The following is a 54878-nucleotide window of genomic DNA, read 5'->3' as shown; positions in this document are numbered from 1 at the left end:
CGCCGGTCGCGACGCGCAACGCCTGGTCGCGCAACTGAATCAGCGGACGCACGATCTGCGCGTCGAGCCACAGGCCGGCCGCCACCGCCACACCGACCGCCGCACCGGCAAACGCCGCGAGCCCGCCGCCGGTCAGCCCGCACGCCCACCCCGCGCCGACGACGGCCGGCGCCAGCACGCACAGGGTCGAATGAACGCGCGCGCGCACCGACATCGTCTGGAACAGCGACGCGACACGCATCAGCCCGGTACGGACGATCAGCCCCTTGTGGAAACGGCGATTGCCGGCCTTGCCTTCGCGGAACGCGCGATACAGCGCGTCGGCCGCCGCGATCTCGTCGCGCGACGCCTTGGTGCGCACCGACATGTAACCCGTCGGCTGCCCGTTGCGCATCACCGGCACCGTATTCGAACGGACCCAGTAATGATCGCCGTTCTTGCGACGGTTCTTCACGAGCGCGGTCCACGGTTCGCCGTTCTTCAGCGTCGCCCACATGTCGGCGAATGCCTCCTTCGGCATGTCCGGGTGCCGCACGACGTTGTGTGGCTGACCTTCGATCTCCTCGGGGGAAAATCCGCTGACCTGAATGAACGCGGCATTCGCGTACTTGATGTAACTGTCCGCGTCGGTGGTCGACATCAGCGTCGCGCCGTCGGGAAAATCGAATTCGCGTTGCGTGACAGGCTGGTTATTGCGCATGGTGTGGAGTTCCCAGGTTGCGGATCTTGGCGTCCGCTTGTGGATTGAACCGAGACCGTACGCATCGCGGTCGTCCCGCATGCGTTCGATCAGACTCCTGCGCTTTCGGCAAATCCGGCGAAAACATTATGCCGGCTTCGGGTAAATATGCATGAATTTCGCATCATCTTGATCCAGCCGAACGTTTTGTTTATACGTAAATAAAAATCCAGCTTTATCAAACACTTGCAGCATCAATCGTCTGACCATTCCGGCGCTTGTTCCGACGGGATTCACGAGTCGATCCGGAATCGAGAATGCGAATCTCTCTCGTTTAATTCATGTAAATCGAAACGAAAATCGGGGATTTCGCCGCCTTGCCCCGATTTGCTTCGCGTTGCCTCGCAGTGGCGGGAGCGCGCCCCCGACGATCACCGAAACACGTTCACCGCGTCCACGAGCCGCGTCGCCTGCTGCTTCAGGCTTTCCGACGCCGCCGCGCTCTGCTCGACCAGCGCCGCGTTCTGCTGCGTGATGTTGTCCAGATGCACGACCGCCTGATCAACCTGCGCAACCCCGGTGCTCTGCTCGGCCGTCGACGAGCTGATTTCCGCGATCAGATCCGACACGCGCTTCACCTGCGTGACGATGTCCTCCATCGTCCTGCCTGCATCGTCGACCCGCCGCGCCCCCGATTCGACCCGCTCGACGCTCGCGCCGATCAGTGTCTTGATTTCCTTCGCCGCGTTCGCGCTGCGCTGCGCGAGCGCCCGCACCTCACCGGCGACCACCGCGAAACCGCGCCCCTGTTCGCCCGCGCGCGCCGCCTCGACCGCCGCATTCAGCGCAAGGATGTTGGTCTGGAACGCGATGCCGTCGATCACGCCGATGATGTCGGCGATCCTGCGCGAGCTGTCGGTAATGTCGTTCATCGTCGTGACGACTTCGCTCACCGCCTGCCCGCCGCGCTCGGCCGCCTCGCTCGCGGACACGGCGAGCCGGTTCGCTTGCAGTGCGGTCTCCGCATTGCTGTCGACGGTGGCCGTCATCTCGGCCATCGACGCGGCGGTCTCCTGCACGCTCGACGCGGCCTGTTCGGTGCGCGCGCTCAGGTCGTTGTTGCCCTGGGCGATCTCGTTGCTCGCGCGTTGCACGTTGTGCACCTGCTCGCTGACGTCGTCGACGAGCCAGCGGAACATCAGCCCGAGCTGGTTGATCGTACGCAACGTCATGCCGATCTCGTCGACGCGGTTCATCCGCACGCCGCGGCGGCTTGCGCCGGTCGCGACGCGCAACGCCTGGTCGCGCAACTGAATCAGCGGACGCACGATCTGCGCGTCGAGCCACAGGCCGGCCGCCACCGCCACACCGACCGCCGCACAGGCAAACGCCGCGAGCCCGCCGCCGGTCAGCCCGCACGCCCACCCCGCGCCGACGACGGCCGGTGCCAGCACGCACAGGGTCGAATGAACGCGCGCGCGCACCGACATCGTCTGGAACAGCGACGCGACACGCATCAGCCCGGTACGGACGATCAGCCCCTTGTGGAAACGGCGATTGCCGGCCTTGCCTTCGCGGAACGCGCGGTACAGCGCGTCGGCCGCCGCGATCTCGTCGCGCGGCGCGCTGGTACGCACCGACATGTAGCCCGTCGGCTGCCCGTCGCGCATCACCGGCACCGCGTTCGCGCGCACCCAGTAGTGATCGCCGTTCCTGCGGCGGTTCTTCACGAGCGCCGTCCACGGTTCGCCGTTCTTCAGCGTCGCCCACATGTCGGCGAACGCCTCTTTCGGCATGTCCGGGTGCCGCACGACGTTGTGCGGCTCGCCGACGAGTTCGTCGGTCGAGAAGCCGCTCACATACGCGAACGTCGTATTCGCGTATGTGATGATGCTGTCCGCATCGGTGGTCGACATCAGCGTGACGTCGTCGGGAAATTCGAATTCTTGTTGGGTGACAGGCTGGTTGTTGCGCATGCAGGGCTCCGAAAGGCGGATCCGGCTGCAGGATCCGCGCAGCGCGAAAATCACGCTCAGTAGCCGAAAAACGGTTTATCGCTTTACGACGGTCTCGTCCTTGCTGTCGGCACCCTCCGGAAAAACCTTAATCCGGAAGCGCATGAAAGATCGAATTCGGTCATCTGCATGATTTCGATCAAGTCATCCGGCGATAATCACATCCGACGCTTTGCGAAAGTGAACCGATGCTTTATGGAATAACCCCGCGCAACGAGCCAATCTGCGCAGCCGTTGCGCGCAGCGAAACGACTCTGCCTGATCTGCTCCATTCGACCGGCATTTGAACTCGATGAAAAAATCCCGGCTGCAATTGAATCGGCCGCCCCGGAATACGGCACGGCCTGCGCATGACGGCGACAGACACGATCAGGCCGCGCTTTTCCGCGATCGCGACACGATGCGCGTTCCGCAAACGCACGACATGCACAACATGCGCGGCGCCGCAGCAGGCACGCGGCCGCCCCCACCCAACCACACGCAACGCGCTGCACACCGGACCACCGCATGACACGCCGCACCTCCACCGAACGCGACGCACTCTCGGCACGCCTGCTCACCCGCGACGAACTGCCGCTCGTCTGGACCATCGACCGGCGCGAGATCATCCATCATCTGTACGCGCTGCGCGACGGCGAACTGCAGCTCGTCCCCGACTTCTACGACGTGCGCGGCTGGCCCGACGGCGAAGCCGAGCATTACACGCCGATCCTGCTCGACTGTCACGATCGCGGCGGCTGGTGTCTCGGCATGTTCGACGGCGCGCGGCTGGTCGCGGCGGTCATCGTGGACGCCGATCCGCTCGGCCCGCGACGCGACATGCTGCAGCTGAAGTTCCTGCACGTGAGTCAGGACTGGCGCGGTTGCGGGCTCGGCGCGCATCTCTATCGCGCGGCCCGCGCGCAGGCACGGACGATGGGCGCCGCACGGCTCTACGTGTCCGCGACGCCGTCGCAGCGCACGATCGACTTCTACCTGCGCCTCGGTTTCACCGTCAGCGCATCGCCCGACCCGGCGTTGTACGCGCTCGAGCCGGAGGACATCCATCTGGAAGCGCCGACGGCCTGACGCGCGCGAACGCCACCCGCGCGCAACATTTCCGCGCGCCCGACACCGCCCGCACGGAGAACGACATTGCAGAACACGCCGCAGCCGCCGGTCACGCCGAAGATCCTCGTCAGCATGTGCGTGCTCGGCCACCCCGTCCGCTACAACGGCTCGGCGAGGACCGCCGCGCATGAAACGCTCGCACGATGGCGGCGTGAAGGGCGTCTGGTGCCCGTGTGTCCGGAACTGGCAGGGGGATTGAGCGTGCCGCGTCCGCCCGCCGAGATCGCGGCAGGCGAATCGGGGCAACGCGTGCTGTCGGGTGCCGCGCGCATCGTCGACGTGCACGGCACCGACGTGACGGCCCCGTTCGTCGACGGCGCGCACACCGCGCTCGCGCTGGCACGCGCGCACGACTGCCGCTTCGCGATCCTGGCGGACGGAAGTCCGTCGTGCGGAAGCAGCTTCATTTACGACGGGAGTTTTGCGGGCCGGCGGCATGCCGGCGCCGGTGTGACGGCGGCGTTGCTGCGCCAGCATGGCATCGAGGTGTTCGCGGATACCGAGATCGACGCGCTCGCGGCGCGCATCGCGCGGCTATCACGAGGCTGAATGACGATGTGGCCGACACGACGATCTTCTCGTGCCGGCCACATCGTCCGGAAAGGTACGGCCAAGCGGCGCGCATTCCGCGCGCTTCGCCGCATCGCGCGATCAGACGCGCTCGATCGCGATCGCGATACCCTGGCCGACGCCGATGCACATCGTGCACAGTGCGAAGCGGCCGTTGGTGCGATGCAGCTGGTACATCGCGGTCGTCACGAGACGCGCACCCGACGCGCCGAGCGGATGGCCGAGCGCGATCGCGCCGCCGTTCGGGTTCACGCGCGGATCGTCGTCGGCGACGCCGAGCATGCGCAGCACCGCGAGACCCTGCGACGCGAATGCCTCGTTCAGCTCGATCACGTCGAACTGGTCGATCGTCATCCCGAGCCGCGCGAGCAGCTTCTGCGTGGCCGGCGCCGGGCCGATGCCCATCACGCGCGGCGCGACGCCGGCCGTCGCGATACCGAGCACGCGCGCACGCGGCGTCAGGCCGAAGCGCTTCGCGGCTTCCGCGTTCGCGAGCAGCAGCGCGGCGGCGCCGTCGTTGACGCCCGACGCGTTGCCGGCCGTCACCGAGCCGTCCGGGCGCACGACGCCCTTCAGCTTCGCGAGTGTCTCGAGCGACGTTTCGCGCGGATGCTCGTCACGCGCAAAGACGACCGGGTCGCCCTTCTTCTGCGGAATCGTGACCGGTACGATTTCCTCGGCGAGCGTGCCGTCCTGCTGCGCACGCGCGGCCTTCTGCTGGCTGCGCAGTGCGAACAGGTCCTGATCGGCGCGGCTGACGTTGTAGTCGACAGCGACGTTTTCGGCCGTCTCCGGCATCGAATCGACGCCATGCAGCTGTTTCATCAGCGGATTGACGAAGCGCCAGCCGATCGTCGTGTCGTAGATGTCGGCCTGGCGCGCGAACGCGCTGGCGGCCTTGCCCATCACGAACGGCGCGCGCGTCATGCTTTCGACGCCGCCAGCCACCATCAGCGCGGCTTCGCCCGACTTGATCGCACGCGCGGCCACGCCGACCGCGTCCATCCCGGAACCGCACAGGCGGTTGATCGTCGAACCCGGCACGCCCTCCGGCAAACCCGCGAGCAGCGCGGACATGCGCGCGACGTTGCGGTTGTCCTCACCGGCCTGGTTCGCGCAGCCGTAGATCACGTCGTCGATCGCCGTCCAGTCGACGTCGCGGTTGCGCTCGACGAGCGCCTTGAGCGGCACCGCGCCGAGGTCGTCGGCGCGCACGCCGGAGAGCGCGCCGCCGTAGCGGCCGATCGGGGTACGAATCGCATCACACAGAAAAGCTTCGGTCATCAGTGTCTCCGGTCTCATGCAAGCTGGGAAGTGAGTGAAACGCGCCCCTTGCTTTGCCCGCCGGGATGCGCTTAAATGTTCTATATACGAACATAAGATCGTGTATCGAACGTTCAACGCATCATAGGGAGTGCGGGGACGACCTGTCAAGCGCCCGGTCCGCCGTGCGGTTGGCGTGTCAGGCCCCATGCGCTATCTTCTCGGCTGCACGACAATCCGACCGTTCATGACAACCGAAGACATCCAGACGAAACCGGGCGACTCCTATGTGCAGTCGTTCGCGCGCGGCCTCGCGGTGATCCGCGCATTCGACGCCCAGCGCCCGGAGCAGACGCTCACCGAGGTCGCCTCGTCCACCGGGCTCACGCGTGCCGGCGCACGCCGGATCCTGCTGACGCTGCAGACGCTCGGCTACGTCGAGGCGGACGGCCGGCTGTTCCGGCTCACGCCGAAGATCCTCGAGCTCGGCTTCGCGTATCTCACGTCGATGCCGTTCTGGAATCTCGCCGATCCGGTGATGGAGCAGTTGTCCGCGCAGATCCACGAAAGCTGCTCGGCCGCCGTGCTCGACCGCACCGAGATCGTCTACGTGCTGCGCGTGCCGACCCGCAAGATCATGACGATCAACCTGTCGATCGGCAGCCGCCTGCCCGCGTACTGCACGTCGATGGGCCGCGTGCTGCTGTCCGCGCTCGACGACGCGGCGCTCGACGAAACGCTCGCGCAGAGCGGCATCCGCGCGCATACGCCGCGCACGATCACCGACATCGGCGAACTGAAGGCGACGATCGCACAGGTGCGCCAGCAAGGCTGGGCCGTGGTCGACCAGGAACTCGAAGTGGGCTTGATGTCGATCTCCGCGCCGATCCGCAACCGGCGCGGACAGGTGATCGCCGCGATGAACATCAGCGGCAACGCGCAGCGGCACACCGCGAAGCAGATGGTGAGGGAGTTTCTCGGGCCGCTGCAGCAGGCCGCGCAGACGGTGTCGGAACTGGTCGCGCGGCGCGGGTGAGCGGTGACTTCGCCCGCCGGATCGGCAACACGGTCATTCGCGGATAGCGCGGATATAAAGACGGGCGGCATAAGCCGCCCGCTCAACCCTCAGACTCTGCTTGCAACGTCCTTCTCTCGGAACGCGGAGCTCCCTCCGCATCGCCCAATTTAAGGATGCGGCACAGCCCCGTCAATTTGACGAGAACGAAATTGCACCGCGTCGCTTCGGACAGCGGCATCCCGCATCAGTCCATCGACTCGCGCGCCGTCTCGCGCAGCATCGCGACCGCGATCAGCGACAGCACCACGCACGCGGCCACATAGCCGGCCGGCGCGAGCTTGCTGCCCGTCGTCTTCACCAGCCAGGTCGCGATCAGCTGCGCGGTGCCGCCGAAGATCGTCACCGCGAGCGCATATGCGATCGAAATGCCCGTCGCGCGTACGTGGCGCGGCAGCGATTCGCACATCAGCGCCATTTCGGAAGCCGACCCGAGCGAATAGAACAGCAGCATCAGCGCGGTCAGCGGCAGGATCACCGACAGCGTCGGATGATGGTTCATCAGCCAGAACGCCGGGAACAGCAGCAGCACCAGCACGCCGCGCCCGACGAAGATCGGCAGGCGCCGGCTGCCGAGGCGATCCGACAGCCAGCCGAACAGCGGACACGTCACCAGCATCACGCAGCCCGACGCGACGCCGACGAACATCGACAGCTTCATCGGCAGCCCGAGCGTGTGGATCGCATAGGTCGGCATGTAGAAGGTCAGGATGTAGGTCGACACCGTGCCGCCCATCACCGTCAGCATCAGCAGCAGCACCGTGCGCGTGTGCTGCGAGAACAACTCGCGCAGCACGCCGCGTTCGATCCCGTGGTGGTTGTCGCCGGGCGCATCGTCCGCGAGCCGGCGCCGCAAGTACATGCCCACCGGCGCGATCAGCACGCCCACGAGGAACGGCAGGCGCCAGCCCCAGCCCTCGAGCGCGTCCTTCGTCAGCGTGTTCGACAGCAGCGCCGCGAAGCCCGAACCCATCAGCGCCGCACCGCCCTGCGTCGCGAGCTGCCAGCTCGCGCGGAACGCGCGGTGCGACGTGCCGCCCTGCTCGATCAGCGTGGACGTCGCCGCGCCGAACTCGCCGCCCTGCGAGAAGCCCTGCATCAGCCGCGCGAAGACCACCAGCAGCGGCGCGGCTACGCCGACCTGCGCGTAGGTCGGCGCGATCGCGATCAGGCCGGTGCCGAGCGCCATCAGCATGATCGTCAGGTTCAACGCGGCCTTGCGGCCCTTGCGGTCCGCATAGACGCCGAGCACGACGCTGCCGAGCGGCCGCGTGAAGAAACCGGCGGCGAACGTCGCGACCGACAGCAAGAGCGACGTGGTCGGATCGCTCGACGGGAAGAACAGCTTGCCGATCAGCACCGCGAAAAAGCCGTACACGGTGAAATCGAAGAACTCCAGCCAGTTGCCGATCACGGCCGCCGCGATCGCGCCGCGCTTCGTGACGGCCGGCGCGCCATGCGCATCGGTTGCGGCGGCGCCCGTCGACGCGGGGTGCAGCGCGAGATGGTCTTTCTGCATCGTTCGTCTCTCCTCTCAATGCGGCCGGAAGCGCCGGCCGCTCGTCGCGTGCCGCCGCCGGGGTTACTGCCCGAGGTAACGCTCCACGAGGCGCGTCCAGAACGCCGCGCCGATCGGCAGGTTGCGATCGTTGAAGTCGTACTTCGGGTTGTGCACCATGCAGCCGTCCTCGCCTTCGCCGTTGCCGAGCCGCACGAACGAGCCGGGCCGCTGCTGCAGCATGAACGCGAAATCCTCGCTGCCCATCAGCAGGTCGGCCTGCTCGACCACATGCGCGTCGCCGACCAGTTCGCGCGCGACCTGCGCGGCGAAATCCGTTTCGGCATCCGTATTGACGACGACCGGATAGCCTTCGATGTACTCGACGTGCGCGGTCGCGCCATAGCTCGCGGCCTGCGACTCGGCGAGCTCGACGATGCGGCGCTTGAGCAGCGCGCGCACGTCGGGGCTGAACGAACGCACGCTGAGTTCGAGACGCGCGCCGTTCGGGATCACGTTGTTCGCGGTGCCCGCGTGCATCGAGCCGACCGTGACGACCGCCGGCTGCGACGGGTCGACGTTGCGCGCGACGATCGTCTGCAGCGCCATCACGATGCTGGCCGCGACGACCACCGGATCGACCGTCAGGTGCGGCCGCGCCGCGTGGCCGCCGACGCCCTCGATCGAGATGATCGCCTTGTCGCCGGCCGACATGAACGGGCCGCGCCGCGTGAGGAACACGCCGGGTGCCGCGCCCGGATGGTTGTGCATGCCGAACACCGCATCGCACGGAAAGCGCTCGAACAGGCCGTCGTCGATCATCTTCTTCGCGCCGCTGTCGACGCCGTGCTCTTCCGCCGGCTGGAAATACAGGTGCACGGTGCCGGAGAAATTGCGCGTCTTCGCGAGGTGCTGCGCGGCACCGAGCAGCATCGTCGTGTGGCCGTCGTGGCCGCACGCGTGCATCTTGCCGTGCGTGCCGCTCGCATACGCCAGGCCGGTCGCCTCGAGGATCGGCAGCGCGTCCATGTCGGCGCGGATGCCGATGCTGCGCGTGCCGTCGCCCGCGCGCAGCGTGCCGACCACGCCCGTCTTGCCGACCCCGCGCGTCACCTGCCAACCCCACTGCTCGAGCTTGTCCGCGACGAGCGCCGCCGTTTCGTGCTCCTCGTACGCGAGTTCCGGGTGGCGGTGAATGTGATGGCGGATCTCGCGCAGCCCGCCGGCGGCGGGCATCAGATCCTCGATTTCAGTGAATCGGGCGTCGGTGGTCATCAAGCGGCTCCTGCTGATCGTCAGCGTGTCAGCCGCACGCAAACGGTGCGTGCGGGAAAGCGAGCCACTATAGCGAGCCGATATCGGTTCAATAAGATGCGGAATTTTTCACCGCGATAAGCTTTATTAATCAGGGTTAACGCGGGCAAAGGTCGTCGGCACGCGTTCGCCCGGCGCGATCGACACGCCCGCTATTGATTTTTGAGACGAACGGTCTATTATTCGGCCATGGATGTTCGAACCGATCCGCCCCGCCGCCGCGGCAGGCCACCGAAGCAGCACGAAGACCTCGTCGCGACACGTGACATGCTGTTGCGCACCGGGCTGGAGGTGCTCACCGAAAAGGGCTTTTCCGCCACCGGGCTCGACGAGATCCTCGGGCGCGCCGGCGTGCCGAAGGGCTCGTTCTATCACTACTTCGACAGCAAGGAGGCGTTCGGCCTCGAGCTGATCGATCGCTACGCCGAGTTCTTCGCGCGCAAGCTGGACCGTCATTTCAGCGAGACTGAAGCAACGCCGCTGGCGCGCGTGCGCGCGTTCGTCGACGATGCGCGCGACGGCATGGCCCGCTACGAATACAGCCGAGGCTGCCTGATCGGCAACCTCGGCCAGGAAATGGGCGCGCTGCCCGAGCGTTTCCGCGCGCGCCTGCGTGAGACGTTCGAGGATTGGCAGCGCCGTCTGGCCGACTGCCTGGTCGCGGCACAGCAAGCCGGCGAACTGGCGGCCTCGGCCGATCCCGCCGAGCTGGCCGCGTTCTTCTGGATCGGCTGGGAAGGCGCCGTGCTGCGCGCGAAACTCGAACGCAGCGACGTGCCGCTCGCACTGTTCGCACAGTTTTTCTTCGATGGATTGCCTCGCCGCTGAGTTTTTTTGCCATTAACTAGACGATCGGTCTAGAAAGGAGGACGGATGTTCCAGGGCATCGTGATCGACAAGGACGAGACCGGCCAGCACGCGCGGCTGCAGACGCTGGACGACGCGCAGCTGCCTGCGGGCAACGTGACGATCCGGGTCGGCTATTCGACGTTGAACTACAAGGACGGGCTCGCGATCACCGGCAAGAGCCCGGTGGTCCGCAAATTTCCGATGGTGCCGGGCATCGACCTCGTCGGCGAGGTCGAACACAGCACGCACCCGGACTACCGGGCAGGCGACCGCGTCGTGCTGAACGGCTGGGGCGTCGGCGAAACGCATTGGGGCGGCCTCGCGCAGAAGGCACGCGTCGACGGCGACTGGCTGGTGCCGCTGCCGTCCGCGTTTTCGCCGCAACAGGCGATGGCCATCGGCACGGCCGGCTACACCGCGATGCTGTGCGTGATGGCGCTGGAACGGCATGGCGTGCGCCCGGACGATGGCGAGATCGTGGTGACCGGCGCGGCCGGCGGCGTCGGCAGCGTCGCCACCGCCCTCCTCGCGCGGCTCGGGTATCGCGTCGTCGCCGTGACCGGCCGCCCGGCCGATGCCGACTATCTGCGCCAGCTCGGCGCGGTTGAGATCCTCGACCGTTCGCAGTTCAGCGCACCCGGCAAGCCGCTCGGCAAGGAACGCTGGGCCGGCGCGGTCGACGTCGCCGGCAGCCATGTGCTCGCCAACGTGTGCGCGACCACGCGCTATCGCGGCGTGGTGACGGCCTGCGGCCTGGCCGCCGGCATGGACTTCCCCGCGACCGTCGCGCCGTTCATCCTGCGCGGCGTGACGCTCGTCGGCATCGACAGCGTGATGTGCCCGCGCGCCGAGCGTCTGGAGGCATGGCGCAGGCTCGCGTCCGATCTCGACGTCGAGAAACTGGGCACCATCAGCCATCAGGTCGGCCTCGCAAATGTCATCCCGCTCGCCGAGGACCTGATCGGCGGCAAGGTGCGCGGCCGCATCGTCGTGGACGTCAACGCATGACACCGGCGACGGCGACGGCGACGGCGACGGCGACGGCGACGCATCGTTTCATACCCGGCCGGTGGCGCGCGCATCGCGTTCGCCCGTGCCGCTTTATCCAGGAGACCTCATGACTGCTGCAGACCACGCGCCCGTCAGCCGCTTTCCGGTGCCCGCGCTCGAAGACCTGCCCGACGACATTCGCGAACGCATCGCGGCCGTCCAGGAAAAGTCGGGCTTCATCCCGAACGTGTTCCTCACGCTCGCGCATCGCCCGGACGAGTTTCGCGCGTTCATCGCGTATCACGACGCGCTGATGGACAAGCCGGGCAACCTCACCAAGGCCGAACGCGAAATGATCGTCGTGGCCACCAGCAGCGTGAACCAGTGCCAGTACTGCGTGATCGCGCACGGCGCGATCCTGCGCATCCGCGCGAAGGATCCGCTGATCGCCGACCAGGTCGCGACCAACTACCGCAAGGCCGACATCACCGCTCGACAGAAGGCGATGCTCGACTTCGCGATGAAGGTTTCGCAGACCGCGCACCAGGTGGGCGAAGCGGACTTCGACACGTTGAAGTCGCATGGCTTCACCGAAGAGGACGCGTGGGACATCGCGGCGATTTCGGCGTTCTTCGGGATGTCGAACCGCATCGCGAACGTGACGAACATGCGGCCGAACGCGGAGTTCTACGCGCTGGGGCGCTGAGGACCGCCGGCAACGGCGATCGCCGTCGAAGACCGGGGCGTGCATGCGCCCGGTCTTCCTCGGGTCGCCGCGCGCAATTGGCGTCGGCAATCGGTAATCGACGACACGGCGCGACGCTCGCGCGAACCCGCGCTGCCCCGGCTCCCGCGCTTACCCGACCTGCTTCAACGCCTGCAGCCCATCCGGCAGCTTCGCGTCCGGGAACATCGTCGACAGCGTCGTATCGCGCCACCGCGCCGCCTCCTCTGCGCGCTGCGCTTCCGCCTGCTCGCACACGAACAGCGCATCGCCGCCGAGCAGCAAGCGCATCGGCACGTCGTCGCGACGCGACAGCTCGACGATCAGCGCCGCGATCCGCGCGGGATCGCCGACCTCGTGACCGCCGTACGCGCCGAGCAATTCGAGCATCTTCCCGACCGACGGCTGATAGTCGGGCAGCAGGCCGTCGACCGCACGCTTCGCCTCCGAGGCCCATTCGGTGCGCATCCCGCCCGGCTCCAGCGTGCAGACGCGCACGCCGAACGGCGCGACTTCCTTCGACAGCACGTCGCTGAACCCGCCGACCGCCCACTTCGCGGCCTGATACGCGGACAGGCCAACCGTCGCCGTGCGCCCGCCGACCGACGACACCTGGAAGATGTGGCCCGCGCGCTGCGCGCGCATCGTCGGCAGCACCGCGCGCGTCAGGTTGACCACGCCGAACAGGTTCGTTTCGATCTGGTCGCGGAAGTCGTCGGCACCCATCTGCTCGAACGGTGCCGTATGACCGTAGCCCGCGTTGTTCACCAGCACGTCGATGCGGCCGAACGCGTCGCGGGCCGCCGCCACCGCTTGCTCCGCCGCCGCCGCGTCGGTCACGTCGAGTTCCATCGGCAGCAGCCGGTCGCCGTACCGTGCTTCCAGATCCGCGAGCCGCGCGGGATCGCGCGCGCCGGCCACCAGACGATCGCCCGCCGCCAGCACCGCTTCCGCGATCGAGCGCCCCAGGCCGCGTGCGGCCCCCGTTACCAGCCAGACTTTCGACATTTTCCACTCCTCGACAAAGTTGAAACCAAAAATGAATGATTACTCACTCATTAATATGGGCGACGAGACGATCGTTTTCGCCGCGCCTCGCCCTGCCTGAAACCGCCTTCCCTCGGTGCGGCAGCGCCCGAACCCAAGGCGCCGCCGATCACCCGTCTTCAGCTTTCCGTCACGCCGATCGCCACTCACACCGCGTGCAACACGGCCCACAGTGCGCGAAACCCGGCCTCGCGGTACGCATCGGCCAACGCCGGGTCGCGCGCGATCGACTCAATCGCCGTTTCCGCGATCGACGTGAACAGCGCCGCGCAGAACGCGTGCGCGTCGTCGGTCTTCAGCCCGCCCGCCGCGGCGACTTGCGCACGCAGCAACGCGCTGATCGCGCCGAAGCCTTCGGTACCGGCCGCGCGATGCGTGTCGTCGATACGGCCGCTCACGCCGAGCTGCTGCAGCGCGCGCCGCCCGTCCGGGTTCGCGACGCCCCACGACACATAGCCGTTCCACGCATGCCGCATCGCCTGTTCGGCTGGCGCGTGCTCCGGAAACCCGGTCATCATCGCGTCGCGCAGGCCGGCCTTCAGGCTCAGGTACAGCGCGTTCAGCAGCGCATCCTTGGTCTCGAAATAGGTGAACACCGTGCCTTCCGCCACGCCCGCGAGCCGCGCGATGCGCGCGGTGGTCGCGCCCGCGCCGTCCTCCGCGAGCGCGCGGGCGGCAGCGGCGAGGATGGCGTCGTGCTTGTCGGGACTGCGCGGTCGGGCCACGTTCGATTCCTTTAATGAGTGAGCACTCAATCATAATCACGCCAACGCAGGTCATGCAAGCCCTGTTACATACGCGGGAACCGATCCGCAATCGATCAAAAGCGTGCACTATTAGTGTTTTCACGTACTGGCGCGCCAACCCACCGGCGCCCGGCGCTCGCCGTTCGTTCCACGCTCACACCGCTTCAGACCGCGAACCACTCATGACGAATAAGCCCAACCAGACCGAAGCCGACCAACCCGTCGACATGATCATCTTCGGCGGCGGCGGCGACCTGGCCGCCCGCAAGCTGTTGCCCGCGCTGTACATGGCGCACCTGCACTGCAACCTGCCGCCGGAGACGCGCATCATCGCGGTCGGCCGCCGCGACTGGGGCATCGACGGCTACCGCAAGTTCATGGACGAGCAATCGCGCCCGTTCATCGACGACAAGGCCTTCGACGCCGACGCGTGGAGCCGTTTCCTCGACCTGTTCCAGTACGTGCTGATCGACGTGAGCGCGCCGGAAGACTACGCGCGCCTCGCCGAAGCGGCGCGCAGCGACGCGATCCGCGTGTTCTACCTGTCGACGTCGCCCGAGCTGTTCACGACGATCTGCGACAACCTGTCGGCCGCGCACCTCGTCGATGCGCGCTCGCGCGTCGTCCTCGAAAAGCCGCTCGGCCACGATCTCGCGTCGGCGAAGGCGATCAACGATGCGGTCGGCAAGCATTTCGCGGAATCGCAGATCTACCGGATCGACCATTACCTCGGCAAGGAAACCGTGCAGAACCTGATGGTGCTGCGCTTCGGCAACCCGATCTTCGGGCCGCTGTGGCAGGCGCCGAGCATCCGCAGCGTGCAGATCACGGTGGCGGAGACGGTCGGCGTCGGCAGCCGCGCGGGCTTCTACGATCACACCGGCGCGCTGCGCGACATGGTGCAGAACCACCTGCTGCAGCTGCTGTGCATCGTCGCGATGGAGCCGCCGGTGTCGCTCGACCCGGACGCGGTGCGCGACGAGAAGCTGAAGGTGCTGCGCTCGCTGCGGCCGATGGCGCTGTCGGACGTCGCGCGCGATACCGTGCGCGGCCAGTACACGGCCGGCGCGGTCGACGGCCAGCCGGTCAAGGGCTATCTCGACGAGGAGAACGTGCCGGCGGACAGCCACGCGGAGACCTTCGTCGCGCTGCGTGCGCACATCAACAACTGGCGCTGGGCGAACGTGCCGTTCTTCCTGCGCACCGGCAAGCGGCTGCAGCGCCGCCAGTCGGAAATCGTGATCGAGTTCGCCGACATGCCGTTCTCGATCATCCCGACCGGCCCGCGCCACTACAGCAACCGCCTCGTGATCCAGCTGCAGCCGGAAGAGTCGATCCAGCTGCAGATGCTCGCGAAGGAGCCGGGCAGCGGGATGAAGATGGTGCCCGTGAGCCTGAACCTCGACCTGCAGCAGGCGATTCCGGAACGGCGCGCGGAAGCGTACGAACGGCTGCTGATCGACGTGATCCGCGGGCGCCTCACGCACTTCATGCGCCGCGACGAACTCGAGGCCGCCTGGTCGTGGGTCGAGCCGATCCTCAACGGCTGGAAGCAGCTCGGCGACCGTCCGCGCCTGTACACCGCAGGCACGTTCGGGCCGGCGGCATCGTCGGCGCTGCTGGCGCGCGACAACATGTCGTGGTCCGAAGAGGCGTAAGAAGCTTAAGAAGCGCAGCACACGATGGCATGCCGGCGACGCGAGCGCCGTTGGCATGCCGGGTCACATCAGGGGCGCCCGCCGCACACCGCCCGCCTCCCGGCCGTAACCTTCGGCCAGAGAAAATCCCCTGAGCCGTCCTGCGCGGGAACGGCACCCGGCGGCGACGACGCAGCCGTCCCCGGCTACACCGTCCCCATCCACGCCGCCTTGCGCCGCGCCGGCGCATCGCTGCCGCCGCTCCCGCCGCCCAGCACCTCGATCATGTAATCGACGAACGACGCGATACGCGACGAAATCGCGGTATTCCGGTAATACACCGCGTTGATCGGCTGCTCGACGTCGAGCGTCTGCCGCGCGAGCACCTGCACGAGCCGCCCGGCCTCGCGATCCTGCGCGGTCATGAAATCCGACAGGCACACGACGCCCGCGCCCTCCAGCGCGAGCTGCCGCAGCGTCTCGCCGCTCGACGACCAGATACCGGGCTCGATGCGGCTCGGCTCGCCGTCCGCGCCGAGGATCGGCCATACGTTCAGCGATTCGGGCTGCGTGAAGCCGAGCAGCGTGTGCTTGCCGAGATCCTCGACCTTGCGCGGCAGGCCGTGCGCTTCGATATAGGCTGGGCTCGCGAGAATGCGCAGCCGGCTGTTGCCGATCCGCCGGCTGTGCAGGGTCGAATCCTTGAGCCGGCCGATCCGGATCGCGACGTCGGTGCGCCGCTCGAGCAGGTCGATGATCCCTTCGTTGCTGTTCAGCTCCAGGTCGACCTTCGGGAAGCGTTCGCGGTAGCCGCGCACGAGCGGCACGATCACGTGCAGCATGAACGGCGTCGCGGCATCGACGCGCAGCCGCCCCGACGGCATCTCGCGCCGCGCGAGCATCTGCTCCTCGGCGTTCTCGACCGATTCGATGATCGCGCGCGCTTCCTGCAGGAACGCGCGCCCCTCTTCGGTCAGTTCGAGCCGGCGCGTGGTCCGGCGCAGCAGCGTGGTCTTCAGCTTCTCCTCGAGCCGCGCGAGCGTGCGGCTCGTGGCCGACACGGTGAGGTCGAGCTGCTGGGCGGCGGCGGTGATCGAACCGGTGTCGACCACGGCGGCAAAGGCCTGGAGTTCGTCGAGGGTGATCTTCATTGTTGATCTGAAATCAAAACAATTTGGTTTATAGACCAGTTTTTCCGCAAAAGTAAAGGCGGCACACTGCGCTCCATCCTCACTGGAACCAGGATCCCGCCATGCCACTCGCCCTGCTTGCGCTGACCATCAGCGCCTTTGCCATCGGTACGACCGAATTCGTGATCGTCGGGCTGATCCCGACGATCGGCGCCGATCTCGGCGTCAGCCTGCCGTCGGCCGGCCTGCTCGTCAGCCTCTACGCGCTGAGCGTCGCGATCGGCGCGCCGCTCCTCACCGCGCTCACCGGCCGCGTGCCGCGCAAGATGCTGCTCGCCGCGCTGATGGCGCTCTTCACCGTCGGCAACCTCGTCGCCTGGCAGGCGCCGGGCTACGAATCGCTGATCGTCGCGCGCGTGCTCACCGGCCTCGCGCACGGCGTGTTCTTCTCGGTCGGCTCGATCATCGCGACCACGCTCGTGCCGAAGGACAAGGCAGCCAGCGCGATCGCGACGATGTTCAGCGGGATGACCGTCGCGTTCGTCGCCGGCATTCCGCTCGGCACCTTCATCGGCCAGCACTTCGGCTGGCGCGCGACGTTCCTGATCGTCGCGCTGTTCGGCCTCGTCGCGTTCCTCGGCGCGGTGGCGTTCGTGCCGCGCGGTCTTCCGCAAACGCCGCCGGCGCCGCTCGCCCGCCAGTTCCGCGTGCTCGCCCAGCCGCGCCTGCTGCTCGTCTACGCGATGACGGCGGTCGGCTACGGCGGCTCGCTGATCGCGTTCACCTACATGGCACCGCTGCTCGAACAGATCGCCGGCTTCACGCCGTCGCAGGTCAGCCTCGTGCTCGTCGGCTACGGCGTGTCGGTCGCGGTCGGCAACGTGTGGGGCGGCAAGCTCGCCGACAGCGTCGGCCCGGTCAAGGCGCTCAAGCGGATCTTCCTGCTGCTCGCGATCGTGCTGCTCGCGCTGACCTTCACGGTGCACGTGAAGTGGCTCGCGGTGCTGACGATGCTCGCGTGGGGCGCGGTCGCGTTCGGCAACGTGCCGGGCCTGCAGGTGTACGTCGTCAAGCAGGCGCGCCACTTCGCGCCGGACGCCACCGACGTCGCATCGGGCTTCAACATCGCCGCGTTCAACCTCGGCGTCGCGGGCGGCTCGTCGCTCGGCGGCCTGATCGTCGCGAACGTCGGCCTCGGCCATACGCCGTGGATCGCCGCCGCCGTCACGCTCGGCGCATTCGCGCTGACCGCGCTGAGCGGCCACCTCGACCGCGGCCAGGGCCTGCCCGAACGCACGGCCGAACCCGTCGAACTCGCCCATTGAACGTCAACCTTTTGCAGGAGCTACTCAGCATGAACGCATCGACCCAACGCCCGCCGTTCGCCGGCAAGACGTTCGAAGTCCGTTACGAGGGCCTCACCGCGCTCAACGCCTATGACGAAGACGGCCTCCGCATGCGCTACGAAATCACCGAAGGCGCATACGCCGGCGCGAAGGGCGAAGTCGCCTGCACGTGGCAGCACGTCGCCGGAGAGACCTACGCGATCTCGTGGCAGGAAGCCGACCGCGCCACCGTGGTGCACATCGACGACTTCGCGGCCGGCACGTCGCGCTCGTTCTTCACCGCGGCGTCGCTCGATTTCTACCGGCTCGAAGGCAGTCTGCGCGCGACCTGAACGGAGACGCCCGATCATGTCCACCTCACTCGACAAGCTCACCGCCGGCGGCTTCAGCATCGGCATCGAACTGCCGCTCGACAACGACTGGTCGCCGGCCGGCGACGCGAAGCGCCAGCACGACGGCCGCCGCCCCGGCGTGCCCGACCTGGAAATTCACGCGGAACTCGCGCAACTGGCCGACACGCTCGGCTTCCGCGCGCTCTGGGTGCGCGACGTGCCGGTGTACGACCCGTCGTTCGGCGACGCCGCGCAGGTGTTCGAGACCTTCTCGTATCTCGGCTACCTCGCCGGCATCACGCGCGACATCCTGCTCGGCACGGCGGCCGTCGTGCTGCCGCTGCGCGAACCGCTGCTGACGCTGAAATCCGCCGCGACGATCCAGGAACTGAGCCGCTCACGCCTGCTGCTCGGCGTCGCGAGCGGCGACCGGCCGGTCGAATATCCGCTGTTCGGCCGCGACTTCGCATCGCGCGGCGCGAATTTCCGCGACCAGATCGCGCTGCTGCGCGACGGCGCGCGCGCTCACCTGCCGCCGGGCCTCGACGTGCTGCCGGCCGCGCGCTCGCCGGTGCCGCTGTTCGTCGCGGGTCTCGCGCAGCAGACGCCCGCCTGGATCGGCGAACACATGGACGGCTGCCTCGCGTATCCGGGCACGCCGGACGATCACCTGAAACGGGTCGCGAACTGGCGCGCGGTGGCCGGCGACAAGCCGTACGTGAGCTTCATCCACCTCGACCTCGCGGACGATCCGCACGAGCCGCTGCAGCGGCACCGCTTCGGCGCGCGCGCCGGGCGCATCGCGCTGACGGAGGAACTCGCGGCGATGCGCGACGCGGGCGTGCAGCACATCGGCCTGCATTTCCGCCGCAACCGCCGTCCGCTCGACGAGACGATGGCCGAGATCGCGTCGGACGTGCTGCCGGCATTCCACGCGAATGCGAACGACGCTGCCGACACGAACGCGCACACGGCCACGGCCTGACGAAGGCACGCCGGCAGCCGGCTCGACCCACGATCGATATTTGACTTGAAATCAAATATTTTTGACCTCTAAAGGCGTTTATCTCATCAGTATCAAACGCCAGAATGACTTCCATACCGCAATCGGTCCACCTATCCCAGGAGCACAAGATGAGCAACATTCCCGCATTCGGCCTCGGTACGTTCCGCCTGCAAGGCCAGGTTGTGATCGACTCGGTCCGTAACGGCCTCGAAGTCGGCTATCGCGCAATCGACACCGCGCAGATCTACGGCAACGAAGCCGAAGTCGGCGAAGCGATCGCCGCGTCGGGCGTGCGCCGCGAAGACCTGTTCCTCACGACGAAGATCTGGGTCGACAACTATGCACCGGAAAAGCTGGTGGCGAGCCTCGAGGAGAGCCTGCGCAAGCTGCGCACCGACTATGTCGACCTGACGCTGATCCACTGGCCGGCCCCGGACAACGGCGTGTCGCTCGAGGCATTCATGACTGCGCTCGCCGAAGCCAAGGCGAAGGGCCTCACGCGCCAGATCGGCATCTCGAACTTCAACATCGAACTGACGAAGCAAGCGATCGCGGTGGTCGGCAAGGATGCGATCGCGACGAACCAGATCGAATTGAGCCCGTACCTGCAGAACCGCAAGCTGGTCGAGTTCCTGAACGCCGAAGGCATCCACGTGACGTCGTACATGACGCTCGCGTACGGCAAGGTGCTCGGCGACCCGGTGATCGGCGCGATCGCGCAGCGTCACGACGCGACGCCGGCGCAAGTCGCGCTGGCCTGGGCACTGCAGCTCGGCTACTCGGTGATCCCGTCGTCGACCAAGCGCGAGAACCTCGCGAGCAACCTGCTCGCGCAGACGCTGCGCCTGACCGACGAAGACATGGCGCAGATCGCCGCGCTCGAGCGCAACGGCCGCGAAGTCGATCCGGCCGGCCTCGCGCCGACGTGGGACTAAGCGCGCCGCACCCTCAATCGACCCGTCCGCGGCCAGCCGGCCGCGGCACCGACAGGAATCCATCATGACCCAGGACCCGCTGTTCCAACCGCTGCAATTCGGCGCGCTGACGCTGCCGAACCGCATCGTGATGCCGCCGATGACGCGCTCGCGCGCGAGCCAGCCCGGCGACGAAGCCAACGAACTGATGGCCGCGTATTACGCGCAGCGCGCGAGTGCGGGCCTGATTGTCAGCGAAGGCACCTATATCGCGCCGCTCGGCAAGGGCTACGCATGGACGCCCGGCATCCACACGCCGTCGCAGGTCGCCGGCTGGCGCAAGGTGACGGACGCCGTCCACGCCGCGCACGGCCGCATCTTCGCGCAGCTGTGGCACGTCGGCCGGCTGAGCCACACGAGCCTGCTCGGCGGCCGGCAACCCGTGTCGTCGTCGCCGCTCCAGGCGAAGGGCGTGAACGTGTTCATCGCCGGTGAAGACGGCAGCACGCCGGGCTTCGTGCAGGCCTCCGAGCCACGCGCGCTGTCCGTCGACGAAATCCGCGAGATCGTCGATCAGTACCGCGCCGCCGCGCGCAACGCGATCGAAGCCGGCTTCGACGGCGTCGAGCTGCACGGCGCGAACGGCTATCTCGTGAACCAGTTCATCGACTCGAACGCGAACACGCGCACCGACGCGTACGGCGGCTCGCTCGAAAACCGTCTGCGCTTCCTGCGCGAAGTCACGCAGGCGCTGATCGAAGGCACCGGCGACGCATCGCGCGTCGGCATCCGCCTCGCGCCGTTGACCACGCTGAACGGCTGCGTCGACGACGATCCGGAAACGACCTACCTCGCCGCCGCGAAGCTGCTCGGCGAACTCGGCGTCGGCTACCTGCACATCGCGGAAGCCGACTGGGACGATGCGCCGCTGATGCCGGTCGAATTCAAGCAGCAGTTGCGTGCCGCGTACCCGGGCGTGCTGATCTACGCCGGCGCATATACCGCCGAGCGCGCCCGCGAAGCGATCGCCGCCGGCTGGGCCGACCTCGTCGCCTTCGGCCGCCCGTTCGTCGCGAACCCCGACCTGCCCGAGCGCCTGCGCACCGGCGCCGCGCTCACGCCGCACGACCGCAATACGCTGTTCGGCGGCGGCGCACAGGGCCTGACCGACTATCCGACGCTCGCGCAAGCCGCGGCGTAAACGATCCGAAGGAATCCTGCATGAAAGCAACGCTCGTCCGGCTCGCGCTCGCCGCGATCCTGCCGTTCACGGCGGCCCAGGCGGCGCACGCCGCGCCGGCCGCACCCGCGGCCGACTGGTATCCGTCCGTGTACGGCGCGAACGACGAAATCGGCGCGGCCAACCTGCTGACGCCCGACGTCGTCAGGCAGGCGGTCGGCCTCGTGAAGGCCGGCAAGACCTATCCGCTGGCCGTGCCGGTGGACAAGGACCTGCCGGCATTCCGCCACCGCAGCTTCCGGCTGTACAACGTGCAGGTCGGCCAGCAGGCCGGCAAGAGCCTCGGTCCGAACAAGTTCACGTTCAACGACGAACTCGTCAACGCATGGACCGGGGTCGGCACGCAGCTGAACGGCATCGGCCACATCGGCATCGACAACGTGTACTACAACGGCAACAAGGCGGCGGATTTCGTGACCGTCGACGGCGTGAAGAAGCTCGGCGTCGAGAAGGTGCCGCCGATCGTCACGCGCGGCGTCGTGCTCGACATGACCGCTTACTACGGCAAGCCGATCGTGCCGGGTGGCACCGAATTCACGGTCGCCGACATCCAGGCCGTTCTGAAGAAGGAAGGGCTGACGCTGCGCAAGGGCGACGTCGTGCTGTTCAACACCGGCTGGCTCGAGCTGATCGGCAAGGACAACAAACAGTTCCTCGACGTCGAACCGGGCATCGGCATGGCAGCCGCGAAGTGGCTCGCCGACCAGGGCATCGTCGCGTTCGGCGGCGACACGTGGGCGTCCGAGGTCTATCCGAATCCGCACACGCAGGACGAATTCCCGATCAACCAGTACATGCTCGCGAAGCGCGGCATCTACAACCTGGAGCTGATCGACAGCCGCGCGCTGGTGCGCGACAACGCGTGGGAATTCCTGTTCGTGCTCGGCCAGCCGCTGTACGTCGGCTCCACGCAGGTCAACATCAACCCGGTCGCGATCCGCTGATCCCGCGGGCCGTTCGTCGACCGGTTGCCGGCGGCCCGCAACGACGGTTTCCCTTTCCGGCGCTGCCCGCTTCGGTCGGCGGCGCCGTTCTTTTTACAGGTTTTGCAGGAACTGATAATGAGCACGCAAGCATCGAAACTCGCCCTCGTCACCGGCGGCTCGCGCGGTATCGGCCGTGCCACGTCGTACGAACTCGCGCGACAGGGCTTCATCGTCGCGGTCCACTATCGCGCCGATCGCGCGGCGGCGGAACAGACGCTCGCCGGCATCCGCGAACTCGGCGGCCGCGGCGTCGCGATCCAGGCCGACCTCGACGCCCCGGACGGCGTCGCCACACTGTTCGATGCCCTCGATCGCGCGGTCGCCGAACAGAACCTGCCGGCCACGCTCGACGTGCTCGTCAACAACGCCGGCGTCGCCGACGGCGGCACGCTGGACGACACGTCGGTCGCGCTGTTCGACCGTCAGTTCTCGCTGAACGTGAAAGCCGTGTTCTTCACGACGCAGCAGGCCGTGAAGCGCATGCCCCGCGGCGGCCGGATCGTGAACCTGTCGAGCGTGCTGTCGAGCCGGGTGTTCGAAGCCGGCGGCAACTTCAGCGCGATTTCCGCGTACGCCGCGTCGAAGGCCGCCGTCGACACGCTGACGCGCCACTGGGCGGTCGAACTCGGCCCGCGCGGCATCGTCGTCAACGCGGTCGCGCCCGGCCCGGTCGATACCGACATGAACGCGAGCTGGCTGCGCACCGACGACGGCCGCGCGACGATGACGTCGGCCAGCCCGCTCGGCCGCGTCGGCACGCCAGAAGACATCGCGGGCGTGATCGGCTTTCTCGCGAGCCCGGCGTCGCAATGGACGACCGGCCAGGTCATCGACGCGAGCGGCGGCTACCGCCTGTAAGTCACGCAGGTGCCGCCGGGTCGACCGGCGGGCACCGATCGGGCCGCCCGCGGCGCACGGCTCGCATGCTTGCAACGTCTCGCCGCTCAGCCGATCCGCATCGACAGCTCGACATCGCCGCCGAACGGCACCGACAGGTAGCCGTTCTCCGGCGCACGCACGTAGGCGAGGTAGTCGGGGCTGTATTCCGCGTTGTCGGCGACGACGAACGCACCGGGCCGCAGCCGCGGCTCGACCCGCGCGAGGATCTCCGGATACAGCGCCTTCGCGCCGTCGAGCAACACGAGATCGACGGTCTCCGGCAGATCGGCCGCCAGCGTGCGCAGCGCATCGCCCACGCGGATTTCCACCAGATCGGCCAGCCCGGCCGCCGCCAGGTTCGCGCGCGCGCGTTCGACCTTCGACGCTTCGAACTCGCTCGTGATCACCCGGCCGCCGCCGTTGTCGCGCAGCGCGGCCGCGAGGTGCAGCGTCGAGATGCCGAACGACGTGCCGAATTCGACGATCGAGCGCGCACCGCAGCCGCGCGCGAGCATGTACAGCAGCGTGCCCGTCTCGCGCGACACCGCGAGCGGATAGTCCTTCAGGCGTGCATAGAAATCGGCGTAACCGGTCTTGCTGCGCATCAGCCGCGCGTGCTCGTCGTGCGACAGGTCGGCGAAGTCCGGGCTCGACGCGGGCGACGATGCCTCGGCTTCGTCGAACAGGCGCGCGAGCAGCGACGCCAGCGGGTCGTGAATCAGGGTGGTCATGCGGATCTCCGGTGTCAGGTTGAGTGCGTCAGGGCGCCCGACTAGAATATGACGAACTATTCAGGTTTCACTATTCGCATTGGCAGACCCGTCATGACCGACCGCCGCAACACCCCGATCGCCTCGCGCAGACTGCCTCGGCAGGCCCGCTCGACCCAGCTCGTCGACGCCGTGCTGCAGGCCGCTGTTCAGGTTCTGGCGACCGAAGGCGCGCAGCGCTTCACGATGGCGCGCGTCGCCGAGCGCGCCGGCGTGAGCGTCGGCTCGCTGTACCAGTACTTCCCGAACAAGGCGGCCGTGCTGTTCCGGCTCCAGCACGACGAGTGGCGGCAGACGTCCGGGATGCTGTGCGCGATTCTGCAGGACCCGCGGCAGACGCCGCCCGAGCGCCTGCGCACCGCCGTCCACGCGTTCATCCGTTCTGAATGCGACGAAGCGCCCATGCGCATCGCACTCGATGATGCCGCGCCGCTCTATCGCGACGCCCCCGAGGCGCAGGAAGTGAAGGCCGCGTGCAACCGGATCTTCAGCGCGTTCATGCGCGAAGCGCTGCCCGACGTGCCCGACGCCACGCATGCGCTCGCGTGCGAATTGATCATGACGACGCTCACGACGGGCGGCAAGGCATTCTCCGAAACCGCGCGCACGCCTGCGGAAATCGACGCATATGCGACCGCGATGGCCGACATGTTCTGCACGTACCTCGCGCATCTCGCGCGTGTCTGATGCAGTGGCAGGCCAGGACGAGCGCGGGCGCGGCCCGCGCGCGGCACCGGCATCATCCGGTTGCGGGTTGCGCACGGCCGCGTTTTCACATCCGGCGCGGCTGTTTCCGCGCGCCCGCGCAGCCTCTCCGAAAGTCCTTCGTAAGACTCGATGCATCACCCGCTCCCGCCCTGCCCGCCGACCCCGCATTCAAATAGTCGCCTTAACGGATTCGAACTAGGCGTATACACGCGTTCCGCGACGACGAAGCCCCGTTGCACGCCGATATAAGCGCTGCGACATGCGCTGCATGCTCTTCCCCCAATGGGACGTGATGGGCCGTTCGCCTAACCTTCGCTACGGCAAAGCACACGTGACAGGATCGACCGCACCACGCGTCGCACGACGCGGCACACGCGCCCCCCTTCGACGCGCGTACGACGACACGACTCACGCGTGATGCGTCCCCATGACGCCGCCGAACATTCCAACCAGATTCGAGACACCCTGACGACGGTCCGCCACGGGCCGTTTCAGCATGCTGATAAAGGAGCAAGCTCATGAGTGATACCCCGGTGCAGCCGACGGTCGGCGTCGGCGCGGAAGAAACGGACTTCGGCACCAAGGGAGTCATCGACCGGTACTTCGGCATTTCGTCGCGCGGCAGCACGCAGCGTCGCGAAATCGTCGCGGGCGTGACCACTTTCCTCGCGATGGTCTACTCCGTGTTCGTCGTGCCCGGCATGTTCGGCAAGGCCGGCTTCGACACGAGCGCGGTATTCGTCGCGGTCTGCCTCACCACCGCGTTCGGTTCGCTGCTGATGGGCCTGTGGGCGAAGCTGCCGATCGCGATCGGTTGCGCGATTTCGCTGACGGCGTTCACCGCGTTCGGGCTCGTGCTCGGCAAGGGCCTGCAGCCGGCCGTCGCGCTCGGTGCCGTGTTCCTGATGGGCCTCGTGTTCACGGGCATCTCGGTCACCGGCATGCGTTCGTGGATCCTGCGCAACCTGCCCGCGGGCGTCGCGCACGGCACCGGGATCGGCATCGGCCTGTTCCTGCTGCTGATCGCGTCGAACGACGTCGGCCTCGTGATCAAGAATCCGGGCGCCGGCCTGCCGGTCTCGCTCGGCCAGATCACCGCGTTCCCGGTCATCATGTCGGTCGTCGGCCTCGCCACGATCTTCGGGCTCGAGAAGCGTCGCGTGCCGGGCGGCATCCTGCTCGTCGTGGTCGCGATCTCGCTGATCGGCCTCGCGTTCGATCCGGCCGTGAAGTACCGCGGCATCTTCGCGCTGCCGTCGCTGAGCGCACCGGGCCACGCGTCGCTGATCGGCGCGATGGACATCAAGGGCGCATTGTCGATGGCCGTGCTGCCGAGCGTGCTGGCGCTCGTGATGACCGCCGTGTTCGACGCGACCGGCACGATCCGCGCGGTCGCGGGCCAGGCCGGCCAGCTCGACGAGAACGGCCGCATCATCAACGGCGGCCGCGCGCTGACCGCCGATTCGGTCAGCTCGATCTTCTCCGGCTTCCTCGGCGGCGCGCCGGCGGCGGCCTACATCGAGTCGAGCGTCGGCGTGGCGGCCGGTGCGAAGACGGGCCTCGCGGCCGCGGTGGTCGGCGTGCTGTTCCTGGTCGTGATGTTCTTCTCGCCGCTCGCGGGCCTCGTGCCGTCGTACGCCACGGCCCCCGCGCTGATGTACGTCGGCCTGCTGATGCTCGGCAGCGTGAGCAAGCTGCACATGGACGACATGGTCGACGCGATGTCGGGCCTCGTGTGCGCGGTGTTCATCGTGCTGACCGCGAACATCGTGACGGGCATCATGCTCGGCTTCTCGACGCTCGTGATCGGCCGCGTCGCCAGCGGCGAATTCCGCAAGCTCAACGTCGGCACCGTGCTCATCGCGGCCGTGCTCGTCACGTTCTATCTCGGCGGCTGGGCGATCTGACCGCGGATCATGCGCGACGTCGCCTGCCGAAGGGCGGCGCGCATCGGGACGGCATCGTCTCCTCCACCATCGTCGTTGATGGTCTCCAGGCTCGGGAACGTACGTTTCCGGGCTTTTTTTCGTCGGTGCGGCGGGGGTGCCACCGGGCCGTTCGACCGACACGGGAAACCGCGGCAGCGTGCCGCGCATCGCGAATCCGCACGCGGTGCTACGATCGCGTTTTATCCTCCGGAACGCTCATGAATCCGTTCGGCATCGTCTCCGAATCAGACACGCGGACCGCGGCGCGCAAGCCACCGTTCATCCCGTCGTTCGGTTTCGTCGAAGTTCATGAATCGCGGCCGATCGACGCGCCGCCGTCGCGCATCATCGATGCGGTGGCCACGCTCGACATGCGCGCCGATCCCGTCATCGACGCGCTGCTTGCCGTGCGCGAAGCGCCGGCGGCCATCGCCCGCGCGCTGGGCCAGCGTCCGGCCGACGCCGCCCGCGAGCGCTTCGGCTTCGATTCGTTCACGCTGCTGCATCGCGACGACACGTCGCTGTCGCTCGGGCTCGTCGGACGCTTCTGGCGTCCGACGCCCGACGTGCGCACGATCGACGACGCCGCGGCGTTCGTGCGGCACGACGATCCGGATGACGCGAAGCTGGTGTTGCGCTTCGAGGTCGTCGGGCTGTCGTCAGGCGCGCGGCTGCTGCGCACCGAAACCTTCGTGCACTGTCCGAGCGCGCGCACGCGCCTGCTGTTCCTGCCGTACTGGCTCGCGATCCGGCTCGGGAGCGGCTGGATCCGCCGCCGCACGCTCGCGGCCGTCGAACTGGCGCTCGCCTGACACGCCGGGACGCCGTCGAACGGAAACGCGACGATGTCGTATCGCGGCATACATCGACGACATCTCGAACACGCACGCAACATCATCTGCAATCCTGATCGGTTTGCCGCCGCACACAACGAAACTGTGCCGCGCACCGCCGCGCGATTTTTGTTCCGCCCCGCGCCCGCCGTCACCTCGCGCTACCCTATCGATCTTCGCGCCGGCGCCCCGGCCCGCCGCCAGATCCGAACCGATCGATGACCCGCATCCGCAACCACCTGAACATCGCGCAGCTCCAGGCCTTCGTCTCCGCCGCGCATCACAAGAGCCTGCGCGCCGCCGCGCGCGAGCTCGGCGTCACCCAGCCCGCGATCACGCACACGATCCGCGAACTCGAAACGGCGCTGAACGCGGAACTGCTCGTGCGCAGCGTGCGCGGCGTCGAGCTGACCGCGTGCGGCCACGCGCTGCTGCCGCGCGCCGAGCAGCTGCTCGGCGACATGCGCCGCACCGTCGAGGCCGTCGAGCAGGTGAAAGGGGAAATGTCGGGGCGCGTCGCGGTCGGCACGATGCCGTCGATCGCGCTGACCGCGCTGCCGCACGCGGTCACCGCCTTCCGCCGGTCGATGCCGAACGTGAACCTGCATCTGGAGGAAGTGACGGTGCCCGACGCGCTCGCGCAGCTGCGCAACGGCACGCTCGACATCGCTGCGATGCACCATGTGCCCGCGCTCGACCGCGATTTCACGCAGGTCCCGCTGCTGTCGACCGAGTTCACCGTCGTGATGCGCGAAGGCCACCCGCTCGCGCACGCGCGCCGATTAGAGGAATTGCTCGACGCGGAATGGATCGTCACGGTCGGCGCCGAGCAGTTTCCGCACAGCGTGATGGTCGGGATGTTCGAGGCGCGCGGGCTGCCGCTGCCGAAGCGCCTGCTGCGCTCCCCGATGTCGTTCGCGGTGACGCTCGGGCTCGTCGCCCGCTCCGACGTGATCGGCTGCTTCACGCGCCCGCTGGCCGCGATGGTGGCGCCGCTCGGGATCCGCACGGCCGATCTCGACGAAAGCATGCCGCGCTTCGACCTGTCGATCATCGCGCGCCGCGACCTGCTGCCGACGCCGGCGGTATCGCAATTCGTCACCTGCCTGCAGCGCGCGGTCAACGAAACGCTAGGTTGAATCGTTCCTTCCTCTGAAACGGTCGCGCGCCGCATGCGCAGCCGTCGGGTCCGGTATCGGGGCTTGTCCTAGGCGCCCTGCCGGTATTTTGTCTTGATAATCTTGCGCACGTCGCGCGCCCGCATCGGGCAGCGAAACGGACAGTCCGACGCGAAGCCGCGCCGGACCGAAGGCTTACGGCGCGGCACAACCGCGCACCCATCGAACAAAACGAGGAGTCACCGAGTGAAAAAGATTCTTGCGGCTGTGACCGTGGCCCTGCTCGCCGTATCGGCCGGCACTGCATACGCGAAGGACTGGACGACCGTACGCTTCGGCGTCGACGCAAGCTACCCGCCTTTCGAATCGAAAGGGGCTGACGGCAAGGTGGTCGGCTTCGACGTCGATCTCGGCAACGAAATCTGCCGCCGCATCAACGCGAAGTGCGTGTGGATCGAGAATGACTTCGACGGGATGATCCCCGCACTGAAGGCTCGCAAGTTCGACGGCGTCCTGTCGTCGATGTCGATGACGCCGGCACGCGAGGAACAGATCGCGTTCTCGTCGAAGCTGTTCAACACGCCGACGCGCCTCGTCGCGAAGAAGGGCGCCGGCCTGATGCCGACGGCCGAATCGCTGAAGGGCAAGTCGGTCGGCGTCGAGCAGGGCACGATCCAGGAAACCTACGCGAAGACGTACTGGGCCTCGAAGGGCGTGAACGTCGTGCCTTACCAGAACCAGGACCAGGTCTACGCCGACCTGATCTCGGGCCGTCTGGACGGCGCGCTGCAGGACGCGGTGCAGGCTGAAATCGGCTTCCTGAAGACGCCGCGCGGCGCGAACTTCGATTTCGCCGGCAAGGACATCGACGATCCGAAGACGCTCGGCAACGGCGCCGGCATCGGCCTGCGCAAGGAAGACACCGACCTGAAGGCGAAGATCGACGGCGCGATCGCCGGCATGCGCAAGGACGGCACGTACGACAAGATCGCGAAGAAGTACTTCGATTTCGACGTGTACGGCAAGTAACACCGCGCAACGCGCGCCTCGCGACCGCGCAGACGGGCTCCGCAAGGAGCCCGTTTTTTTTGCTCGCGCGCGATGAAAGGCCGCGCGACACGCGGGGACGAAGGGCTGCGGCGCCGTTATTTTTTACGCGCCAACCCGATGATTCGTAAAGGAAATCGACATGGCCGGCGCGCGGTTTGATAGGTTCGCGGAAGGCAACGTACAATCGATCTTCCACGCATACCGGATCACTCGCGGCTGCGCCGCCCTCCCCTCATCATGCAAACGCAGACCCATCCGCTGATTTCCCCCGCCGTCGGCACCGAACGCCAGATCACGAGCTTCCACTACGGCCCGCGCGGCGGCAGGAAGGTCTACATCCAGTCGTCGCTGCACGCGGACGAACTGCCCGGCATGCTGGTCGCCGCGCTGCTGCGCCGCAAGATCGCCGCGCTCGAGACGGCCGGCAAGCTGCGCGGCGAAGTGGTCATCGTCCCCGTGCCGAACCCGATCGGCCTGTCGCAGCACGTGTTCGGCGATCACCTCGGCCGCTTCGAGCTCGGCTCGATGCAGAACTTCAACCGCAATTTCTACGATCTCGCGGCGCTCGTGCTGCCGCGCATCGAAGGCCGCCTGACGAACGACGCGCAGCGCAACCTCGCCGCCGTACGCGCCGCGATGCGCGAGGCGCTCGACGAACAGAAGCCGCGCACCGAGCTCGAATCGCAGCGCCTCGCGCTGCAGAAGCTGTCGTTCGACGCCGACATCGTGCTCGACCTGCATTGCGACAGCGACGCGGTGATGCACCTGTATACGAACCCCGATCTGTGGGAAGACGTCGAGCCGCTGTCGCGCTACCTGGACGCGCAGGCGTCGCTGCTCGCGCTGAATTCGGTCGGCAACCCGTTCGACGAGATCCACAGTTTCTGCTGGTCGGATCTGCGCAACCGGTTCGGCGATCGCTTCCCGATCCCGAACGGCGCGATTTCCGTCACGGTCGAATTGCGCAGCGAGCGCGACGTGTCGTACGAACTCGCGGAGAAGGACTCACAAGCGATCGTCGAATACCTGACCGAGCGCGGCGTCATCGACGGCACGCCCGCGCCGCTGCCGCCGCTCGCGCATCCGGCCACGCCGCTCGCGGGCACCGATCCGCTCGTCGCGCCGGTGTCCGGCGTGATCGTGTTCCGCACGCCGGTCGGCGCATGGATCGAGGCCGGCCAGGACGTGGCCGACATCGTCGATCCGCTGACCGATCGCGTGATCACGCTGAAGAGCAGCGTGTCGGGCGTGCTGTACGCGCGCCAGATCGTGCGCTTCGCGACCGCCGGGATGGAAGTCGCGCGGATTGCCGGCGCGAATCCGATCCGCACCGGGTCGCTGCTGTCGGCCTGAGTCGCCTCCGGTCCAGGCCGCCTGAACGGCCGGCCCGCGCGCCGCATCGCGACGCGCACCAACGAAATCGCCCGCTTGCGCGGGCGATTTGCTTTTCGGTCCGGCGGCATGCCCGGCGACGTGGCCGGGGGGCAGCCGGGCGCAGCGTTCAGAACGCCGGCACGATCGCGCCGCCGAACTTCTGGTCGATGAACTTGCGCACGTCGTCCGATTCATAGGCCGCGACGAGCTTCTTCACCCACGGCTTGTCCTTGTCCTGCGCGCGCACCGCGATCAGGTTCGCGTACGGCCCGCGCAGGTCCTCGATCGCGATCGCATCCTTCACCGGCGTGAGCCCGGCCTTCACCGCGTAGTCGGTGTTGATCGATGCGGCGTCGAGGTCCGGCAGCGCGCGCGGCAGTTGCGCGGAGTCAAGTTCGACGATCTTGATCTTCTTCGGGTTCTCGGCGATGTCGAGCGGCGTCGCGTTCACGCCGTTGCTGCCGACGCCCGGCTTCAGCTTGATCACGCCGTACTTCTGCAGCAGCAGCAGCGCGCGGTTGCCGTTGGACGGATCGTTCTGGATCCCGACCTTCGCGCCGGCCGGCAAGTCCTTCAGCGACTTGAGCTTCTTCGAATAGAAGCCCATCGGCGCCGTGTAGGTCAGCCCGACGTTGACGATCTTGTAGCCGCGCTGCTTGATCTGGCTGTCGAGAAACGGCTGGTGCTGGAAGCCGTTCGCATCGAGGTCGCCCGCATCGAGCGCCGCGTTCGGCTGCACGTAGTCGTTGAATTCGATGACCTTGATCGCGAGCCCTTCGCGTGCGGCGACTTTCGTCACCTCGGTCCAGATCTGCGCGTCGGGGCCGCTCATCGTGCCGATCTTCAGCGTCTGGGAATCGGCGTGCGCGCCGGGCGCGGCAAAGGCCAGCGCCGCGGCAAGCGCGCCGAGGCCGGTCAGGATCGAACGTCGCATGGTGTCCTCTTGTCCCGTGTCGTTGTTGAAGCGCGCATCGTGGCACGGGGCCGGACCGGCACCAACCAAGCTTATTTCATGTGCATATTCCTCACTCCGATCGAATCTCAGGCGGAATCGGTATAACTCCCTGCTGTACAACCGGGCAGAATCCAATGTCGCATCGGCACCACAGATTTGTCATATGACAAAGGCTGTCACATTCATTACGTGGCCCGCCGATAAAGTTGCGACCGGTCCGTGAAAGCGCCCATAGAGAGCGCCGGAACCGCAACTGGACACGCCATTTACTCGCTCGGAGAATCCTTTGAACAAGAAACTGTTGACCATCGCCATCCTCGCAGCAACGGCTGGCACGGCGCACGCACAAAGCAGCGTGACCCTGTACGGTGTCATCGATGCCGGTATCAGCTACGTGAACCACAGCAAGACCGCGAACGGCGGCAGCGGCAAGCTGTTCAAGTACGACGACGGCGTGGCCCAAGGCAGCCGTTGGGGCCTGCGCGGCACCGAAGACCTCGGTGGCGGCCTGAAGGCGATCTTCGTGCTCGAAAACGGCTTCAACAGCGGCAACGGCACGATCGGCCAGGGCGGCGCGATCTTCGGCCGTCAAGCGTACGTCGGCCTGAGCCAGGCGCAATACGGCACGGTCACGTTCGGCCGTCAGTACTCGTTCTCGACCGACATCCTCGGCTCGAACTACTCGACGGGCGGCAACACGGTCGCGGGTAACTACGCGTACCACGTGAACGACGTCGACCAGCTCACGTCGAGCCGCATCAACAACTCGGTGAAGTTCCAGAGCGCGAACTACGCCGGCTTCACGTTCGGCGCGTTGTACGGCTTCTCGAACTCGACCGACTTCGCAGGCGCACCGTCGACCACGACGGGCACCACGACGACGGCCGGTTCGTCGCGCGCATACAGCTTCGGCCTGAACTACGCGAACGGCCCGTTCGCACTCGGCGCCGCCTACACGGACATCCGCTTCCCGAGCCAGTCGACGCCGGCATTCTCGACGTCGATCGCGAACATCGCGCTGACGAACATCCGCGACCTGCGCACGTACGGCGTCGGTGGCCGCTACCTCTTCGGGCCGGCAACGGCATGGCTGCTCTGGACGCGCACGCAGTTCACCCCGATCGCGGCTGGCGCATCGGGCACGTTCTACAACGCGTATGAAGCAGGCGTGAAGTACGCGATCACGCCGGCCCTGTCGGCAGCCGTCGGCTACACGTACACGAACGCCACGCAAAGCGGCAACTCGGCACACTGGAACCAGGGCAACCTCGGCCTCGACTACGCACTCAGCAAGCGTACGGACGTGTACGCGCTGGTCATCGGCCAGAAGGCGTCGGGCAACAACGTGCAGGCGCAGATCGGCTCGAGCACGAGCTACTTCAGCACGTCGGGCAACGGTGCGACGAACCAGATCGCCGCGCGCGTCGGTATCCGCCACAAGTTCTAAAGCATCCGCTTAACTCGTCCGCTCATCGCGCGGATGACGACGGCACGAAGCGCCCCGCTCCATGCGGGGCGCTTTTTTATGGGCTTTTAAGTTTCGCTTAATTCTGGGCTGAGAGGATGCTCTCACCCCCCCTGTTGGCCGCCTGAGCATCGGCGGCTTCTTTTTTTTGAGACCCACTACGGCACCGCCATCAACTGCCCGCAAGACAGGATCGGAGGCCAAGATGATCGAAGATACCGTTTTCAGCCATCTGCACGCGATTCTGACGCGTCAGCATTCGCTACCGGTCCAGAGCTGCCGCGTGTCGGTGGCGATGCAGCGCCCATGGGGCCGCCCGTACCGGCTCGTCGAATGGACGATGCATCTCGACGCGCCCGCGCGGCGCCAGATCGTACCGGCCGAATCGACCGACGAAGAGATCGCCGAGGTCGTCGCGTCGCACGTGCCGGGCCGCCTGTACGGCGACGGCCAGCTGCAGTTCTGACTTCCCCCTGTTACGCCTCGCTACCCGTCCCTGCCCGCAGCGCGGCCGGCCCGCACGCATCGTGCGGCACTCGGTCTCGTTTGACGCGGCAACGAAGTCTGCTACGCTGCGCGTTTTCGTCCACGCACCATACGATGGAAAACGCATTCAACGAACGCGGCGTGATGGTCACGCGCAACGGCCTGTCGGCCGCCGGGCAGGTCTTCCCGCTGCGTGACATCCGCAACGTCGACGTCGTCAAGATCCCGAAGAATCGCCTCGTGCCGTCGCTGATCTCGCTGATCGGCGTGGTCGCCGCCATTGCCGGCGGCATCGGCGGATCGAGCGCCGCGCTGGTCGTCGGCGTGATGCTCGCCGTCGTCGGCTATCTCGCCTGGACCACGCAGGACATCACGTACCGGCTGATGGTCGAGATGCCCGACGGCAAGCGCGAAGCGCTGTCGAGCGTCGACCCCGAATTCGTCGAACGCGTCGCGCAGGTCGTGCGCGATGCACGGACGGCGACGGCTGCCGGCTGATTTCCGCTGCGCGCGCCGACCACCTACTATGAAATGAGCGGCACGCCGCCGCGTCGTTCGAGGAGGTCGGAATGAACCCCCAATCGCTGTCCGGCATGCTGCGCGCGCAGGAACTGCTGCTCGTCACGATGATCCGCGCGCTTCCGCCCGACGCACGCAGCGCGCTCGTCGACCTCTACGCCGAACAGCTCGCGTTCGCCGAACAGGCCGGCTTCGAAGGTCACGGCGATCGCGCGACACACGACGCGTTCATCGCGCATGCGCGCAACCTGCTGATTCGCATCGAATCGCTCGCATAGGGCCTCTGCTCACGCCGATAACGGACCCGCGCCGGCCCGCTTCTCCCGAATTTGCCCCTGCGCGGCGCGTCCGGTCCGCGCCGGCGGCGCACGTCCGCAGACGCCGCTTTCCGTTCTTGTATTGATAATAGTTCTCATTTACACTGAACGAATCATCAATTCCCTTTCAATTCGCCGTTCGCCGCCTGCCGCGCGCGAACGGGCCAGCCAGGTGAACGCGTCACCCAGCCAGCCTTCGGGCTAGTCATCGTCAATGGGAGACCACCTGTGCATTGCTATCCGCTGGCGCGGCGGCCGATCTGTGCCGCGCTGTTCGGCGCGTTCGGCCTGTCCGCCGCCCCGGCTTACGCCGATTCGTCGCCGCAAGGCGCCAACCCGCCACCTGCCGTCCTGACCGCCGCCGCACCCGCGCGCGGCGATGCGGCGCTGCTCGACCCCGTCACCGTCACGGCCACCCGCACCGCCACCGCCGCGAGCCGCACGGCTGCATCCGTGTCGGTCATCACCGACGACGATCTCGACGAGCAGCAGGCCACCAACATCAAGGACGCGCTGCGCTACGAGCCGGGCGTCACGGTGCGCCGCACCGCGTACCGCCCCGGCAGCGCCGCGCTCGGCGGCGGCCGCGACGGCGATTCGAGCATCAACGTCCGCGGCCTCGAAGGCAATCGCGTGCTGCTGATGGAAGACGGCATCCGCCTGCCGAACGCGTTCTCGTTCGGGCCGCTCGAAGCCGGCCGCGGCGACTACGCGGATCTCGACATGCTCAAGCGCATCGAGATCCTGCGCGGGCCGGCATCGGCGCTGTACGGCAGCGACGGGCTGACCGGCGCGGTGAACTTCATCACGAAGGACCCGCGCGACCTGCTGTCGATCTACGGCAGACCCACCTACTTCTCGCTCCGGCCGGGTTACGACTCGGCCGACCGCAGCGTCGGCGCGACGGTGTCGGCCGCGGCCGGCAACGACCGCGTGCAGGGGATGATCGTCGCCGACGGCCGGCGCGGCCATGAGGTCGACACGCGCGGCGGCAACAATTCCGCGAGCACGCTGCGCACGACGTCGAACCCGCAGGACGTCTATTCGGAATCGCTGCTCGGCAAGCTCGTGCTGACGCCCACCGCGCGCGACACGATCAAATTCACCGCGGAAACCGTGCAGCGCCGCGTGAGCACCGACGTGCTGTCGGCGATCAACCCGCCCGGCACGCTCGGGCTCACGACGCACGACCGGCTCGAGCGCAACCGCTTCAGCATCGACTACGACTTCCGCGACGATGCGTTGCGCTGGTTTCAGAACGCACACGTTCAGTTCTACTACCAGGATGCGAAGCAGGATCAATACGCGTTCGAGACGCGCGGCGCGCCGCTGAAATCGCGCTCGCGCGACAACCAGTACAAGGAGCGCACGTTCGGCGGCGCCGCGTTCGCCGAAAGCGGCTTCTCGACGGGCCCGCTCGCGCACAAGCTGCTGTATGGCGTCGACGGCAGCGTGTCGCGCGTGACGAACCTGCGCGACGGCACGGTGCCGGGCGTCGGCGAGGCGTTCCCGAACAAGGCGTTTCCCGATACCGACTACACGCTGTTCGGCGCGTTCGTGCAGGACCAGGTCGGCTATGGCCGCCTGCTCGTCACGCCGGGGCTGCGCTTCGACACGTACCGGTTGAGCCCGACGCGCAACGATCCGCTGTTCACCGGCACCGCGGTGTCGACGAGCGCGAACGAAGTGTCGCCGCGCGTCGCGGTGCTCTACGAGATCACGCCCGCGCTGATTCCGTATGCACAGTACGCGCACGGCTTCCGCGCGCCGACGCCCGACCAGGTGAACAGCAGCTTCTCGAACCCGGTGTACGGCTACACGTCGATCGGCAATCCGAACCTGAAGCCCGAAACCAGCGACACGTTCGAAGCCGGCCTGCGCGGCAAGGCCGGCACCGGCTACGGCGTCTTGCGCTACAGCGCGGCCGCGTTCACGGGCCGCTACCGCAACTTCATCGCGCGCACGACGATCGCGGGCGGCGGCCGGCCAACCGACCCGTTCGTGTTCCAGTACGTGAACTTCGCCGACGCGCGCATCCATGGCCTCGAAGGTCGTGCCGAATGGATCATGCCGAACGGCATCACGCTGAAGACCGCGATGGCGTTCACCAGGGGCTCGACGCGGAACGACGGCGCGGCGAGCCAGCCGCTGAACACGATCAATCCGTTCTCGGCGGTGTTCGGCGTGCGCTACGAACCCGGCGAACGCTGGTTCGTGCAGACCGACCTGCTGTACCAGGCCGCGAAACGCGACAAGGACATCGACAAGTCCGACTGCTCGAACAAGGCGTGCTTCGCGCCGCCGTCGTCGTTCGTCGTCGACCTGCGCGGCGGCTACCGCTTCAACAAGCATGTGAGCGCGACGATCGGCATCCGCAACCTGTTCGACCGCAAATACTGGAACTGGTCGGACGTGCGCGGCATCGCCGCCGATTCGCAGGTGCTCGACGCGTATACGTCGTCCGGACGCACCGTCGCCGTCAGCATGAAAGTGGATTTCTGATGCGCGCGATCGCGCGTTCCTGCCCAACCGTTACTTGAAGGAGTCCGACATGATGCATTCCGCCCTTCCCGGCCAGCCGGCCACGCCGGCCCGCGCGTCCGCCGCGCTGCGCGACGCATTCGTCAAGCTCAAGGCCGAGCGCCAGCTGCGCAACCGCGACGTCGCGCAGGCGCTCGGCGTCAGCGAAGGCGAGGCGCTCGCCGCGTTCGTCGGCGAGCACGTGGTGCGGCTCGACGCGCGCTTTCCGGCGATGTTCGAGGAAATGCCGCGCCTCGGCCGCGTGATGGCGCTCACGCGCAACGACACGGCCGTCCACGAGAAGGACGGCGAATATGCGCAGATGAGCCACGACGGCCCGGTCGGCCTCGCGCTCGGCGACATCGACCTGCGCATCTTCTACCGTCACTGGGCGTCCGCGTTCGCGGTGCACGACGAGACCGCGCACGGTCCGCTGAAGAGTTTGCAGTTCTTCGACGCGCAGGGTCATGCGATCCACAAGGTCTACCTGCGCGCGCACAGCGATCACGCGGCGTACGACGCGTTCGTCGAACGCTGGCGCGCGGCGTCGCAGGAGCCGGGGCTCGACGTCGTGCCCGCCGCACCGAAAACGCCCGAGCGGGCCGATACCGGGATCGACGTCGCAGGCTTTCGCGCCGCATGGGACGCGATGACCGACACGCACCAGTTCTTCGGCATCACGCAGCGCTTCGGCGTGAGCCGCATGCAGGCGCTGCGCCTCGCCGAGCCGCGGTACGCGTATCCGGTCGAGGCGACGCGCGCGCTGCGTCACGTGCTCGAACGGGCAGCGGGCAGCGGCCAGCCGATCATGGTGTTCGTCGGCAATGCAGGGATGATCCAGATCCACACGGGCCCCGTCGCGAACGTGCGCGAGGTCGGCGCATGGATCAACGTGCTCGACCCGGGCTTCAACCTGCACGTGCGCGAGGACCTGATCGCCGCCGCGTGGGTCGTGAAGAAGCCGACGAGCGACGGCATCGTCACGTCGCTGGAGTTGTTCGACCGGCAGGGCGACCATGTCGCGCTGCTGTTCGGCGAACGCAAGCCCGGCAAGGTCGAACGCGACGACTGGCGCGCGCTCGTCGCGACACTGCCGTCGGCGGCACGCGGAGACGCGCGGTGAGCGCGCGATCGTTCCAGCCGCGACGCCGCGTCGTGCTCGCGGGCGCGATCGCCAGCGCGCTCGCGGGCGCGCTGCCCGGCCGAGCGCTCGCGCAAGCCGCGCCGAAGCGCGTGGTCGTGATCGGCGGTGCGCTTGCGGAAACCGCGTTCGCGCTCGGCGGTGCCGACGCGCGCGGTTACCGGCTCGTCGGCACCGACACGACCTGCACGTACCCGGACGCCGCGAAGCGCCTGCCGAAGGTCGGCTACCAGCGCGCGCTGTCGGCCGAGGGGCTGCTGTCGCTACGGCCCGATCTCGTGCTCGCGTCGGCGGAGGCCGGCCCGCCCGCCGCGATCGCGCAGGTGAGAAGCGCGGGCGTCGCGGTCACGACGTTCGACGAGCGGCACGACGTCAATTCCGTGCGCGCGAAGATCACCGGCGTCGCGCAGGCGCTCGACGTGCGCGACGCGGGCACCGCGCTGCTGCAACGCTTCGATCGCGACTGGCAGGCCGCGCGCGACGCGGTCGCCGTGCGCGTGCCCGGCGGCGCGCAGCCGCCGCGCGTGCTGTTCGTGCTGAACCATACCGGCAACCAGGCGCTCGTCGCCGGCCAGCGCACGGCCGCCGACGCGATGCTCCGCTACGCGGGCGCGCGCAACGCGATGCAGGGTTTCGATCACTACAAGCCGCTGACGACCGAGGCGCTGGCCGCCGCCGCCCCTGACATCGTGCTGATCTCCGACGAAGGGCTCGCGGCGGTCGGCGGCCGCGCCGCGCTGCTCGCCGCGCCCGGCTTCGGCGCGACGCCGGCCGGCCGCGCACGGCGCGTCGTGTCGCTCGATGCGCTGTTCCTGCTCGGCTTCGGTCCGCGCCTGCCGCTCGCCGTCACGACCCTGCACCGGCGCCTGTCGGATGCGCTCGCCTGATTCCGGAGCGTCCCGATGCCTGTTCATGCTTCGCCTTTCCCCGCGCGGTCGCACGTATCGCATGCCGGTGCCGCGCGCGTCGGCGCGTCGCGCCGCCTCGTACCGTTCGCGCTGGCCGCGCTGGCCGCGCTCGTGTGTGTCATGTCCGTCATCGCGCTGTGCGTGGGCGCGTACCGCATTCCGTTGGCGGAGGCCTGGGCCGCGCTGAGCGGCGACCCGGCCGCCCGGCAGGCAGGCGCGGTGCTGTTCGACATCCGCGCGCCGCGCGTCGTGCTCGCGCTGCTGGTCGGCGGCGGCTTCGGCGCGGCCGGCGCCGCGATGCAGGCACTGTTCCGCAATCCGCTCGCCGACCCGGGGCTCGTCGGCGTGTCGAGCGGCGCGGCGCTCGGCGCAACGACGACGATCGTGCTCGGCCCCGCGCTGTTCGCCGCGCACGCGAGCGCGGCCGTGCTGCCCGTCGCCGCGTTCGCCGGCGCGCTCGCGGTCGCGGCGCTCGTCTACCGGCTCGCCGCGTCGCGCGGCCGGCTCGCGCTGCCGCTGCTGCTGCTCGCCGGCATCGCGATCAACGCGCTGGTCGGCGCGGCGATCGGCCTGCTCACGTTCGTCGCCGACGACGCGCAGTTGCGTTCGCTGACGTTCTGGAGCCTCGGCAGCCTCGGCGGCGCGCAATGGTCCGCGCTGGCGGCCGTCGCGCCGTACGTCGCGATCGGCTGCGTGCTGCTCGCGCGCGACCGTGACGCGCTCAACGCATTGCAGCTCGGCGAAACCGAGGCGCTGCACCTCGGCGTGCCCGTGCAGCGGCTCAAGCGGCGCGTACTCGTCGCGGTCGCGCTCGCGGTCGGCGCGCTCGTGTCGTGCGCGGGCATCATCGGTTTCATCGGCCTCGTCGCGCCGCACTGCGTGCGCCTCGCGTGCGGCCCCGACCAGCGCGTCGTGCTGCCCGGCGCCGCATTGCTCGGCGCGCTGCTGACACTCGCCGCCGATCTCGCCGCGCGCACCGTCGCCGCACCCGCCGAGATTCCGCTCGGCGTGCTCACCGCACTGCTCGGCGCGCCGTTCTTTCTCGCGCTGCTGTGGAAAAACCGCGGCGCGCTCGGCGGCTGATCCTTCATGCCCCCATCATGCTGACTGCCCATCATCTCGACGTCGCCCGCCGGCACCGCGCCGTTCTGCACGACCTGTCACTGTCGATCGAACCCGGCCGCGTGACCGCGCTGCTCGGTCGCAACGGCGCGGGCAAGAGCACGCTGCTGAAGACCCTGGCGGGTGAACTGACCGGCAGCGTCGCGCCGAACGGCGTGCGCGTGACCGGCGACATCACGCTGAACGGCGAGCCGCTCGCGCACATCGACGCGGGGCGGCTCGCGTGCCTGCGCGCCGTGCTGCCGCAGGCCGCGCAACCGGCGTTTCCGTTCAGCGTCGACGAAATCGTGCTGCTCGGCCGCTATCCGCATGCGCGGCGCGGCGGCGCGCGACACGTGATCGCGCATCGCGATCGCGACATCGCGTGGCAAGCGCTCGAACGCGCGGGCGCCGACGCGCTCGTCGGCCGCGACGTGACGACGCTGTCGGGCGGCGAGCTCGCACGCGTGCAGTTCGCGCGTGTGCTCGCGCAGTTGTGGCCGGACGACGACGCGCAGCCGGACCCGCGCTACCTGCTGCTCGACGAGCCGACCGCCGCGCTCGATCTCGCGCACCAGCACCGGCTGCTCGATACCGTGCGCACGGTCGCGCGCGAGTGGCGGCTCGGCGTGCTCGCGATCGTCCACGATCCGAACCTCGCCGCGCGGCACGCGGATACGATCGCGATGCTCGCGGACGGCACGATCGTCGCGCAGGGTGCGCCGCGCGACGTGATGACGCCCGGCCATATCGCGCAGTGCTACGGGTTCGCCGTGAGGATGGTGGAAACGGGTGACGGGGCGCCGCCGCTCATGGTGCCGGCGTAGAACACGCGTATCGTCGCGTCCGTGCGGCACCCTCGCTCAACGCTCGACGTCCGCGACACCGAACGTGCGCATCTTCCACCCGAGCCGTACGGCCAGCATCCGCATCGCGAAGCCCGCCGCCAGCGCAACCGCCGTCGCGAACCCGGCGTCGATGCCGAGATGCTGGATCCCGACGTACAGCGTGCCCGTGAAGAACGCGACGCTCGCATACAGTTCCTCGCGCAGGATCAGCGGCATCTCGTTGCACAGCAGGTCGCGCAGCATCCCGCCGCACACGCCGGTGATCGCACCGGCCAGCACGACGATGATCGGCGCGGTGCCCGTCGACGCGCCGATGTCGCAGCCGATGATCGTGAACGCCGCGAGGCCGATCGCGTCGACGGTGACGAACAGCGTCTTCATGCGCGCGACGTGCCGCGCGGCCCACGACGCGACGGTCGCCGCGGCGAGCGTGATCACGAGGTACTCGGGATGCGCGATCCAGCCGAGCGGATAGTGGCCGAGCAGCACGTCGCGCACGGTGCCGCCGCCAAGCGCCGTGACCGCGCCGACGAGCGCGAGCCCGAAGCGGTCCATCCCGCGCCGCATGCCCATCAGCGCGCCCGACATCGCCTCCGCGACGATCGCGATTAGATAAAGCGTATGCATTGCGCGCCTCAGTCTTCGGTACGGAACAGGTCGAGCACGCGTTCGCGTTCGGCCGCGTCGACGGCGGCCGGCATCGGCTCGCCGGACATGCCGCGCCCGTCCGGCGCATCGGACGCCGGCGCACCGCCACAGGCAAAACGGCTGCGGATGAACGGCGGCATGTCGGCGGTGCAGGTGCCGCGCATGTATTCGGCGTACACGAAATCGCCGTCGACGAGCGCGACGTCCTGCGGCGGCGTCGCATCGACCGGCGTACGTCCGTCGACGGCCGTCTTCATGTAGTCGAGCCAGACCGGCAGCGCGAGCGTCGCGCCGGTCGCGCGCCCCATCGTGCGCGGCGTGTCGTAGCCGAGCCACGCGACCGCGACGATGCCCGACGAATAGCCGGCGAACCACGCGTCCTTCGAGCCGTTTGACGTGCCCGTCTTGCCGGCCGTGTCGTCGCGGCGCAGCGCGAGCGCGCCGCGCGCGGTGCCGGCCCGCACGACGTCGCGCAGCATGCTGTCCATCACGAACGCATTGCGCACCGACACGACGCGCGTGCCTTCAGGCGTCGTCGCCTCGTACATCGCGCTGCCATGACGCTGCTTCACCGACAGGATCAGCCGCGGCACCATCCGTATCCCGCCGTTCGCGAACACGCCGTACGCGCTCGCGAGTTCGAGCGGCGTCACGGCGCCCGCGCCGAGCGCGAGCGGCAGCGACGCCGGATTGCGCTGCGCGTCGAAACCGAAGCCCACCGCGTGCTGCTGCACGTAGCGCGCGTCGGCCGCCTGCATCAGGTTGACCGCGACGAGGTTCTTCGAGCGCACGAGCCCGCGCCGCACCGGGATGAAGCCCTCGTAGCGGTTGCCGAAATTGCGCGGGCGCCACGGCCTCGCGCCGGTTTCCGCATGCGTGAGCGTGCGCTGCGTATCGTCGACCAGCACGCCCGGGAAGTAGCCCTTCTCCAGCGCCGCCGAATAGACGAACGGCTTGAAACTCGACCCCGGCTGGCGATACGCCTGCAATGCATGGTCGAACACGTTGCGGCCGAAATCCGCGCCGCCGACGAGCGCGAGCATGTCGCCCGTCGCCGCATCCAGCGACACGAGCGCGCCTTCGAGCCCGTTGCGCGCATCGCGCTTGCCGGGCTGGCGGCGCAGTGTGCGCCCGAGCGCGGCCTCGGCCGCGCGCTGGTCGCGCATCGAGATCGTCGTCGTCACGTCGAGGCCGAGCGTATAGGCGTCGTCGTGAAAGCGCTCGACCATCAGCCGGCGCGCTCGCTCCGCGACGTACGGCGCCGCGACGATGCCGGGCGGCGGCGTGGTCGCCAGCGCGATCGGCAGGTCGACCGCCTCGCGATAGGTCGCCTCGTCGAGTTCGCCGAGCGCATGCATGCGGCCGAGCACGTAGTTGCGCCGTGCGGTCGCGCGCGCCGGATTGACGACCGGGTTGAACGCGGACGGCGCCTTCGGCAATCCGGCGAGCACGGCCGCCTCGCCCGCGCTCAGCGCGTCGAGCGGCTTGCCGAAATACACGTTCGCGGCCGCCGCGAAACCGTACGCGCGCTCGCCGAGATAGATCTGGTTCATGTACAGCTCGAGCAGCTTGTCCTTGCCGTATTCGCGCTCCAGCTTGATGGCCATCAGGATCTCGGCGAGCTTGCGGCTCAGCACCTTGTCGCGCGTCAGGTAGAAATTGCGCGCGACCTGCATCGTGATCGTGCTGCCGCCCTGCCCCGGTTGCCCGGTCACGACGTTCGCGAAGGTCGCGCGCGCGAGGCCGCCGACGTCGATCGCGCCGTGCTGGTAGAACTTCGCGTCCTCGGCCGCGAGCAGCGCGTGGCGCATCAGCGGCGGAATGCGTTCGAGCGGCACGAACTCGCGGCGCTCGACGCCGTACTCGGCCAACAGGTCGCCGTCGCGCGAGAAAATCCGCAGCGGCAGCGCGGGACGGTAGGCGGCCAGATGTTCGACGGATGGCAGTTGCGTCCAGATGCGGTGAATCGTCCATGCACCGATGCCCGCGCACGCGAGCGTCAGGCCGAGCAGCGCGCCCGCGAGCATGCGCCATGCGCGGCGGCGGCGTGACGGTGCGGACGGTGGCGCGGGGGGCGGCGATGGGTTGGCGGTGGGGGCGGTCATGTCGGGCTCCTTCTTCAGTGCCGCGACGGCCGGCGCGCGAGCGGCGCCGATCGTCGCGAAAGGCGCGCATTGTCGAAGGGATGGCGCGAAACCGGAACATTCTTCAGCCAAAGTTTGGCTGGCTAAATTTTATTTAGGAAAGCGCGGCGGGGGCCGCTCGCGCGGTGCACGCAGGCCTATGGCATGTCGTCACGGCCGAGCGCACCGGGCGCGCGAGCCGGTTCGCTTGTACCATCGTCGGATGTTCGATCGATACCTCGACCTGTGGGGCCTCGTTCCCGACGGCGGCCCGATCCTGACCGCGAGCGGCGGCCTGTTGCCGGTCGTCTGGCGCACACGGCCGGCAATGCTGAAAGTCGCGACCTGCGACGAAGAGCGTCGCGGCAATGCGCTGATGACCTGGTGGAACGGGGATGGCGCCGCGCGCGTGTGGCTGCACGACAGCGACGCGGTACTGCTCGAACGCGCGCAGCCGGCGCCGACGCTCGCCGGCTTGTCCGCCGCCGGACACGATGACGACGCGATCCGGATCGCATGTCGCGTGGTCGCGCGGCTGCATGCGCATCGCGCACCGGCACCGCCCGCGGCCGTGCCGCTGCCCGACTGGTTCCACGCGCTGCTGTCGCACGACACGGACGACGACGTGCTGCGGCGTTCTGCCGAGACGGCGCACCGGCTGCTGGCCGTGCCGCCCGTCGATGACGTCGTGCTGCACGGCGACATCCATCACGGCAACCTGCTGTATTTCGGCGATCGCGGCTGGCTGGCGATCGACCCGAAGGGGCTGCGTGGCGACCGCACGTTCGACTACGCGAACCTGTTCTGCAATCCCGCGCACGACATCGCTGTGGATCCCGCGCGCTTCGAGCGTCGCGTCGTGCTCGTTGCGGATGCCGCACAGCTCGACCGGCGGTGGTTGCTGCAATGGATTCTCGCGTGGTCGGGGCTGTCGGCCCTGTGGTTGATGGAAGACGGCCTGCCGCCCGATACGCGGCTGGAGGTCGCGCAACTCGCGGCAATCGCGCTCGGTCCGTAGCAATGTGCACGACCATGAAAATATGGTCCATAGCGGATTTCCGAGGGAAAGCGGCGAAGACCACCGTATCCGGCCAGAAGCGGTCGCTCACGCAAGTTGGCCGAGTGACCGCTTCGCTCCGCTTAACCGCCAAACCGCTTCGTGCACAGGCATGCGACGTGAACAAGCGTCACTTCAGATGTTTTCGGTCATCGTCAGAATGATCTTTCCCACGTTCACGGCCGACTCCATCCGTCGATGGGCAGCCGCGGCATTGGCGAGAGGAAACACGCTGTCGACGACCGGCTCCAGGCCCGCTCCTCCCGCAAAGCGGTCCAGCCAATGTTCGCGAAACCGCCGAACCATCGCGTGCTTCTCGCGCTGGTCGCGCGACTTCATCACCGTGCCGATGATTTGCAGATGACGGTACAGGATCTGTTCGAGACTCACGCTCACGTCACCGCCGCCGCCGAGTATGCCGACCTGCACCAGCCGGCCGCCGTTTGCCAATGACGCGACATTCCGGGAAAAATACGGCGCGCCCACGAAGTCGATAACCACGTCGACGCCGCGTTTGTCTGTCCTGCTTGCGACGACTTCCGAAAAGTCCTGCGTCTTGTAGTCGATCGCATGGTCCACACCCAGTTGAACGATCCGTTCCAGCTTCGAGGCTTCGGCGGTCGCGAATATCGTCGCGCCGGTTGCGTAGGCCAGTTGGACCGCCGCGGAACCCACCCCGCCCGCCGCTGCGTGAATAAGCACCGATTCGCCACGCTGCAAGCGGCCAAGATGCAACAACGCTTCGTGCGCCGTGACGAAGACTTCCGGTATCGCAGCCGCGTGCACGTAGTCGATCGTTGCCGGAATGGGCATCGCCATTCTCCAGTCAATGCGCGCCAGTTCTGCATAGGCCCCGCCGCCCACGACGCCCATTACACGATCACCGACCTTGTAACCCTGCACGGAAGGTCCAGTCTCGATCACCTCGCCGGCGATTTCGAGCCCCATGATCGTCGAGTCGCCGAAGTTCGGACGGCCGTATCCTCCTCGCCGATGCGTAAGATCCGCGCGATTCACGCCTGCGGCATGGACGCGTACCAGCAGATCGTCGGGGCGAACCTCGGGAGCCTGAACGTCGGCGAGCTGGAGAACCTCGGCCTCGCCGAATTCGTTGAATGTGATGGCTTTCATTTCAAACCGTCCTGCGTCGTGGATGAATGGCCGGCGAAATCGTCGGACCGGGGTTGCGCGCCGAGCGTTGCCTGCGCCGCGGCCGATGCCGAGATTGCCGCAGGAAACCCCGCATAGAACGCGAGGTGAGTGATCGTCGCGGCGAGTTCTTCGCGGGTTACGCCGTTTGCCAACGCGCGGCGCAGGTGCGCCGGCAACTCGTCGAGATGGCCCCCCGCGATCAGCGCGGCGACGGTCACGAGGCTGCGGTCCCGCGGCGAGAGCGCCGGATCGCTCCAGATCCGCGGATAGAGCGTGTCGTCGACGAATGCCGAGAGCTTCGGCGTGAAGGCACGCGCGGCCTCGCGCGGACTGTCGAAATGCGTATGAGACATGGCGATCCCCCTTCAGGCCTGGCTGATGAACTTGCGCGTGAGGTAGTACTCGATGCCCTCGGTGCCGCCTTCCGAGCCGTGGCCGCTTTCCTTCATGCCGCCAAACGGCAGTTCGGTCGAAACGATGCGGTACTGGTTGATGCCGATCATGCCGGCTTCGAGACCGTCTGCTACATCAATGGCCGTGCGCGCACTGCGCGTGAATGCGTAGGCGGAGAGCCCGTATGGCAACCGGTTCGCTTCGGCGAGCCCGTCGGCAAAGGCATCGAAGCGCATCAGCACCGCGATCGGGCCGAACGGTTCTTCGTGCATCACACGCGCGTCCTTCGGTACGTCGGCGAGGACCGTGGGCTCGAAGAAATACCCTTCTCCCGCGATGCGCTTTCCGCCGGCGAGGACCCTTGCGCCACGCTCCACCGCATCGGCGATGAGTTCCTCCATCTTGGCAAGCTGGCGCGGATTTGCCAGCGGCCCGACCTGCGTGCCCGCATCCATGCCGTTGCCGACCTTGAGCGCGTTGGCTGCGCGCACGAAGTGCCCGACAAACTCGTCGTAGACGTCGCGTTGGATCAGGAAGCGCGTCGATGAGATGCAGATCTGGCCCGTACCGCGAAAGCGATTCGCCGCGCCTTCGACCGCGGCCTTTTCGACATCCGCATCGTTGAATACGAGGACGGGCCCGTGGCCGCCCAGCTCCAGCGTGATGGGTTTGACGCCTTCGGCTGCGCGCGCCGACAGCAGACGGCCGATCGGCACCGAGCCCGTGAACGTCACCTTCCGGATGACCGGGGAAGCGATCAGCTGCTTCGACACCTGGTCGGGCACGCCGAATACGACCTGAAGCACGCCCTTCGGCAAACCGGCGTCGTCCAGTGCGCGTGCCAGCGCGAGCGCCGTTGCGGGGCTTTCCTCGCCGGGTTTGATGATGACGCTGCATCCGGCGGCGAGTGCGGCGGAGAGCTTGCGCGCCGGGGTGATCGCGGGAAAATTCCACGGCGTGAATGCGGCGACGGGCCCGATCGCCTGTTTCTTCACGAGCTGTTGCACACCCGGGCGGTTGGACGGCACCACACGGCCGTCGATGCGGCGCGCCTCTTCGGCGAACCATTCGAAGTAGTCCGCGGCACGCAGGACTTCGTCACGGCTTTCCGCCAGCGGTTTGCCTTCCTCGAGCGTCATGACGGTGGCGATGTGCTCGGCGCGCTCGCGCATCAGTTCCGCCGCGCGCTTCAGAATGCGCGCGCGTTCGGCTGGCACGGTGTTGCGCCAGACGTCGAACGCCTGTGCAGTGACCTGCAGGGCGCGATCCAGGTCGGCTGCCGTCGCCAGCGGGACGCGGCCGATCTCGATTTGCGTGGCGGGGTTGATCACCGGCGCCGTTTCGCGTTCGCTCGCGCCGATCCATTCGCCGTTGATGAAAAGATGAAGTGCGTCGTAAGTGATGTCCATGGCATTAACCTTCATGGTTAGGATTGCGATTCAATATGTGTTCGCCGCGAGCCGGATTGGGGGACCGTGCCGCCACGCCGTGCCGGGATGATTCGCCGTGTCGGGCTGGGCTCGGGTATGAAACGTCCGTGTTCCGACTGCCTGACTTCGGGACCAAGTCTAGACGTGAAGCGGACGGCAACTTAGGGGGGCCGGAAAGAATGAATCTTGTCTCCGGAGAGAAAATCCCCGATCAACATGAAGGCATATTGAAAGGATGCACAAAAACGACACGCGGTCGCACGCTGACTGCACGAAACAGGCGCGGGCCCTATGATCACAGGCTCGCGCGGGCCGAAACGCAGCGATTCGACGAAAAATTCAAAGCCAGGGATGCGTAATGGACAAGGTTCACACCATGTCGGTGTTTGCGAAAGTGGTCGAGATGGGCAGTTTCACGGCTGTTGCAAACCACCTCGATACGACTGTCGGCAACATTTCCCGAGCGGTCTCGGTACTTGAGGACAATCTCAACACGCGGTTGCTGCAGCGCTCGACGCGACGGCTCGTAGTCACCGATGCGGGGCGACGTTTCTACGAGCGCAGCGTTGCGATCCTGTCGGACATCGAGCGGGCAGAAGCAGAAGCCCGCGACGCGCTGCTGGAGCCGCGTGGTGTATTACGCGTGCACACGGTTCCGGGATTAGGCCGTCAGCTTGTTTCGCAAGCCGTGCTTGCCTATCGAAGCGCATACCCGGAAGTATCGGTCGATCTTATGCTGTCGCAGCGGATGCCGAATCTGCTCGAAGAGCAGCTCGACGTTGCGATCGTGATTGCGCGCACACTGCCGGACTCGGCGTATGTGAGCCAGAAGATCGGCGCCAGCCATTGCATTCTGGCGGCGTCGCCCGATTATCTGGCACGGCATCCGGCTCCCGAGTGTGTGGAAGATCTTGTCGATCACACATGTGTGCTCCTGAGCACGGTCGATTACGCACCGGACGAGTGGCATCTGCAAGGCAGGGCCGGCGAGGCGGTGTATCGTCCAACGGGATCGCACTTCAGTGTCAACGACATGGACGCGATGTCCACGGTGCTGCAGGAGGGCGCGGGAATCGGGCTGATCGCCGCTTTCTCGGCAATCGACGATTTGCGTAAAGGGTCGCTCGTTCGCGTCCTGCCTGAATTCCACACCGCTCAGCGCAACGTGTACGCGGTGTATTCGTCCCGCCAGTTCGTCGACGCGAAGATCAAACGGTTCATCGATACGCTGAAGGTGCGGGTAGGTGACCGGTTGAATGCGTATGCGGAGGAACTCGCCATCACGGTCGTATGACCGACTTTACAGTCGGCATCGTCGGGGAAGGTGTCCGATTTCCCGGCGCCGAGAGTCGTATCCGCGATCCGGATCGCATGCGGGGTGCTTCGTGCGAAGGTGGTCGGTCAACCGTGGAGCGTCGACCGCTGAATCAACCGATTCACGCCCCATACGATCAGACCGGCGATACCAAGGCAAACACCGAGAACGAGAAGGAGCCCGACTCCTTCAACATCATCGGCATGTGCGATCGTGTCGACGCCGAAAAGCGCCATCACCGATTCGATGGTTGACGGAATCGACGTCTCGATTGGAAGTCGGACGAACCAGCGCGCGAGCAGCACGCCGAGAGCTCCCGTTGCAAGAACATTGATGCTGTAGCGGACCGCTTTCATTACCTGACCTCGACGATTCCATATGCCTTGATGGCGGTGCCCGGAATCGGAACCGTTGCGCCGTGCGCGCAAAATCATGGAGCCGTCCCAAGCGACCGCCAGTCTGTCTGTCGACAACGTAATAGAGGCCACGCGGTAGCGGGCCTGATTTCGGTTTAGCGACCGGTTCTGCTTCCGCTCGATTCCTTGCTCCATCCGGCGCTTCTTCGCGTTCGCAAAAAGTGTCAATCTGTTTCAGGTCGGGTCAACGAACCAAATAAAAAAAACCCGCCGGCATGCACCGGCGGGTTTTCGAGTCCGACGCGCGCGACGCTTAACGCGCCGGATTCAGCGTCAGGTTCATGTGACGGTTCACGTCTTTATACAACAGGTAACGGAAGCGGCCGGGGCCACCCGAATAGCAAGCCTGCGGACAGAACGCGCGCAGCCACATGAAGTCGCCCGCTTCCACCTCGACCCAGTCCTGGTTCAGGCGATAGACGGCCTTGCCTTCGAGCACGTACAGGCCGTGCTCCATCACGTGCGTCTCGGCGAACGGAATCACGCCGCCCGGCTCGAAGGTCACGATGTTCACGTGCATGTCGTGACGCATGTCGCTCATGTCGACGAAGCGCGTCGTCACCCATGCGCCGTTGGTGCCCGGCATCGGGATCGGCTCGACGTCCTGCTCGTTGGTCACGAACGCTTCCGGCAGCGGAATGCCGTCGACGACCTGGTAGTGCTTGCGGATCCAGTGGAAACGCACGGCGGCATCGCTGACGTTGTGCAGCGTCCAGTCGGCGCCCGGCGGAATGAACGCGTAGCCGCCCGGCTTCAGCGTGTGCTGCTTGCCCTGCAGCGTCAGCTCGGCCTCGCCCTCGACGACGAACAGCACGGCTTCGGCGTTCTTGTCCTGCTCGGGCTTGTCGCTGCCGCCGCCCGGGTTCACTTCGACGATGTACTGCGAGAAGGTTTCGGCGAAACCCGACAGCGGACGCGCGATCACCCACAGGCGCGTGCTGGTCCAGAACGGCAGCCAGCTCGTGACGATGTCGCGCATCACTCCCTTCGGAATGACCGCGTACGCCTCGGTGAACATCGCGCGATCGGTCAGCAGATCGGTCTGCGGCGGGTGGCCGCCATGCGGCGCGTAATACGTTGTCTTAGACATAAAGCATCCAGGCAATGGGTTGGTCCGGCCCCGGGTCGCAACGGCAGGCGCGGCACGCGCGTGGGGCACGCATGCGGCGGCGGGACATCGTTGCCGGGGTGGCTTGAAAGCGCGGGCGCCTTCGTTCGGTCGGCCAGGCTTCGCGACGGGTCCGCCCGGTTCAGCGGGCGGGGCGCCCCATGCTTGCGGGTCCGGCGGCCGGGCCGCGGACACTCGGGGTGATGCGGCGGGGCACGGGGGACGGCACGGTTCGAGTCCGTACGCGGGCAGCGTTGACGATAGCGAAGTCGATCCTGATCGACCAATTAAATGTTGCGATGCCATCCATTCGATTTCCCACTACCCGCCGCAGTGCGCGACGGCCGGCGAACGCGTGCCGCGGATGCGTCGGCGCATGAGGGAAATCCTGATGACCGGACGCCAACGCGTCGATCAGCAATATCGAAACGGGGTCGGCCGAACCTGCCCGGCTGCATGTCGATGCAACGGGAGATGCCGTCTACAAGCGGGAAAAGTCAGGCGGGAGAGAAGGCGCCAAGCCGTCGAACGAGGCTGGGCATGAACTGCCGAAGGGGAGAAGGTGCCGGTCTTGCCGGCGACGGCGGCCCGGCTGAAGCTGCCGGGCCGGCTGTCGGATCGGGTGCCGACGCGTCGGGCGCGCCGGTGCGCAAAGCGCGCACCGTGCCGCGCCCGCGGGGATCAGTCCCAGTCGCGGTGATGGCGATGCTTGCGGTGACGATGGCCGCGATCGCCATAGTCGCCGCGGTCGTACGAGTTGCGCGACAGGTTGCCGCCGAGCGCCGCGCCGGCGCCGCCGCCGACGGCTGCGCCCAGCAGGCCGCCCGTGCGGCCGCCCATCGCGTTGCCGGCCGCGGTACCCGCGCCGCCGCCGAGTGCGCCGCCGATGATCGCGCCGGTGCGTTCGCGACGGTTCGACGTCACGGCACCACCCGCGCCGCCGCCGATCGCGCCGCCGATCACGGAGCCCGTGCTGCCGCCGACCGCGCCGCCGACCGCCGCGCCGGCAACCCCGCCGAGCGCGCCGCCAAGCGCGTTGTTCATGTCACCGGCCATTGCCGGCAGTGCGGTCGCGCCGGTCAGCACGGCGACGACGAGAGTGGGGGCGATTTTCTTCCACATTCCCGTATTCTTCCTTGTTCGCAATCTGGTTATCAAAGGTCTGCTCGTTACGACGATCTGAATCGATCGACGTCGATGCCGGCATTGTGCCGAATCCCGGACCAATTCATTTCAATGAGCTTGCGGCGAAGAATAGCACCGGTCGTGTCCCCTTGCCGTCGACATTCTGGTAACAAGTTGTTTACCGCAACAGGACCGGAAAAGGTTGCCGAAAACCGCCTGCAAAGCCCGCCGGCACGGGCTCCGGCCGTGGGCCGGCCGCACTCGAAGGCGGTGCCGGAAGCGCCCGTCGCGCGGGTTCGGACACACGTGGCAACACATCGCGGATTCGCCACGAGGCGGCCGGGATTGACCGGGCCATCCAGGACGAACGAGGGTCAGTACACGCCCGGCAGCAGCCGCCACGTGTGCGCGCAGTACGCGTCGTATTCGGCGCCGAATTGCGCGCGCAGCAACGCTTCCTCGGAACGGATGCGGGCGACCAGCGGGATCATCGTCAACGCGACGAGCAGCAGCCCGATGCCCGAGCGGAACGCGCACGCCCAGCCGGCCGCATTGACGAGCAGGCCGAGATAGCTCGGGTTGCGAATTCTCCGATAGATACCGTCCGTCACCAGCGTGTGGCCCGGCTGGATCGCGACGAGCCCGCTGAAGCGCTTGCCGAGCACGAACACGGGCCAGATGCGCAGCACGCCGCCCGCGACGTACAGCACGACGCCGATCCAGCGCACCGTGTCGCCGCCGAAGGTCCATACGTCGAGCCGGTCGGTCAGCGCGGGCAGGTAAGCGAGCAGGAACCCGCTGGCCGCGAACGCCGCGAGCACCCAGCGGTTGTCGCGGTTCTCGCGTTCGCCGGCGCTCAGGTTGCCTTCGGTGAACAACGCGGCGACGGCCAGCGCGAGCGTCGCGACGGCAATGACGGTCAGTTGCGGATGCGAGAAGAAGGCGGCGAACCCGCCGATGCCGAGCACGGCGAGCCCGAGATAGACGAGCGTGGAGACGCTCGCCACGATTGCGACCTTGCGCGTAACGGCCATGGCTGCCTCGCCGGACTGGGCTTTCCTGTGAAGTATAGGAACCCGGGCGGGCCATGCGCACGCGCGCCGTCATGCGGCGCGCGAGTCGTCCGTGCGGGAAGCGGCGGCCAAGCGTCGAACGACGGGGCCGCTCGACGTGCGGGCGGCGCCCGCGCCCGCCGCCCGGTCAGCGAATGCGGAAGTTGCCGCCGATGCCGACGCTGACGGGCGGTGCGTAATAGGCGGGCGCATAGCCGTAGTAGGCCGGCGCGGGCGCGTAGTAGCCGTAAGGCGGCGCGACATAGCAGCCGGACAGGCCGCCGATCAGCGCAAAGGTGATGAGGATTTTGTACATGACTCGATTCCCGGCGAAGAGGGCACGTTGCATCTCGCGAAAGCCACGCCGTCGCAGCCTGCGACGGCCGGCACGGAAGAGACAACCGGCCCTTCCCGTCGCTCGATGCGGCAATGCGCGGAGTCTAGCGCCGGGGCCACCGGGACACGTTTCGCGAGCGGTTACACGTGTTACGTGGTGTGACCGCTGAAACAGGCGCGCACGGCGTCGCGGCACGCGCCCGCTGGCGCCGCCCGAACCACGCGCCGTCTGCGCGTTACACGAAACGCGCGCGGATCCGCTCGGCGACCGATTCGAGCGTCGCCGAATCGGCGATGTCGCGCGCGTGCATCCGCAGCTCGACGCCTTCCCAGCGCGGAATCACGTGGAAATGCACGTGCGGGACCGTCTGGCCCGCCGCCGCGCCGTTGAACTGGCCGATGAACACGCCGTCCGGCCCCAGCGCCGCGCGCACGGCCGCCGCGACGCGCTGCGTCATGCGGATGCCGGCCGCGGCCGCGTCGCCGGACAGCTCGAAAATCTGCGCGGCCGGCTCCTTCGGGATCACGAGCACGTGACCGTCGGCCTGCGGCATGAGATCCATGATCGCGAGGGTCGCGTCGTCTTCGGCGACCTTCACGCACGGCAGTTCGCCGCGCAGGATCCGGGCGAACGGGTTGTTGTTGTCGTAGGACATGGGCGTTTTCCGATGTTTGCGATTGCGGTTTGACTGGGAACGATGCCGGACGATTATCGGCCGACGGCGGTCCGGATTTCAACTTGTCAGGCCGTGTCGCCATGGCGGCGAACAATGCGCGCCGACTCGCGTGCAATGCCCGTCGCCGGATGGAATATCCGGCCGTCGCGATCCGTTTATTTCGAGTGCGGACTCGCACGGCAAGACTGCGGATCCGCGCCGGACATCCGCGCGCTGCGCAGGCCGGCAGCCGGGATGACTGCTCGCGATCATCAACCGGAGTCATGCCATGGACCCTCTCCCCTCCTGTCGTTCGCCCGCCCCGCCCGTGTTTGACGCCGCGTTTGCCGATCACCCGCCGATCCTCGCCCACGCCTGCCGCACGATGGCGCGCACGCTATGCCGCGCGGCTTGCGGCGCGGGACTGATCGCGTTGTCGTCGGCTTTCGCGTGGGCCGGCGGCGGCAATTCGATCCTGCCGGTCTCGTCGGTCACGGCGTCGACCGTGCCCGCCAACGGCGACGTCAATCCGTACGGCATCGCGTTCGTGCCGCGCGGCGTGCCGAGCTGGAGCACGCTGAAACCGGGCGACGTCGTCGTATCCAACTTCAACGCGGCATCGAACACGCAAGGCACCGGCACGACGGTCGTCAAGCTGTCGCCCGGCAAGACGCCG

Annotated in this window: 54 protein-coding genes (1 of these 54 only partly in view); 33 read left to right on the top strand and 21 right to left on the bottom strand. The window is 67.5% G+C overall.

From position 1 onward, the window contains the following. Together DID99_RS06845 and DID99_RS06840 are read right to left on the bottom strand one after the other, a co-directional pair. The coding region (locus tag DID99_RS06845) for a PAS domain-containing protein (protein WP_124666390.1) at window positions 1–700 on the bottom strand (700 nt) is incomplete at its 3' end. Window positions 701–1110: 410 nt separating this feature from the next. Then, a complete protein-coding gene (locus tag DID99_RS06840; protein WP_124666389.1) occupies window positions 1111–2655 on the bottom strand; it encodes a PAS domain-containing methyl-accepting chemotaxis protein in 1545 nt (514 codons plus the stop codon). Between the two features lie 546 nt (window positions 2656–3201). On the opposite strand from DID99_RS06840, the gene DID99_RS06835 reads away from it, so the two are divergent. Next, on the top strand, window positions 3202–3762 hold the full coding sequence (locus DID99_RS06835) for a GNAT family N-acetyltransferase (RefSeq protein ID WP_124666388.1): 561 nt from the start codon (window positions 3202–3204) through the stop codon (window positions 3760–3762). A gap of 114 nt (window positions 3763–3876) precedes the next feature. Continuing rightward, entirely contained in the window at window positions 3877–4353 is a 477-nt protein-coding gene (locus tag DID99_RS06830; protein ID WP_409362693.1) for a DUF523 domain-containing protein, read from the top strand. Window positions 4354–4455: 102 nt separating this feature from the next. Here DID99_RS06830 and pcaF read toward each other — a convergent pair whose 3' ends face one another. Then, the gene (pcaF, locus tag DID99_RS06825) at window positions 4456–5658 is read right to left on the bottom strand and encodes a 3-oxoadipyl-CoA thiolase (RefSeq protein ID WP_044845776.1); all 1203 of its coding nucleotides are present in this window, start codon (window positions 5656–5658) and stop codon (window positions 4456–4458) included. A 226-nt stretch (window positions 5659–5884) separates the two neighbouring features. Here pcaF and DID99_RS06820 point away from each other — a divergent pair, with 226 nt between their 5' ends. Next, window positions 5885–6673 (top strand): IclR family transcriptional regulator, encoded by a 789-nt coding sequence (locus DID99_RS06820; RefSeq protein WP_185733741.1) that lies wholly within the window; start codon window positions 5885–5887, stop codon window positions 6671–6673. A gap of 226 nt (window positions 6674–6899) precedes the next feature. On the opposite strand, the gene DID99_RS06815 is transcribed toward DID99_RS06820, so the two are convergent. Beyond that, window positions 6900–8231, bottom strand: coding sequence for an MFS transporter (locus tag DID99_RS06815; protein WP_044845778.1), 1332 nt, complete (start codon window positions 8229–8231; stop codon window positions 6900–6902). Between the two features lie 63 nt (window positions 8232–8294). After that, window positions 8295–9485: a M20 aminoacylase family protein gene (locus tag DID99_RS06810; RefSeq protein ID WP_124666385.1), complete on the bottom strand. Its 1191-nt coding sequence runs from the start codon at window positions 9483–9485 to the stop codon at window positions 8295–8297. Window positions 9486–9713: 228 nt separating this feature from the next. Between DID99_RS06810 and DID99_RS06805 the strand changes: the two genes are divergently transcribed. The 3 genes from DID99_RS06805 to DID99_RS06795 all read left to right on the top strand — a co-directional run bounded on the left by DID99_RS06805 (window position 9714) and on the right by DID99_RS06795 (window position 12069). Then, window positions 9714–10352 (top strand): TetR/AcrR family transcriptional regulator, encoded by a 639-nt coding sequence (locus DID99_RS06805; RefSeq protein ID WP_124530125.1) that lies wholly within the window; start codon window positions 9714–9716, stop codon window positions 10350–10352. A gap of 45 nt (window positions 10353–10397) precedes the next feature. Next, the gene (locus tag DID99_RS06800) at window positions 10398–11381 is read left to right on the top strand and encodes an MDR family oxidoreductase (protein WP_124666384.1); all 984 of its coding nucleotides are present in this window, start codon (window positions 10398–10400) and stop codon (window positions 11379–11381) included. A 109-nt stretch (window positions 11382–11490) separates the two neighbouring features. Beyond that, on the top strand, window positions 11491–12069 hold the full coding sequence (locus tag DID99_RS06795; RefSeq protein ID WP_044845836.1) for a peroxidase-related enzyme: 579 nt from the start codon (window positions 11491–11493) through the stop codon (window positions 12067–12069). Between the two features lie 150 nt (window positions 12070–12219). Here the strand turns inward: DID99_RS06795 and DID99_RS06790 are convergent, their stop codons facing one another. Both DID99_RS06790 and DID99_RS06785 read right to left on the bottom strand, forming a co-directional pair. Beyond that, on the bottom strand, window positions 12220–13095 hold the full coding sequence (locus DID99_RS06790; protein WP_124666383.1) for an SDR family NAD(P)-dependent oxidoreductase: 876 nt from the start codon (window positions 13093–13095) through the stop codon (window positions 12220–12222). Window positions 13096–13280: 185 nt separating this feature from the next. After that, window positions 13281–13859: a TetR/AcrR family transcriptional regulator gene (locus DID99_RS06785; protein ID WP_124666382.1), complete on the bottom strand. Its 579-nt coding sequence runs from the start codon at window positions 13857–13859 to the stop codon at window positions 13281–13283. 203 nt (window positions 13860–14062) lie between these two features. On the opposite strand from DID99_RS06785, the gene zwf reads away from it, so the two are divergent. Then, window positions 14063–15538, top strand: a complete 1476-nt coding sequence (gene zwf, locus DID99_RS06780; protein ID WP_124530123.1) for a glucose-6-phosphate dehydrogenase — start codon at window positions 14063–14065, stop codon at window positions 15536–15538. Window positions 15539–15723: 185 nt separating this feature from the next. On the opposite strand, the gene DID99_RS06775 is transcribed toward zwf, so the two are convergent. After that, window positions 15724–16668, bottom strand: a complete 945-nt coding sequence (locus DID99_RS06775) for a LysR family transcriptional regulator (protein ID WP_124666381.1) — start codon at window positions 16666–16668, stop codon at window positions 15724–15726. A gap of 101 nt (window positions 16669–16769) precedes the next feature. Between DID99_RS06775 and DID99_RS06770 the strand changes: the two genes are divergently transcribed. The 7 genes from DID99_RS06770 to DID99_RS06740 all read left to right on the top strand — a co-directional run bounded on the left by DID99_RS06770 (window position 16770) and on the right by DID99_RS06740 (window position 23329). Continuing rightward, entirely contained in the window at window positions 16770–17972 is a 1203-nt protein-coding gene (locus DID99_RS06770) for an MFS transporter (protein ID WP_124666380.1), read from the top strand. A 29-nt stretch (window positions 17973–18001) separates the two neighbouring features. After that, the gene (locus tag DID99_RS06765; protein WP_124666379.1) at window positions 18002–18325 is read left to right on the top strand and encodes a MoaF-related domain-containing protein; all 324 of its coding nucleotides are present in this window, start codon (window positions 18002–18004) and stop codon (window positions 18323–18325) included. Window positions 18326–18341: 16 nt separating this feature from the next. Beyond that, entirely contained in the window at window positions 18342–19310 is a 969-nt protein-coding gene (locus DID99_RS06760) for an LLM class oxidoreductase (RefSeq protein ID WP_124666378.1), read from the top strand. Between the two features lie 149 nt (window positions 19311–19459). Next, window positions 19460–20266: a 2,5-didehydrogluconate reductase DkgB gene (dkgB, locus tag DID99_RS06755; RefSeq protein WP_044845844.1), complete on the top strand. Its 807-nt coding sequence runs from the start codon at window positions 19460–19462 to the stop codon at window positions 20264–20266. A gap of 64 nt (window positions 20267–20330) precedes the next feature. Further along, a complete protein-coding gene (locus DID99_RS06750; protein ID WP_124530119.1) occupies window positions 20331–21446 on the top strand; it encodes an alkene reductase in 1116 nt (371 codons plus the stop codon). 20 nt (window positions 21447–21466) lie between these two features. After that, a complete protein-coding gene (locus tag DID99_RS06745) occupies window positions 21467–22429 on the top strand; it encodes a cyclase family protein (protein ID WP_124666377.1) in 963 nt (320 codons plus the stop codon). A gap of 117 nt (window positions 22430–22546) precedes the next feature. Next, on the top strand, window positions 22547–23329 hold the full coding sequence (locus DID99_RS06740; RefSeq protein WP_124666376.1) for an SDR family oxidoreductase: 783 nt from the start codon (window positions 22547–22549) through the stop codon (window positions 23327–23329). Window positions 23330–23415: 86 nt separating this feature from the next. Here the strand turns inward: DID99_RS06740 and DID99_RS06735 are convergent, their stop codons facing one another. Further along, on the bottom strand, window positions 23416–24081 hold the full coding sequence (locus tag DID99_RS06735; protein WP_124666375.1) for an O-methyltransferase: 666 nt from the start codon (window positions 24079–24081) through the stop codon (window positions 23416–23418). Between the two features lie 48 nt (window positions 24082–24129). Here DID99_RS06735 and DID99_RS06730 point away from each other — a divergent pair, with 48 nt between their 5' ends. From DID99_RS06730 to DID99_RS06700, 7 genes are all read left to right on the top strand, one after another. After that, on the top strand, window positions 24130–24807 hold the full coding sequence (locus DID99_RS06730; RefSeq protein WP_124666374.1) for a TetR family transcriptional regulator: 678 nt from the start codon (window positions 24130–24132) through the stop codon (window positions 24805–24807). Between the two features lie 539 nt (window positions 24808–25346). Further along, window positions 25347–26735: an NCS2 family permease gene (locus tag DID99_RS06725; RefSeq protein WP_124666373.1), complete on the top strand. Its 1389-nt coding sequence runs from the start codon at window positions 25347–25349 to the stop codon at window positions 26733–26735. A gap of 239 nt (window positions 26736–26974) precedes the next feature. Further along, window positions 26975–27568, top strand: a complete 594-nt coding sequence (locus DID99_RS06720; RefSeq protein ID WP_124666372.1) for a hypothetical protein — start codon at window positions 26975–26977, stop codon at window positions 27566–27568. A 33-nt stretch (window positions 27569–27601) separates the two neighbouring features. Then, the gene (locus DID99_RS06715; RefSeq protein WP_124666371.1) at window positions 27602–27811 is read left to right on the top strand and encodes a hypothetical protein; all 210 of its coding nucleotides are present in this window, start codon (window positions 27602–27604) and stop codon (window positions 27809–27811) included. Beyond that, on the top strand, window positions 27808–28728 hold the full coding sequence (locus tag DID99_RS06710) for a LysR substrate-binding domain-containing protein (RefSeq protein ID WP_044845852.1): 921 nt from the start codon (window positions 27808–27810) through the stop codon (window positions 28726–28728). Before DID99_RS06715 ends, DID99_RS06710 begins: the two co-directional genes overlap by 4 nt. Window positions 28729–28953: 225 nt before the next feature. Beyond that, entirely contained in the window at window positions 28954–29736 is a 783-nt protein-coding gene (locus DID99_RS06705; RefSeq protein WP_044845853.1) for an ABC transporter substrate-binding protein, read from the top strand. A 258-nt stretch (window positions 29737–29994) separates the two neighbouring features. Further along, window positions 29995–31110, top strand: a complete 1116-nt coding sequence (locus DID99_RS06700) for a succinylglutamate desuccinylase/aspartoacylase family protein (protein WP_124666370.1) — start codon at window positions 29995–29997, stop codon at window positions 31108–31110. 148 nt (window positions 31111–31258) lie between these two features. Here the strand turns inward: DID99_RS06700 and DID99_RS06695 are convergent, their stop codons facing one another. After that, window positions 31259–32065, bottom strand: coding sequence for a MetQ/NlpA family ABC transporter substrate-binding protein (locus DID99_RS06695; protein ID WP_124666369.1), 807 nt, complete (start codon window positions 32063–32065; stop codon window positions 31259–31261). Between the two features lie 307 nt (window positions 32066–32372). Here DID99_RS06695 and DID99_RS06690 point away from each other — a divergent pair, with 307 nt between their 5' ends. From DID99_RS06690 to DID99_RS06650, 9 genes are all read left to right on the top strand, one after another. Further along, window positions 32373–33533, top strand: coding sequence for a porin (locus DID99_RS06690; protein ID WP_124666368.1), 1161 nt, complete (start codon window positions 32373–32375; stop codon window positions 33531–33533). 223 nt (window positions 33534–33756) lie between these two features. After that, a complete protein-coding gene (locus DID99_RS06685; RefSeq protein WP_044849042.1) occupies window positions 33757–34017 on the top strand; it encodes a DUF2866 domain-containing protein in 261 nt (86 codons plus the stop codon). A 134-nt stretch (window positions 34018–34151) separates the two neighbouring features. Next, window positions 34152–34535 (top strand): DUF6232 family protein, encoded by a 384-nt coding sequence (locus DID99_RS06680; RefSeq protein ID WP_124486125.1) that lies wholly within the window; start codon window positions 34152–34154, stop codon window positions 34533–34535. A 71-nt stretch (window positions 34536–34606) separates the two neighbouring features. Continuing rightward, window positions 34607–34834 (top strand): hypothetical protein, encoded by a 228-nt coding sequence (locus tag DID99_RS06675; RefSeq protein WP_124486124.1) that lies wholly within the window; start codon window positions 34607–34609, stop codon window positions 34832–34834. Window positions 34835–35101: 267 nt separating this feature from the next. After that, on the top strand, window positions 35102–37375 hold the full coding sequence (locus tag DID99_RS06670; protein WP_124666367.1) for a TonB-dependent hemoglobin/transferrin/lactoferrin family receptor: 2274 nt from the start codon (window positions 35102–35104) through the stop codon (window positions 37373–37375). Window positions 37376–37424: 49 nt separating this feature from the next. Continuing rightward, window positions 37425–38516, top strand: coding sequence for a hemin-degrading factor (locus DID99_RS06665; protein WP_124666366.1), 1092 nt, complete (start codon window positions 37425–37427; stop codon window positions 38514–38516). Next, on the top strand, window positions 38513–39421 hold the full coding sequence (locus tag DID99_RS06660; protein WP_124666365.1) for a hemin ABC transporter substrate-binding protein: 909 nt from the start codon (window positions 38513–38515) through the stop codon (window positions 39419–39421). The genes DID99_RS06665 and DID99_RS06660 overlap by 4 nt, the downstream gene beginning before the upstream one ends. Window positions 39422–39436: 15 nt before the next feature. Then, window positions 39437–40525, top strand: a complete 1089-nt coding sequence (locus DID99_RS06655; protein WP_124666364.1) for an iron ABC transporter permease — start codon at window positions 39437–39439, stop codon at window positions 40523–40525. Between the two features lie 17 nt (window positions 40526–40542). Next, the gene (locus DID99_RS06650) at window positions 40543–41370 is read left to right on the top strand and encodes a heme ABC transporter ATP-binding protein (protein WP_124666363.1); all 828 of its coding nucleotides are present in this window, start codon (window positions 40543–40545) and stop codon (window positions 41368–41370) included. A 36-nt stretch (window positions 41371–41406) separates the two neighbouring features. Here DID99_RS06650 and DID99_RS06645 read toward each other — a convergent pair whose 3' ends face one another. Continuing rightward, the gene (locus DID99_RS06645; RefSeq protein WP_124666362.1) at window positions 41407–42018 is read right to left on the bottom strand and encodes a trimeric intracellular cation channel family protein; all 612 of its coding nucleotides are present in this window, start codon (window positions 42016–42018) and stop codon (window positions 41407–41409) included. A gap of 8 nt (window positions 42019–42026) precedes the next feature. Further along, the gene (locus DID99_RS06640) at window positions 42027–44144 is read right to left on the bottom strand and encodes a penicillin-binding protein 1A (RefSeq protein WP_124666361.1); all 2118 of its coding nucleotides are present in this window, start codon (window positions 44142–44144) and stop codon (window positions 42027–42029) included. A 241-nt stretch (window positions 44145–44385) separates the two neighbouring features. Here DID99_RS06640 and DID99_RS06635 point away from each other — a divergent pair, with 241 nt between their 5' ends. Then, window positions 44386–45180, top strand: a complete 795-nt coding sequence (locus tag DID99_RS06635; RefSeq protein ID WP_124666360.1) for an aminoglycoside phosphotransferase family protein — start codon at window positions 44386–44388, stop codon at window positions 45178–45180. A gap of 174 nt (window positions 45181–45354) precedes the next feature. On the opposite strand, the gene DID99_RS06630 is transcribed toward DID99_RS06635, so the two are convergent. The 3 genes from DID99_RS06630 to DID99_RS06620 are packed head-to-tail and all read right to left on the bottom strand — an operon-like array spanning window position 45355 to window position 48173. Then, complete coding sequence (locus tag DID99_RS06630) at window positions 45355–46350, bottom strand: NAD(P)H-quinone oxidoreductase (protein WP_124666359.1); 996 nt, start codon at window positions 46348–46350, stop codon at window positions 45355–45357. Continuing rightward, window positions 46347–46724 carry a carboxymuconolactone decarboxylase family protein gene (locus DID99_RS06625; protein WP_124486114.1) on the bottom strand — a complete coding sequence of 126 codons (378 nt, stop codon included), beginning with the start codon at window positions 46722–46724 and terminating at the stop codon, window positions 46347–46349. The genes DID99_RS06630 and DID99_RS06625 overlap by 4 nt, the downstream gene beginning before the upstream one ends. Window positions 46725–46736: 12 nt before the next feature. Next, window positions 46737–48173 carry an NAD-dependent succinate-semialdehyde dehydrogenase gene (locus DID99_RS06620; RefSeq protein ID WP_124666358.1) on the bottom strand — a complete coding sequence of 479 codons (1437 nt, stop codon included), beginning with the start codon at window positions 48171–48173 and terminating at the stop codon, window positions 46737–46739. Window positions 48174–48552: 379 nt separating this feature from the next. Here DID99_RS06620 and DID99_RS06615 point away from each other — a divergent pair, with 379 nt between their 5' ends. Next, window positions 48553–49488 carry a LysR family transcriptional regulator gene (locus DID99_RS06615; protein ID WP_124486112.1) on the top strand — a complete coding sequence of 312 codons (936 nt, stop codon included), beginning with the start codon at window positions 48553–48555 and terminating at the stop codon, window positions 49486–49488. Window positions 49489–49595: 107 nt separating this feature from the next. Here the strand turns inward: DID99_RS06615 and DID99_RS06610 are convergent, their stop codons facing one another. From DID99_RS06610 to DID99_RS06585, 6 genes are all read right to left on the bottom strand, one after another. Further along, complete coding sequence (locus tag DID99_RS06610) at window positions 49596–50060, bottom strand: hypothetical protein (RefSeq protein WP_124666357.1); 465 nt, start codon at window positions 50058–50060, stop codon at window positions 49596–49598. A 118-nt stretch (window positions 50061–50178) separates the two neighbouring features. Continuing rightward, window positions 50179–51015, bottom strand: a complete 837-nt coding sequence (locus DID99_RS06605; protein WP_124486110.1) for a bifunctional allantoicase/(S)-ureidoglycine aminohydrolase — start codon at window positions 51013–51015, stop codon at window positions 50179–50181. 699 nt (window positions 51016–51714) lie between these two features. Next, window positions 51715–52155: a hypothetical protein gene (locus DID99_RS06595; RefSeq protein WP_124486109.1), complete on the bottom strand. Its 441-nt coding sequence runs from the start codon at window positions 52153–52155 to the stop codon at window positions 51715–51717. Window positions 52156–52532: 377 nt separating this feature from the next. Continuing rightward, window positions 52533–53192, bottom strand: a complete 660-nt coding sequence (locus DID99_RS06590; RefSeq protein ID WP_124486108.1) for an isoprenylcysteine carboxylmethyltransferase family protein — start codon at window positions 53190–53192, stop codon at window positions 52533–52535. Between the two features lie 166 nt (window positions 53193–53358). Then, window positions 53359–53526 (bottom strand): hypothetical protein, encoded by a 168-nt coding sequence (locus DID99_RS37150; protein WP_185500310.1) that lies wholly within the window; start codon window positions 53524–53526, stop codon window positions 53359–53361. A 256-nt stretch (window positions 53527–53782) separates the two neighbouring features. Beyond that, entirely contained in the window at window positions 53783–54202 is a 420-nt protein-coding gene (locus DID99_RS06585; RefSeq protein ID WP_044848523.1) for an HIT family protein, read from the bottom strand. A gap of 289 nt (window positions 54203–54491) precedes the next feature. Between DID99_RS06585 and DID99_RS06580 the strand changes: the two genes are divergently transcribed. Then, window positions 54492–54878, top strand: partial view of a hypothetical protein gene (locus DID99_RS06580; protein WP_185733740.1) — the start only. 801 nt of this gene lie beyond the right edge of the window; 387 of the gene's 1188 nt are visible here — the first part of the coding sequence; its start codon is at window positions 54492–54494; its stop codon lies beyond the right edge, outside the window.

This window comes from Burkholderia sp. Bp8986 (genome assembly GCF_003854225.1).
Classification (GTDB): domain Bacteria; phylum Pseudomonadota; class Gammaproteobacteria; order Burkholderiales; family Burkholderiaceae; genus Burkholderia.
Note: the sequence above shows the minus strand (reverse complement) of the source record. Positions and strands in the feature narration are given on the sequence as shown.

What these genes read in the sequence shown, in the direction of transcription:
- DID99_RS37150 (WP_185500310.1), bottom strand. Translation starts at nt 53,526, where the DNA reads ATGTACAAAATCCTCATCACCTTTGCGCTGATCGGCGGCCTGTCCGGC.
- DID99_RS06820 (WP_185733741.1), top strand. Translation starts at nt 5,885, where the DNA reads ATGACAACCGAAGACATCCAGACGAAACCGGGCGACTCCTATGTGCAG.
- DID99_RS06735 (WP_124666375.1), bottom strand. Translation starts at nt 24,081, where the DNA reads ATGACCACCCTGATTCACGACCCGCTGGCGTCGCTGCTCGCGCGCCTG.
- DID99_RS06765 (WP_124666379.1), top strand. Translation starts at nt 18,002, where the DNA reads ATGAACGCATCGACCCAACGCCCGCCGTTCGCCGGCAAGACGTTCGAA.
- DID99_RS06650 (WP_124666363.1), top strand. Translation starts at nt 40,543, where the DNA reads ATGCTGACTGCCCATCATCTCGACGTCGCCCGCCGGCACCGCGCCGTT.
- DID99_RS06590 (WP_124486108.1), bottom strand. Translation starts at nt 53,192, where the DNA reads ATGGCCGTTACGCGCAAGGTCGCAATCGTGGCGAGCGTCTCCACGCTC.
- DID99_RS06620 (WP_124666358.1), bottom strand. Translation starts at nt 48,173, where the DNA reads ATGGACATCACTTACGACGCACTTCATCTTTTCATCAACGGCGAATGG.
- DID99_RS06775 (WP_124666381.1), bottom strand. Translation starts at nt 16,668, where the DNA reads ATGAAGATCACCCTCGACGAACTCCAGGCCTTTGCCGCCGTGGTCGAC.
- dkgB (WP_044845844.1), top strand. Translation starts at nt 19,460, where the DNA reads ATGAGCAACATTCCCGCATTCGGCCTCGGTACGTTCCGCCTGCAAGGC.
- DID99_RS06635 (WP_124666360.1), top strand. Translation starts at nt 44,386, where the DNA reads ATGTTCGATCGATACCTCGACCTGTGGGGCCTCGTTCCCGACGGCGGC.
- DID99_RS06840 (WP_124666389.1), bottom strand. Translation starts at nt 2,655, where the DNA reads ATGCGCAACAACCAGCCTGTCACCCAACAAGAATTCGAATTTCCCGAC.
- DID99_RS06595 (WP_124486109.1), bottom strand. Translation starts at nt 52,155, where the DNA reads ATGTGGAAGAAAATCGCCCCCACTCTCGTCGTCGCCGTGCTGACCGGC.
- DID99_RS06730 (WP_124666374.1), top strand. Translation starts at nt 24,130, where the DNA reads ATGACGAACTATTCAGGTTTCACTATTCGCATTGGCAGACCCGTCATG.
- DID99_RS06790 (WP_124666383.1), bottom strand. Translation starts at nt 13,095, where the DNA reads ATGTCGAAAGTCTGGCTGGTAACGGGGGCCGCACGCGGCCTGGGGCGC.
- DID99_RS06605 (WP_124486110.1), bottom strand. Translation starts at nt 51,015, where the DNA reads ATGTCTAAGACAACGTATTACGCGCCGCATGGCGGCCACCCGCCGCAG.
- DID99_RS06810 (WP_124666385.1), bottom strand. Translation starts at nt 9,485, where the DNA reads ATGACCACCGACGCCCGATTCACTGAAATCGAGGATCTGATGCCCGCC.
- DID99_RS06740 (WP_124666376.1), top strand. Translation starts at nt 22,547, where the DNA reads ATGAGCACGCAAGCATCGAAACTCGCCCTCGTCACCGGCGGCTCGCGC.
- pcaF (WP_044845776.1), bottom strand. Translation starts at nt 5,658, where the DNA reads ATGACCGAAGCTTTTCTGTGTGATGCGATTCGTACCCCGATCGGCCGC.
- zwf (WP_124530123.1), top strand. Translation starts at nt 14,063, where the DNA reads ATGACGAATAAGCCCAACCAGACCGAAGCCGACCAACCCGTCGACATG.
- DID99_RS06800 (WP_124666384.1), top strand. Translation starts at nt 10,398, where the DNA reads ATGTTCCAGGGCATCGTGATCGACAAGGACGAGACCGGCCAGCACGCG.
- DID99_RS06680 (WP_124486125.1), top strand. Translation starts at nt 34,152, where the DNA reads ATGGAAAACGCATTCAACGAACGCGGCGTGATGGTCACGCGCAACGGC.
- DID99_RS06720 (WP_124666372.1), top strand. Translation starts at nt 26,975, where the DNA reads ATGAATCCGTTCGGCATCGTCTCCGAATCAGACACGCGGACCGCGGCG.
- DID99_RS06835 (WP_124666388.1), top strand. Translation starts at nt 3,202, where the DNA reads ATGACACGCCGCACCTCCACCGAACGCGACGCACTCTCGGCACGCCTG.
- DID99_RS06675 (WP_124486124.1), top strand. Translation starts at nt 34,607, where the DNA reads ATGAACCCCCAATCGCTGTCCGGCATGCTGCGCGCGCAGGAACTGCTG.
- DID99_RS06665 (WP_124666366.1), top strand. Translation starts at nt 37,425, where the DNA reads ATGATGCATTCCGCCCTTCCCGGCCAGCCGGCCACGCCGGCCCGCGCG.
- DID99_RS06750 (WP_124530119.1), top strand. Translation starts at nt 20,331, where the DNA reads ATGACCCAGGACCCGCTGTTCCAACCGCTGCAATTCGGCGCGCTGACG.
- DID99_RS06710 (WP_044845852.1), top strand. Translation starts at nt 27,808, where the DNA reads ATGACCCGCATCCGCAACCACCTGAACATCGCGCAGCTCCAGGCCTTC.
- DID99_RS06805 (WP_124530125.1), top strand. Translation starts at nt 9,714, where the DNA reads ATGGATGTTCGAACCGATCCGCCCCGCCGCCGCGGCAGGCCACCGAAG.
- DID99_RS06795 (WP_044845836.1), top strand. Translation starts at nt 11,491, where the DNA reads ATGACTGCTGCAGACCACGCGCCCGTCAGCCGCTTTCCGGTGCCCGCG.
- DID99_RS06610 (WP_124666357.1), bottom strand. Translation starts at nt 50,060, where the DNA reads ATGGAGCAAGGAATCGAGCGGAAGCAGAACCGGTCGCTAAACCGAAAT.
- DID99_RS06645 (WP_124666362.1), bottom strand. Translation starts at nt 42,018, where the DNA reads ATGCATACGCTTTATCTAATCGCGATCGTCGCGGAGGCGATGTCGGGC.
- DID99_RS06830 (WP_409362693.1), top strand. Translation starts at nt 3,877, where the DNA reads ATGTGCGTGCTCGGCCACCCCGTCCGCTACAACGGCTCGGCGAGGACC.
- DID99_RS06815 (WP_044845778.1), bottom strand. Translation starts at nt 8,231, where the DNA reads ATGCAGAAAGACCATCTCGCGCTGCACCCCGCGTCGACGGGCGCCGCC.
- DID99_RS06695 (WP_124666369.1), bottom strand. Translation starts at nt 32,065, where the DNA reads ATGCGACGTTCGATCCTGACCGGCCTCGGCGCGCTTGCCGCGGCGCTG.
- DID99_RS06700 (WP_124666370.1), top strand. Translation starts at nt 29,995, where the DNA reads ATGCAAACGCAGACCCATCCGCTGATTTCCCCCGCCGTCGGCACCGAA.
- DID99_RS06630 (WP_124666359.1), bottom strand. Translation starts at nt 46,350, where the DNA reads ATGAAAGCCATCACATTCAACGAATTCGGCGAGGCCGAGGTTCTCCAG.
- DID99_RS06725 (WP_124666373.1), top strand. Translation starts at nt 25,347, where the DNA reads ATGAGTGATACCCCGGTGCAGCCGACGGTCGGCGTCGGCGCGGAAGAA.
- DID99_RS06655 (WP_124666364.1), top strand. Translation starts at nt 39,437, where the DNA reads ATGCCTGTTCATGCTTCGCCTTTCCCCGCGCGGTCGCACGTATCGCAT.
- DID99_RS06625 (WP_124486114.1), bottom strand. Translation starts at nt 46,724, where the DNA reads ATGTCTCATACGCATTTCGACAGTCCGCGCGAGGCCGCGCGTGCCTTC.
- DID99_RS06760 (WP_124666378.1), top strand. Translation starts at nt 18,342, where the DNA reads ATGTCCACCTCACTCGACAAGCTCACCGCCGGCGGCTTCAGCATCGGC.
- DID99_RS06640 (WP_124666361.1), bottom strand. Translation starts at nt 44,144, where the DNA reads ATGACCGCCCCCACCGCCAACCCATCGCCGCCCCCCGCGCCACCGTCC.
- DID99_RS06715 (WP_124666371.1), top strand. Translation starts at nt 27,602, where the DNA reads ATGTCGTATCGCGGCATACATCGACGACATCTCGAACACGCACGCAAC.
- DID99_RS06585 (WP_044848523.1), bottom strand. Translation starts at nt 54,202, where the DNA reads ATGTCCTACGACAACAACAACCCGTTCGCCCGGATCCTGCGCGGCGAA.
- DID99_RS06770 (WP_124666380.1), top strand. Translation starts at nt 16,770, where the DNA reads ATGCCACTCGCCCTGCTTGCGCTGACCATCAGCGCCTTTGCCATCGGT.
- DID99_RS06685 (WP_044849042.1), top strand. Translation starts at nt 33,757, where the DNA reads ATGATCGAAGATACCGTTTTCAGCCATCTGCACGCGATTCTGACGCGT.
- DID99_RS06745 (WP_124666377.1), top strand. Translation starts at nt 21,467, where the DNA reads ATGAAAGCAACGCTCGTCCGGCTCGCGCTCGCCGCGATCCTGCCGTTC.
- DID99_RS06615 (WP_124486112.1), top strand. Translation starts at nt 48,553, where the DNA reads ATGGACAAGGTTCACACCATGTCGGTGTTTGCGAAAGTGGTCGAGATG.